Source organism: Synechococcus sp. R65.1, assembly GCF_047461755.1.
Lineage (GTDB): Bacteria > Cyanobacteriota > Cyanobacteriia > Thermostichales > Thermostichaceae > Thermostichus.
Genome location: NZ_JANSHU010000013.1, coordinates 1 through 55,019, shown reverse-complemented (window position 1 = coordinate 55,019; position 55,019 = coordinate 1). Strand labels below are relative to the sequence as shown.

Annotated in this window: 58 protein-coding genes and 1 tRNA gene (1 of these 59 running past the window's edge); 28 read left to right on the top strand and 31 right to left on the bottom strand. The window is 59.9% G+C overall.

The annotated features are described in order from the left end of the window. Positions 1-407, bottom strand: partial view of an NAD-binding protein gene (locus NW814_RS07320; protein WP_414405770.1) — the start only. 1,780 nt of this gene lie to the left of the window's left edge; the window shows 407 of its 2,187 coding nt (coding positions 1-407); the start codon lies at positions 405-407; its stop codon lies off the left edge, out of view. Positions 408-921: 514 nt separating this feature from the next. Between NW814_RS07320 and NW814_RS07315 the strand changes: the two genes are divergently transcribed. Beyond that, a complete protein-coding gene (locus tag NW814_RS07315; protein WP_414395241.1) occupies positions 922-1,569 on the top strand; it encodes a cob(I)yrinic acid a,c-diamide adenosyltransferase in 648 nt (215 codons plus the stop codon). Positions 1,570-1,597: 28 nt separating this feature from the next. After that, positions 1,598-2,191 (top strand): dCTP deaminase, encoded by a 594-nt coding sequence (gene dcd, locus NW814_RS07310; protein ID WP_414395239.1) that lies wholly within the window; start codon positions 1,598-1,600, stop codon positions 2,189-2,191. 14 nt (positions 2,192-2,205) lie between these two features. On the opposite strand, the gene accC is transcribed toward dcd, so the two are convergent. Both accC and NW814_RS07300 read right to left on the bottom strand, forming a co-directional pair. Further along, the gene (gene accC, locus NW814_RS07305; protein WP_414395237.1) at positions 2,206-3,570 is read right to left on the bottom strand and encodes an acetyl-CoA carboxylase biotin carboxylase subunit; all 1,365 of its coding nucleotides are present in this window, start codon (positions 3,568-3,570) and stop codon (positions 2,206-2,208) included. 134 nt (positions 3,571-3,704) lie between these two features. Beyond that, positions 3,705-4,115: an FHA domain-containing protein gene (locus tag NW814_RS07300; RefSeq protein WP_414405769.1), complete on the bottom strand. Its 411-nt coding sequence runs from the start codon at positions 4,113-4,115 to the stop codon at positions 3,705-3,707. Positions 4,116-4,310: 195 nt separating this feature from the next. Between NW814_RS07300 and NW814_RS07295 the strand changes: the two genes are divergently transcribed. Genes NW814_RS07295 through NW814_RS07280 form a run of 4 tightly spaced genes read left to right on the top strand, consistent with a single transcriptional unit; the run spans position 4,311 to position 7,598 of the window. Further along, positions 4,311-4,727, top strand: coding sequence for a rubredoxin (locus tag NW814_RS07295; protein WP_414395233.1), 417 nt, complete (start codon positions 4,311-4,313; stop codon positions 4,725-4,727). 4 nt (positions 4,728-4,731) lie between these two features. Continuing rightward, positions 4,732-5,721, top strand: a complete 990-nt coding sequence (locus NW814_RS07290; protein WP_414405768.1) for a photosynthesis system II assembly factor Ycf48 — start codon at positions 4,732-4,734, stop codon at positions 5,719-5,721. 13 nt (positions 5,722-5,734) lie between these two features. Beyond that, positions 5,735-6,823, top strand: a complete 1,089-nt coding sequence (gene murG / locus NW814_RS07285) for an undecaprenyldiphospho-muramoylpentapeptide beta-N-acetylglucosaminyltransferase (RefSeq protein WP_414405767.1) — start codon at positions 5,735-5,737, stop codon at positions 6,821-6,823. 19 nt (positions 6,824-6,842) lie between these two features. Further along, positions 6,843-7,598: an endonuclease III domain-containing protein gene (locus tag NW814_RS07280; RefSeq protein ID WP_414405766.1), complete on the top strand. Its 756-nt coding sequence runs from the start codon at positions 6,843-6,845 to the stop codon at positions 7,596-7,598. A gap of 3 nt (positions 7,599-7,601) precedes the next feature. On the opposite strand, the gene NW814_RS07275 is transcribed toward NW814_RS07280, so the two are convergent. The 5 genes from NW814_RS07275 to NW814_RS07255 all read right to left on the bottom strand — a co-directional run bounded on the left by NW814_RS07275 (position 7,602) and on the right by NW814_RS07255 (position 11,662). Further along, on the bottom strand, positions 7,602-9,413 hold the full coding sequence (locus NW814_RS07275; RefSeq protein WP_414405765.1) for a chloride channel protein: 1,812 nt from the start codon (positions 9,411-9,413) through the stop codon (positions 7,602-7,604). A 7-nt stretch (positions 9,414-9,420) separates the two neighbouring features. Next, a complete protein-coding gene (gene map / locus NW814_RS07270; protein WP_414395566.1) occupies positions 9,421-10,206 on the bottom strand; it encodes a type I methionyl aminopeptidase in 786 nt (261 codons plus the stop codon). 182 nt (positions 10,207-10,388) lie between these two features. Then, positions 10,389-10,904, bottom strand: coding sequence for a DUF2062 domain-containing protein (locus tag NW814_RS07265; protein WP_414405764.1), 516 nt, complete (start codon positions 10,902-10,904; stop codon positions 10,389-10,391). A 128-nt stretch (positions 10,905-11,032) separates the two neighbouring features. Continuing rightward, a complete protein-coding gene (locus tag NW814_RS07260; protein WP_414405763.1) occupies positions 11,033-11,170 on the bottom strand; it encodes a hypothetical protein in 138 nt (45 codons plus the stop codon). Positions 11,171-11,176: 6 nt separating this feature from the next. After that, positions 11,177-11,662, bottom strand: a complete 486-nt coding sequence (locus tag NW814_RS07255; protein ID WP_414395222.1) for a DUF4168 domain-containing protein — start codon at positions 11,660-11,662, stop codon at positions 11,177-11,179. Between the two features lie 485 nt (positions 11,663-12,147). Between NW814_RS07255 and NW814_RS07250 the strand changes: the two genes are divergently transcribed. The 4 genes from NW814_RS07250 to NW814_RS07235 all read left to right on the top strand — a co-directional run bounded on the left by NW814_RS07250 (position 12,148) and on the right by NW814_RS07235 (position 15,411). Further along, a complete protein-coding gene (locus NW814_RS07250; RefSeq protein ID WP_414405762.1) occupies positions 12,148-12,489 on the top strand; it encodes a DUF3155 domain-containing protein in 342 nt (113 codons plus the stop codon). 336 nt (positions 12,490-12,825) lie between these two features. Further along, positions 12,826-13,953 carry a sugar phosphate nucleotidyltransferase gene (locus tag NW814_RS07245; RefSeq protein ID WP_414395220.1) on the top strand — a complete coding sequence of 376 codons (1,128 nt, stop codon included), beginning with the start codon at positions 12,826-12,828 and terminating at the stop codon, positions 13,951-13,953. Beyond that, the gene (locus tag NW814_RS07240) at positions 13,925-14,677 is read left to right on the top strand and encodes a GvpL/GvpF family gas vesicle protein (RefSeq protein WP_414405761.1); all 753 of its coding nucleotides are present in this window, start codon (positions 13,925-13,927) and stop codon (positions 14,675-14,677) included. Before NW814_RS07245 ends, NW814_RS07240 begins: the two co-directional genes overlap by 29 nt. A 140-nt stretch (positions 14,678-14,817) precedes the next feature. Continuing rightward, entirely contained in the window at positions 14,818-15,411 is a 594-nt protein-coding gene (locus NW814_RS07235) for a Uma2 family endonuclease (protein ID WP_414405760.1), read from the top strand. A 72-nt stretch (positions 15,412-15,483) separates the two neighbouring features. On the opposite strand, the gene NW814_RS07230 is transcribed toward NW814_RS07235, so the two are convergent. After that, positions 15,484-16,236 (bottom strand): DUF561 domain-containing protein, encoded by a 753-nt coding sequence (locus NW814_RS07230; RefSeq protein WP_414405759.1) that lies wholly within the window; start codon positions 16,234-16,236, stop codon positions 15,484-15,486. A 157-nt stretch (positions 16,237-16,393) separates the two neighbouring features. Here NW814_RS07230 and speB point away from each other — a divergent pair, with 157 nt between their 5' ends. From speB to proC, 4 genes are all read left to right on the top strand, one after another. Beyond that, complete coding sequence (gene speB, locus NW814_RS07225) at positions 16,394-17,299, top strand: agmatinase (protein WP_414405758.1); 906 nt, start codon at positions 16,394-16,396, stop codon at positions 17,297-17,299. 75 nt (positions 17,300-17,374) lie between these two features. Then, on the top strand, positions 17,375-18,082 hold the full coding sequence (locus tag NW814_RS07220) for a YggS family pyridoxal phosphate-dependent enzyme (protein ID WP_414405757.1): 708 nt from the start codon (positions 17,375-17,377) through the stop codon (positions 18,080-18,082). A gap of 346 nt (positions 18,083-18,428) precedes the next feature. Continuing rightward, positions 18,429-19,004 carry a cell division protein SepF gene (locus NW814_RS07215; RefSeq protein WP_414405776.1) on the top strand — a complete coding sequence of 192 codons (576 nt, stop codon included), beginning with the start codon at positions 18,429-18,431 and terminating at the stop codon, positions 19,002-19,004. A 5-nt stretch (positions 19,005-19,009) separates the two neighbouring features. Next, positions 19,010-19,813, top strand: a complete 804-nt coding sequence (proC, locus tag NW814_RS07210; RefSeq protein ID WP_414405756.1) for a pyrroline-5-carboxylate reductase — start codon at positions 19,010-19,012, stop codon at positions 19,811-19,813. Here the strand turns inward: proC and NW814_RS07205 are convergent. The 4 genes from NW814_RS07205 to NW814_RS07190 form a co-directional block, all read right to left on the bottom strand. Further along, on the bottom strand, positions 19,757-21,013 hold the full coding sequence (locus NW814_RS07205) for an NAD(P)/FAD-dependent oxidoreductase (protein WP_414405755.1): 1,257 nt from the start codon (positions 21,011-21,013) through the stop codon (positions 19,757-19,759). The genes proC and NW814_RS07205 overlap by 57 nt on opposite strands. Positions 21,014-21,065: 52 nt before the next feature. Continuing rightward, positions 21,066-22,349, bottom strand: a complete 1,284-nt coding sequence (locus NW814_RS07200) for an MDR family MFS transporter (protein WP_414405754.1) — start codon at positions 22,347-22,349, stop codon at positions 21,066-21,068. 26 nt (positions 22,350-22,375) lie between these two features. Then, the gene (locus NW814_RS07195) at positions 22,376-22,501 is read right to left on the bottom strand and encodes a hypothetical protein (RefSeq protein WP_414405753.1); all 126 of its coding nucleotides are present in this window, start codon (positions 22,499-22,501) and stop codon (positions 22,376-22,378) included. Between the two features lie 244 nt (positions 22,502-22,745). Beyond that, entirely contained in the window at positions 22,746-23,042 is a 297-nt protein-coding gene (locus NW814_RS07190; protein WP_414395562.1) for a hypothetical protein, read from the bottom strand. A gap of 223 nt (positions 23,043-23,265) precedes the next feature. Between NW814_RS07190 and NW814_RS07185 the strand changes: the two genes are divergently transcribed. The 4 genes from NW814_RS07185 (at position 23,266) to NW814_RS07170 (ending at position 26,916) form a co-directional block, all read left to right on the top strand. Beyond that, complete coding sequence (locus NW814_RS07185) at positions 23,266-23,508, top strand: Ycf34 family protein (protein ID WP_414395204.1); 243 nt, start codon at positions 23,266-23,268, stop codon at positions 23,506-23,508. Between the two features lie 115 nt (positions 23,509-23,623). Next, the gene (hemF, locus tag NW814_RS07180) at positions 23,624-24,637 is read left to right on the top strand and encodes an oxygen-dependent coproporphyrinogen oxidase (protein ID WP_414405752.1); all 1,014 of its coding nucleotides are present in this window, start codon (positions 23,624-23,626) and stop codon (positions 24,635-24,637) included. 31 nt (positions 24,638-24,668) lie between these two features. Continuing rightward, complete coding sequence (locus NW814_RS07175; RefSeq protein WP_414405751.1) at positions 24,669-25,364, top strand: alpha/beta hydrolase; 696 nt, start codon at positions 24,669-24,671, stop codon at positions 25,362-25,364. A 73-nt stretch (positions 25,365-25,437) separates the two neighbouring features. Next, a complete protein-coding gene (locus NW814_RS07170) occupies positions 25,438-26,916 on the top strand; it encodes a hypothetical protein (RefSeq protein ID WP_414405750.1) in 1,479 nt (492 codons plus the stop codon). Here the strand turns inward: NW814_RS07170 and NW814_RS07165 are convergent. The 3 genes from NW814_RS07165 to NW814_RS07155 form a co-directional block, all read right to left on the bottom strand. Further along, positions 26,913-27,809, bottom strand: a complete 897-nt coding sequence (locus tag NW814_RS07165) for a putative CRISPR-associated protein (RefSeq protein ID WP_414405749.1) — start codon at positions 27,807-27,809, stop codon at positions 26,913-26,915. The genes NW814_RS07170 and NW814_RS07165 overlap by 4 nt on opposite strands. A gap of 35 nt (positions 27,810-27,844) precedes the next feature. After that, the gene (locus tag NW814_RS07160) at positions 27,845-29,422 is read right to left on the bottom strand and encodes an ArnT family glycosyltransferase (RefSeq protein ID WP_414405748.1); all 1,578 of its coding nucleotides are present in this window, start codon (positions 29,420-29,422) and stop codon (positions 27,845-27,847) included. 1,302 nt (positions 29,423-30,724) lie between these two features. Continuing rightward, positions 30,725-31,057, bottom strand: a complete 333-nt coding sequence (locus NW814_RS07155) for a hypothetical protein (protein ID WP_414405747.1) — start codon at positions 31,055-31,057, stop codon at positions 30,725-30,727. Positions 31,058-31,242: 185 nt separating this feature from the next. Between NW814_RS07155 and NW814_RS07150 the strand changes: the two genes are divergently transcribed. Further along, positions 31,243-31,878 carry an exopolysaccharide biosynthesis protein gene (locus tag NW814_RS07150; protein WP_414405746.1) on the top strand — a complete coding sequence of 212 codons (636 nt, stop codon included), beginning with the start codon at positions 31,243-31,245 and terminating at the stop codon, positions 31,876-31,878. Positions 31,879-32,123: 245 nt separating this feature from the next. Here NW814_RS07150 and NW814_RS07145 read toward each other — a convergent pair whose 3' ends face one another. Continuing rightward, on the bottom strand, positions 32,124-33,038 hold the full coding sequence (locus NW814_RS07145) for a S1 RNA-binding domain-containing protein (RefSeq protein ID WP_414405745.1): 915 nt from the start codon (positions 33,036-33,038) through the stop codon (positions 32,124-32,126). Between the two features lie 95 nt (positions 33,039-33,133). Beyond that, the gene (locus NW814_RS07140; RefSeq protein ID WP_414395560.1) at positions 33,134-33,574 is read right to left on the bottom strand and encodes an RrF2 family transcriptional regulator; all 441 of its coding nucleotides are present in this window, start codon (positions 33,572-33,574) and stop codon (positions 33,134-33,136) included. Between the two features lie 125 nt (positions 33,575-33,699). On the opposite strand from NW814_RS07140, the gene NW814_RS07135 reads away from it, so the two are divergent. The 3 genes from NW814_RS07135 (at position 33,700) to ppc (ending at position 38,159) form a co-directional block, all read left to right on the top strand. Next, entirely contained in the window at positions 33,700-34,680 is a 981-nt protein-coding gene (locus NW814_RS07135; protein WP_414405744.1) for an AAA family ATPase, read from the top strand. A gap of 152 nt (positions 34,681-34,832) precedes the next feature. After that, positions 34,833-35,090: a DUF3146 family protein gene (locus NW814_RS07130; protein ID WP_414395189.1), complete on the top strand. Its 258-nt coding sequence runs from the start codon at positions 34,833-34,835 to the stop codon at positions 35,088-35,090. A gap of 132 nt (positions 35,091-35,222) precedes the next feature. Then, positions 35,223-38,159 (top strand): phosphoenolpyruvate carboxylase, encoded by a 2,937-nt coding sequence (gene ppc / locus NW814_RS07125; protein WP_414405743.1) that lies wholly within the window; start codon positions 35,223-35,225, stop codon positions 38,157-38,159. A 26-nt stretch (positions 38,160-38,185) separates the two neighbouring features. Here the strand turns inward: ppc and NW814_RS07120 are convergent, their stop codons facing one another. After that, positions 38,186-38,977, bottom strand: coding sequence for a Ycf66 family protein (locus NW814_RS07120; RefSeq protein WP_414405742.1), 792 nt, complete (start codon positions 38,975-38,977; stop codon positions 38,186-38,188). Between the two features lie 158 nt (positions 38,978-39,135). On the opposite strand from NW814_RS07120, the gene NW814_RS07115 reads away from it, so the two are divergent. After that, positions 39,136-39,537, top strand: a complete 402-nt coding sequence (locus NW814_RS07115; protein WP_414405741.1) for a hypothetical protein — start codon at positions 39,136-39,138, stop codon at positions 39,535-39,537. Here the strand turns inward: NW814_RS07115 and aroH are convergent. The 6 genes from aroH to NW814_RS07085 all read right to left on the bottom strand — a co-directional run bounded on the left by aroH (position 39,534) and on the right by NW814_RS07085 (position 42,529). Then, positions 39,534-39,908 carry a chorismate mutase gene (gene aroH / locus NW814_RS07110; RefSeq protein ID WP_414395182.1) on the bottom strand — a complete coding sequence of 125 codons (375 nt, stop codon included), beginning with the start codon at positions 39,906-39,908 and terminating at the stop codon, positions 39,534-39,536. The two genes, NW814_RS07115 and aroH, sit on opposite strands and share 4 nt — an antisense overlap. A gap of 87 nt (positions 39,909-39,995) precedes the next feature. Then, on the bottom strand, positions 39,996-40,685 hold the full coding sequence (locus tag NW814_RS07105; RefSeq protein WP_414405740.1) for a V4R domain-containing protein: 690 nt from the start codon (positions 40,683-40,685) through the stop codon (positions 39,996-39,998). 39 nt (positions 40,686-40,724) lie between these two features. Continuing rightward, on the bottom strand, positions 40,725-41,204 hold the full coding sequence (locus NW814_RS07100) for a hypothetical protein (protein ID WP_414405739.1): 480 nt from the start codon (positions 41,202-41,204) through the stop codon (positions 40,725-40,727). 18 nt (positions 41,205-41,222) lie between these two features. After that, entirely contained in the window at positions 41,223-41,480 is a 258-nt protein-coding gene (locus NW814_RS07095) for a hypothetical protein (protein ID WP_414405738.1), read from the bottom strand. Further along, positions 41,477-42,160: a V4R domain-containing protein gene (locus NW814_RS07090; protein WP_414405737.1), complete on the bottom strand. Its 684-nt coding sequence runs from the start codon at positions 42,158-42,160 to the stop codon at positions 41,477-41,479. The genes NW814_RS07095 and NW814_RS07090 overlap by 4 nt, the downstream gene beginning before the upstream one ends. Before the next feature lie 150 nt (positions 42,161-42,310). Further along, positions 42,311-42,529 (bottom strand): Hfq-related RNA-binding protein, encoded by a 219-nt coding sequence (locus NW814_RS07085; RefSeq protein ID WP_414395176.1) that lies wholly within the window; start codon positions 42,527-42,529, stop codon positions 42,311-42,313. A gap of 373 nt (positions 42,530-42,902) precedes the next feature. On the opposite strand from NW814_RS07085, the gene gvpA reads away from it, so the two are divergent. The 5 genes from gvpA (at position 42,903) to NW814_RS07060 (ending at position 46,106) form a co-directional block, all read left to right on the top strand. Continuing rightward, positions 42,903-43,130 (top strand): gas vesicle structural protein GvpA, encoded by a 228-nt coding sequence (gene gvpA / locus NW814_RS07080; protein ID WP_414404485.1) that lies wholly within the window; start codon positions 42,903-42,905, stop codon positions 43,128-43,130. Positions 43,131-43,286: 156 nt separating this feature from the next. Beyond that, on the top strand, positions 43,287-44,294 hold the full coding sequence (gene gvpC, locus NW814_RS07075; RefSeq protein ID WP_414405736.1) for a gas vesicle protein GvpC: 1,008 nt from the start codon (positions 43,287-43,289) through the stop codon (positions 44,292-44,294). Between the two features lie 62 nt (positions 44,295-44,356). Next, entirely contained in the window at positions 44,357-45,241 is an 885-nt protein-coding gene (gvpN, locus tag NW814_RS07070; protein ID WP_414405735.1) for a gas vesicle protein GvpN, read from the top strand. Between the two features lie 33 nt (positions 45,242-45,274). Further along, positions 45,275-45,607 carry a gas vesicle protein gene (locus tag NW814_RS07065; RefSeq protein ID WP_414395170.1) on the top strand — a complete coding sequence of 111 codons (333 nt, stop codon included), beginning with the start codon at positions 45,275-45,277 and terminating at the stop codon, positions 45,605-45,607. A 73-nt stretch (positions 45,608-45,680) separates the two neighbouring features. Continuing rightward, complete coding sequence (locus tag NW814_RS07060) at positions 45,681-46,106, top strand: LptA/OstA family protein (RefSeq protein ID WP_414405734.1); 426 nt, start codon at positions 45,681-45,683, stop codon at positions 46,104-46,106. A gap of 15 nt (positions 46,107-46,121) precedes the next feature. Here the strand turns inward: NW814_RS07060 and NW814_RS07055 are convergent. From NW814_RS07055 to mutL, 6 genes are all read right to left on the bottom strand, one after another. Beyond that, positions 46,122-46,195, bottom strand: a tRNA-Arg gene (locus NW814_RS07055). Further along, positions 46,173-46,853 (bottom strand): ribonuclease HII, encoded by a 681-nt coding sequence (locus NW814_RS07050; protein WP_414405733.1) that lies wholly within the window; start codon positions 46,851-46,853, stop codon positions 46,173-46,175. The genes NW814_RS07055 and NW814_RS07050 overlap by 23 nt, the downstream gene beginning before the upstream one ends. Positions 46,854-46,896: 43 nt before the next feature. Further along, complete coding sequence (locus NW814_RS07045) at positions 46,897-48,855, bottom strand: Rne/Rng family ribonuclease (protein ID WP_414405732.1); 1,959 nt, start codon at positions 48,853-48,855, stop codon at positions 46,897-46,899. Between the two features lie 540 nt (positions 48,856-49,395). Further along, positions 49,396-52,035 (bottom strand): TIGR03960 family B12-binding radical SAM protein, encoded by a 2,640-nt coding sequence (locus NW814_RS07040; protein ID WP_414405731.1) that lies wholly within the window; start codon positions 52,033-52,035, stop codon positions 49,396-49,398. A gap of 242 nt (positions 52,036-52,277) precedes the next feature. After that, entirely contained in the window at positions 52,278-53,132 is an 855-nt protein-coding gene (locus tag NW814_RS07035; RefSeq protein ID WP_414405730.1) for a vitamin K epoxide reductase family protein, read from the bottom strand. 32 nt (positions 53,133-53,164) lie between these two features. Next, the gene (gene mutL / locus NW814_RS07030; RefSeq protein ID WP_414405729.1) at positions 53,165-54,892 is read right to left on the bottom strand and encodes a DNA mismatch repair endonuclease MutL; all 1,728 of its coding nucleotides are present in this window, start codon (positions 54,890-54,892) and stop codon (positions 53,165-53,167) included. Positions 54,893-55,019 lie beyond the last annotated feature (127 nt).

The window sequence follows — 55,019 nt, the reverse complement described above, 5'->3', positions numbered from 1 at the left end:
GACAGGGAAAAATGCTGCGGCAAAATCGAGTCCAGGTAGCGGGCAAGGCCAGTGTTAAACAGACGAGAGACAATGCGCGCCTGCGGGTTGAGATCTCGAATCAAGAGGGCCAGCTCGAAGTTGGCTTGGTCATTGTCCTCCAAAAGCAGCGCCACCTTGATCCGCTCAATCCCAGCCCGGCGCAACACCTCCGCCTGCTGGGGATCCCCCTCTAGGTATTGCCATTCCCCTTTCCGAGAAGGCGGCAGGCAGGGAGCCACCACCACTGCCCGCTGTCCAAACTCTTCCAGAATCTCGAGCGTCAACTCCGCTAAATCGTTGTAGCCACAAACCAGAATGGAAGCACCTGGGTCGCGGCCATTGTCCTGCAGTTGCGCAGCCAGCTCTTGGGAAAGGGAGCCCGCCATACCCTGTCACCTGCTCTGCTCCCTTTATACCCAGGACGGCAGGATCCCCCTCTTATCTGGCCGAGCTTGGGAAAGAGGCTGCTGCTAGTCCCGGCTCCCGACCAGAAAAAAAGGCAGCGCAAGCCCCGGCATTCATAGCAAGTGCTCTGCGCCGCTGCCGCGAGGGGGATTAGGGCATGGCGTCCCCCACAGGCTCGTGGTATATCTGGCCCTGTGTAGCCCCCCAGCGAGTAGAAACCTAGCCGCTACAAGCCGTGAAAAAATCTCTATCCTCTAGAGCTGGGGAGAACGTCCAAGGAGAGCTGTAGGGGGTGTTTCATGGAATCTGTAGCCGACACTTGGTCCACTTCTAGGCTCTGCAGCCTAGCGGCCGTTGCTACCTCGGCAAGGGGTAGCGGAGCTTTGGTGCGGGTTATGAATGGCGCTTCTAACCCGTAGTTCCGCCGCTGTAGGGTCTTGTCCTTTAGCCCACTCCCAAGATAAAACGGTGGTTCGCACTGCCTCCCTTAGCCCTATGCCTTCCCCCAAGGACGCTGTTTCTGTTGCCCCCGTCAAACAGCCTGCCGCCCAAGCCAGCTCTACTGGGGGCGAGTCTTTTCTCCAAGGGTATGGAGCCTTTCCCGCCCACCTCATCCCCCAGGGATCGCTGCAGCTCTACACCCAGCCCGGCCGGGGCATGTTCACTCCTGTGATGGTCCAGGCCCTGCGCTTGGCTGGTCAGGGAACGCGGGTGTTGATTGTGCAATTCCTCAAAGGCGGGATTAAGCAAGGGCCGGAGAACCGGGTTTTGCTGGGCAGTTCCCTGGAGTGGGTTCGCTGCCGTCTACACCGCTGCATTGATACGCCGCATCTGGAGCCAGAGGAGCGCGTAGCTCTAGACGAGTTGTGGCAATTTACCCAGGAGGCCGTTAGGAGTGGCCGGTATGGCTTGGTGGTGCTGGATGAGCTGAGCTTGGCCATCAAGCTGGGCTTGATCCCGGAAGAACAGGTGCTGGATTTGGTCGATCAGCGGCCAGTCTGGATGGATATGATCATCACCGGGCCCGAAATGCCGGCTTCCCTTCTAGAACGCGCTGATCTCATCACCCAGCTACGCCCCCGGCAGGAGTCCTCGCGGGCTCTGGGCAGGCGCCGGGATCCCTCGCGAGTCAGCAGTCCCTAGCACCTTCTGGTCTTGCCGTCATCTAGCCATGCTAAAGAGCGACCGCTGGATCCGTGAGCAAGCGCAGCGGGGGATGATTGAGCCGTTTTGCCCCGAATTGGTGCGGGCCGTGGAGTGGAATGGACAAATGCGGCCTGTATTGAGCTATGGGCTTTCCTCCTATGGCTACGACATTCGTCTTTCCCCCGTGGAGTTTAAGATCTTTCGCCATGTGCCCGGTACTGTGGTAGATCCCAAGCGGTTTAACCCCAAGAACCTCGAACCGGTGGAGCTTCACCACGACGAGATGGGGGACTACTTCATCATCCCTGCCCATTCCTACGGGTTGGGGGTGTCTCTCGAGCGGCTGCAGGTGCCCGACAACATCACTGTCCTCTGCATCGGCAAGTCTTCCTACGCCCGGGTGGGGCTAATTGCCAACCTGACTCCAGCGGAAGCGGGGTGGCGCGGCTACCTGACGCTAGAGTTTTCCAACGCCTCTAGCGCTGACTGCCGGGTGTATGCCAACGAAGGAGTGGTGCAGCTGCTGTTTTTTGAGGGGGATCCCTGTCAAATTACCTATGCCGACCGCCAAGGCAAGTACCAGGATCAGCCGCAGCGGGTGGTGGTGGCTAGGGTTTAGCTGTCTGCCCCAGTCTATCGTTCAGACTGGCTGCCTAGCAGGTGTTGGGCAATGAAATCCGTATGCACCTCACCCCGCAAAAAAGCCTCGTGGCGCAGGATCTGCTGGTGAAAAGGGATCGTGGTGGGCACGCCCGTGATGGCGCACTCTCCCAAAGCCCGCTGCATGCGGCGGATGGCCGCTGACCGGTTGGGCCCCCAGACAATCAACTTGCCCAATAGCGAGTCGTAGTAAGGGGGAATGGTGTAGTCGGTGTAGATGTGGGAGTCCATGCGCACCCCTGGCCCACCGGGGGGCAAGTAGGCAGTGATGGTGCCCGTGCAAGGGCGAAACTGTTGCTTGGGATCCTCGGCATTGATGCGGCACTCAATGGCATGGCCTCGCAGTTGCACATCCTTCTGGCGAAAGGTGAGGGGCTGACCTTGGGCAATGCGAATTTGCTCGGCAATGAGATCTAGTCCCGTCACCATCTCGGTTACGGGGTGCTCTACCTGGATGCGGGTGTTCATCTCGATGAAGTAGAACTGGCCGTTTTTGTCTAGCAAAAACTCCACTGTGCCCGCCCCCACGTAGTTCACCGCCTTGGCTGCTTTCACAGCCGCGGCCCCCATGCGAGCACGCAAGCTCGGGGTTAGAGCAGGGCTAGGGGCCTCCTCCAACAGCTTTTGGTGCCGCCGCTGGATAGAACAATCCCGCTCGTAGAGGTGCACCACATTGCCATGGCTGTCAGCCAAAATCTGAAACTCCACGTGGCGGGGGCGCTCGAGGTATTTCTCCAAATAGATGCCCCCATTGCCAAAGGCAGCCTGCGCCTCCCCCTGGGCGGTGCGCATCATCTTCCGCAATTCTTGGGGATCTCGGGCCACCCGCATACCCCGCCCCCCACCGCCGGCCGTGGCTTTGAGGATCACGGGGTAGCCGATTTTCTCCGCTAGCCGCAGCGCCTCCTCTTCAGAGGTGATCAACCCGCGGCTGCCCGGCACAGTCGGCACCCCCACCGCTTGCATGGTCTCCCGCGCGGTAGCCTTGTCACCCATCTTGCGCATGGCCTCTGGGGAAGGGCCAATGAAAATTAGGTTGTGGTCGGCACACATCTCGGCAAACTTGGCATTCTCCGCCAAGAAGCCGTAGCCCGGGTGAATGGCATTGGCCCCGCGGGTAAGGGCTGCCGAGATGATGTTGGGGATGTTGAGGTAACTTTTGGCCACAGGGGCTTCCCCGACACAGACTGCCTCATCCGCCAGTTGGACATGAAGCGAGTTCTGATCCGCAGTGGAGTAGACAGCCACTGTGCGGATCCCCATTTCCTGACAGGTGCGGATAATGCGCAGAGCAATCTCGCCCCGGTTGGCAATCAGGATCTTGGTGATGGGCGGCATAAACCCTGAAAGCCAGCAGCCTCAAGCCGACGGATACCACGATGCTAACGTACCCCAGAACGACGCCGGGCAAGGGGTTCTTGCGCCCCCCTACTTACCCATTGGGAGGTTGCTGCCCTGCCAGGCGTTCCATCTCACAGGCCGACGATCTGGGTATTTTCAAAGGTGGAGAGAATCCTGTCCAGATCGCAAGCCTGCCGCAAATAGGTGGCGGTGGCGTCGCTGCCAAACTGGATTTCGTCTCCATCTTCGAGCTCTCGAAACTCTACCCGCTCCCCCCGAACGTAGAGGCCGTTGGTGCTGGGGTTGCCGTGGATGTCTCCATCGATGATTTGGTAGGTAAACCCGTCGGGAGAGGTGGGAGATTCAGTCTTCACCAAAAGGGCGTGGTGGCGGGAGACGTACTGGGAGTCGATGCGAATGCTGTTGCTTGGATCCCGCCCCAGGGAATAGAGCTCAGCTGTTAGCCAGTAAGCTTTAGGCCCTTGGCGATCTTTGACGATGAGCAGGTGATTGAGAGTAAGTTGACGAGGGGACGGAGTCATGGGGGAACAACCACTGGCATAACACGAAACGTAGCACGGGATCCCCGGCTAGGATCCCCTGACCGGTTGGGGGGCAACGCCAGCTCCCAAGCGGGCTAGACGTGTACAAAAGCATTGCGGAGAAAGCAAGTAGATTTTTGTAACAGATCCTCTCATAATAGGATCGAGCAACGCAGACCCTTCCTCAATCGCTCCATGAATGGCGCCCACTCGCCTCTTGTCGACCCGTCCAAAGCCACCAAGGCACCCAAGCTCATCGAGCTGCCGGAGGATGAAACCGAGGCTCAGCTTGGCGATCCCCAGAGCCTGCAGCGGTACGAATGCCGCGCTTGTGGCTATGTCTACGAGCCAACCCAGGGGGATCAGCTCAATCGCATCCCGGCAGGCGTGCCCTTTGAGGAGCTGCCCCCTACCTGGAGATGTCCGGTGTGCCGAGCCGATAAGCGCCTGTTCCAAGCGGTGGGCGCCAAGGGCAAGCCTTCCGGCTTTCAGGAAAACCTGCGCTACGGTTTTGGGGTTAACGTGATGACCCCTGCGCAAAAAAACCTCCTCATCTTCCTGGGGTTGGCGCTGGGGTTTCTGTTTTTGATGAGTTTTTATTTCGTCGAGTAACAGAATGGTGAAGCTCCTGAGGCTAGTGCTGTTGGCTGCCTTCTCGCTCCTGCTGATGGCAGCGGGAATGCCAGAGATGAAGGTGGTGCCCTGGGAACAGGTGGAGGTGCCCACCCAGAGCATCCTGCTGGATATTGCCTTCACCGGCACTAACCCCTCCCACGGCTGGCTGGTGGGCGACAAGGCGACCCTGCTGGAGTCCCAGGATGGCGGTCTGCACTGGCAAGTGCGCCAGTTGTCGGCTCTAGAGCCCGAGGCTTACTTGAGGTCGATTAGCTTTGCCGGGGCAGAAGGGTGGGTAGTGGGGCAGCCGAAGATCCTGCTGCACACCTTGAATGAGGGAGCGGACTGGACGTTGATTCGCCTTAGCAAGCAACTGCCAGGAGAGCCCCTCTTGATCCACGCCCTCGGCCCTGGCGCTGCCGAAATGGTAACCAATGTGGGAGCCATCTACCGCACAGAAGATGGGGGGCAGACCTGGCACGCCCAGGTGGAAGAGCCGATTGGGGCAATCAAAAACATTGCCCGCGGTCCTGGAGGGGAGTACCTAGCCGTTTCCTCGCGCGGCAGCTTCTACTTTTTGTACACGCCTGCAACCCAAGCTTGGAAGCCCTATCTGCGGGAGAGCTCTCGCCGTATCCAGAACATGGGCTTTGGCCCCAACGGCAGTGCCTGGAAACTGAATCAGGGGGCAGAGATTGCCTTTACCGACGACTTTACCTCTGGCAAATGGTCTAAGCCTCTGCGACCTGGGCGAGCCCTTAGCTTTGGCTATCTCGATGCAGCCTACCAAAACGACCACGACCTCTGGGTGGTGGGGGGCGGCGGCACGCTGATCCACAGCCCTGATGGCGGCAAGACCTGGGAGGAGGCCAAAAAGTTGAGCAGCATTCCCGCCAATTTCTACAGCATCGAGTTTTTCGGCCCCGACCGAGGGTTTATCCTGGGGCAGCGAGGCACGCTTCTGCGCTACGTCGGCTACGGCAGCTCCTGATCCCAGGGCAAGGGTGAAGAGAACCAGCAGGGATCCCGCTTCCCCACCGCGGCTGCTGGTGGCGGCCAGTGGCACCGGAGGTCACATCTTTCCAGCCCTAGCTGTTGCTGAGCAGTTGCCCACCTGGCAGATCGAATGGCTGGGAGTGCCGCAGCGGCTGGAGGAGAAACTGGTGCCAGAGTGCTACCCGCTGCATCGGGTCACCATGTGGGGCTGGCAGGGATCCCCTTTGCAGAAGCTGGGATCCCTAATCCAGTTGGCCCGAGCAACGCGGCAGGTGCAGCAGATCCTCCGGGAGGGACGATTTGACGCTGTGTTGACCACCGGTGGCTACATCGCTGCCCCGGCCATCTTGGCAGCTCGCTCGCTGGGAGTGCCGGTGCTGCTGCACGAGTCTAACCGTATCCCGGGCAAGGTAACCCGCTGGCTGGGAAGGTTTTGCCAGGTGGTAGCCTTGGGCCTGGCGGAAGCGGCGGAGCATTTGCCAGGAGTAGCTACCCGGGTGGTGGGCACGCCGGTGCGGCCAGAGTTCTATCAGCCTCAGCCCTTGCCTGCAGATCTGCCCATTCCAGAGGGGGATCCTTTGATTGTGGTGATGGGGGGGAGCCAGGGAGCGCAGGGCCTGAACCGCCTGGTGGCCGCCTGTGCCCCAGCCTGGTTGGAGGCAGGGGCCTGGATTGTGCATTTGACCGGCGGCAGTGAGGTCGGGATCCCTTCCCACCCCCGCTACCGCGCTTTTCCTTTTCGCACCGATGTGGCCGCTCTGCTGCAGCGGGCCACTTTTGCCATCAGCCGAGCTGGCGCCCTCAGCCTGGCAGAGTTGTGGGCCACCGCCACCCCCGCCATCTTGATCCCCTATCCGTTTGCCGCCGAAGACCATCAGTATCACAACGCCCTAGCTTTTGTGGAGCGAGGTGGGGGAGTGGTCCTGCGAGAGTCTGAAGAGAATTTGGACTCGCTGCGGCAAACGGCGCTGAGCTGGCTGGCTGAGCCCCAGGTGGTTGCCCAAATGGCCGCTAACTTGAAGGCGACAGCTCTCCCCCCTGCCAGCAAGGCAGTTGCCGGCCTGATTCAGGAGATCTGCCGAGATTCCGCCCGTTAACTTCCCCAGGAGGCCAGCCGTGGTACAGCCGAGATGGGATCGGGACCCTTTTGCCGCAGCCGTCGACATCTCAGCCCGGCTGGAGCCTCGTCCTCCCAACACCATCGCGGTGGAATTGCTGTTGGCGCGCCTGGAACAGTGCTTTGGCGTCCCCCAACGTCCTTGCAGCCCCGACGGCCTGCCTCTCTATCCCGACCTCTTGGACGAATTGGTGGGCACAATCCTCTCCCAAAACACCACCGACCACAACAGCAGCCGCGCCTTTCGCGCCCTCAAAGCCGCTTTTCCCTCCTGGGAAGCTGTCTTGGCTGCCGACCCGGCCGAGGTGGCCCAGGTGATCCGTCCTGGCGGCCTGGCCCAACTCAAAGCAGCCCGCATTCGGGAGATTCTGGCTGCCATTGTCCAGCGCCAGGGATCCCTGAGCCTCGACTTTTTGCGGGATCTCGACGACGCGGACGCTCTGGCCTATCTCCTCTCCCTGAAGGGGGTGGGACTGAAGACAGCCGCCTGTGTGCTGTTGTTTGGCCTGGGCCGGGATCTCTGCCCGGTGGATACCCATGTGCATCGGGTGGCCAACCGTCTTGGCTTGGTGCGGGCCAGACATCCCGACGACACCTTTGCCCAACTGTTGCCGCGGATCCCGACAGGCAAGGCTTATTCCCTACACGTCAACCTCATCCGGCTGGGCAAACGCCTCTGTAAGGCGCGCCTGCCCGACTGCGGTCGCTGCCCCCTGCACCACGAATGCCCCTCCGCCCTGCTGCGGCAGCGCTGATCCCTACTCTGCCGGCCTAGGGGAAGAAGGGATCCCGTTTTCGCTCCCCTCTGAGGCAGGAACTTCCGGCTCGAGGACTTGCCGCACAGATTCAATCTCTTGGGAGAGCAACACCCGCTCCCGATCCAGGAGGCCAACCACATGCTCCGGATCCTCCCGCGAGACTACCGGCAACTGGCGCAGATCGTACTCGTACATCGGCTCGGCAGCCACCGCCACCGCCTCGTCGGGGAAAGTGGTGAGCACAGGCGACTGGCTGACCTGCTCTACCGTCAGTTCGGCCACTTCCCCGGCTCCCCTATGGGCTAAGGCCCGCTCGAGGTCTTCCAGGGTGAGGATGCCCCGCAGCCGATCTTGCCTGTCCACCACCAAAGCGCTGTGGCACTTTTGCTGCAGCAAACGCTCCAGGGCCTCTCGCAGAGGCGTATCCTGTTGCAGCAGCAGAGAAGGAGGCACCATGACCTCTTGAACTGTTAGGCCCTTGGGCTCCTGCCTGCGGCGGGCGGAAGGGTAAACAACTGGCGGGTGCAAATGCTCCGTTAGCCAAATGCTCAAGCCCACCGCCGCCATCACCGGCAGGGCAATGTGGTAGTCCCGCGTCATCTCAAACAGCAGCAGAATTGCCGTCAGGGGAGCCCGCACGCTGGCTGCCAGTACCGCCCCCATGCCCACCATGGCGTAGGCGGCAGGGGGAGAGAGGGCAAAAGCAGGCAAAACCCTTCCCACCACCTGGCCATAGCCTGCTCCCAACACCGCCCCCAGGAACAGAGCCGGGGCAAAGGTGCCCCCGACAAAGCCGCTGCCCAAGCTCACCGCGCTGAGGAATACCTTGCCCAACAACAGCAAGCCCAACTGGCCAAGGGAAAAGGGCACCCCTTGCAAGATCGACTCAATGGTCTCGTAGCCCACCCCCAGCGCTAACGGGATCCAGAGGCCAACACCGCCGAGGATGGCACCGCCCAGAATAGGCTTGCTCCAGGTTGGCCAGGCCGCCATGCGGCTAAATAGCTGCTTGCCCCCCTCCAGGGCATAGCTAAAGGCCAGGGAGACCAAGCTGGCCAAAAAGCCCAAGCCCAAATAAAGCGGCACCTCCAGCAGACTGTGAAGCTCGTAGGCAGGCAAGACAAAAGCCGGCTGCGTAATGGTTGGCAGCAGGAAGGCCGGCTGCGCCCCTAGCCCCACTTGAGCAATTAGAGCGGAGACCACGGCCGCCAGGACCACCACGCTGACCGCAGAGGTGGTAAAAGAGCGGGCCAGGGCCAGCTCCAAAGCCAAGAACACCCCTGCAATCGGTGCGTTAAACCCCGCCGCCAAGCCCGCTGCCGCCCCGGCAGCCATCAATAGCTGCACCCGCTCCCGCGCAAGACGGAGGTTCTGCCCTACCAGGGATCCCAGCAGGGCGCCGCTTTCCACACTAGGAGCCTCCGGACCCAGAGAGGCTCCCGCCCCCAAGGAGATGGCAGCGGCCACGAGCTTAAGAGGGATCCAGCTTGGCCGAGGGCGGAAGGCTCGGCTGGGGCTTACCAAGCTGGAGAGGCTGAAGTTGGGAAGAGGCAGGTCCACCTTCAGCACGCCAATCAAGAGGCCTCCCAAGAGCGGTGCCAAAGCCGGGACCCAGAATCCCAACTGCTCCAGGCCATAGGGTTGGACAGCCTTGGCAAGGTTGTCGAGCAGAAGCTCTTGGAAGAGATGGCGACACCAGCCAATCAAATAGCGAAACCCAACCACCCCTAGACCCGTGCCCAGGCCCACGGCTGCTGCCAATAGCAGCACCAGATTCTCAGAGGAGAGGCGCAGGCGGGGATCCGCACTCATAGGGAGCCTAACTGGAGGAAGGCAACGTCAGGATCTCCACGCCGGTTTCAGTGACAGCAACAGTATGCTCAAACTGGGCAGAAAGCTTGCCGTCTGCCGTCACCACTGTCCACCCGTCGGAGAGCACCCTCACCTCCCAAGTGCCCTCGTTGATCATTGGCTCAATGGTAAACACCATGCCCGGGCGGAGCTTTTCCCCCTTTCCTCGCTCGCCGTAGTGAGGGATCTGGGGGGCGGTGTGGAACTGCCGTCCCACCCCGTGGCCGACAAAGTCCCGCACCACGCTGTAGCCCTGGGACTCGGCGTACTCCTGGATGGCTGCTCCAATGTCCCCCACGCGGCCCCCGGGTCTTACCGCAGCAATGCCCCGCCGCAGGCATTCTTCGGCCACCTCCACCAGGCGCCGGGCTCGCTCGGAGGGCTTGCCCACAAAGAAGGTTTTGGAGGCATCGCCGTGGTAGCCATCCAAAACGGGAGTGACGTCGATATTAATAATGTCCCCTTCGCGCAGGATTTGCTTGGGGCTAGGAATGCCGTGGCAGACAACGTGGTTGACACTGGTGCAGATGGACTTGGGAAAGCCGTGGTAGCCCAGTGGGGCGCTTCTAGCACCCTGGGCCCGCGTCCAGCGCTCGGCCTCGTCGTTGAGCTCTTGCGTGGTTACTCCCGGCTGCACCATCGGCTCCAGGTGCTTGAGCAAATCCGCCGCCAGGCGGCAGGCCCGCCGCATCTTCTCCAGCTCCCGCGGCGAGAGCAATACAATTGGCTGTGCAGCTTGGGCAAGCTGGCTCATGCCTGTCTGGAGGGCAGATCCCAACTGTTGCCTCCAGCGCTGAGAGCGGCGGCCCAGGTTGGTTAACAGCGACCGCATATCTTCCATCGTCAAACCCTTCCCTTCTCTAACACTCCCTCAATTCCTAGGCTGGGACAGGCAGGGATCTCTGCCTGACTTAGCATTGGCCGCCTTCTAGCCCCTCACAGACTCTGCCCCCATCGGCTGATTCTCCGCCGCTGGCGGATCCGGCGTACCAGCCACAGCCCAAGAAAATAGCTGGCCAAAGCTCCCCAAAACCCAACAAAGGCGCAGCCAACAAAAAGCGTGCCCGACACCTCCAGGCCCCACTGCATCCAGTTTTGGGGTGCCGCCAGTTCCGCAGGGGCAAAGGCCGTCGTGGATCCCAGTAGCCATTGCCCAACCCGGTAGTTAAACGCATAGATGGGCACATAGGTAAGAGGGTTGCTCACCCAGGTTCCTGCAGCTGCTACCAGCTTGTTGCCCCGCAGGGGAACTGCCAGCAGCAGGGCAGCTAGGGTTTGGAAGCCGAAGATGGGAAAACAACCGGCAAAGACCCCTGCCGCCAGGCCCCGGGCAATTTCTTCGGGAGAAGATTGCATCCGCAGCAGGCGCAAATACAGGTAGCGCAACCAGCGCCTCCAGCCCGCCTCTTGGCGGGGCAAAGTCAGCCTAGGGGGAGATTCCAGATAGGGCATGGCGGATCCCCCTGAACTGGCAAACCAAAAAGGGGGGCTCATGGACAGTCACTGAGAAAAGGTGTTAAGCCTTGTAAATCCAGTGTATCTTTCCCAGTGCCCAAGACAAAAGGCTCTTGGAGAGTCTGCTAGCTGAGCTTGCTCACCAAAGCCAGGAGGAAGTTAAGGCTTAAGTAGGAAACCAGCGCCAACAAAAAGAAAAACAGGGCAAGGTTCAACGCAGCTCGCAGGGATCCCAAGTTAGGCTTTTCAGGCGGAGGGGTCATGTCAGCTTAAGGTGTAGGGGTTGGTGTAGCTGCTTGGGGGGAAGCTGAGGATCTTTTTTGTTGGAGGAGCTCTTGCAGGCGCACCCGCACTCGCTGATTTAGGGTGGGATCCTCGTTGGCCAAGGTCATCAGCTCACGGTATTTGGCCACCGTCAGCCCCTGCTTCTCGACAATGCGGCTGGCCTGGGCCTCAGTACGCTGCATAATCTTCTCATACTCAGCTTCGCTTTGGGTTTCTCGCAGCTGGGCGCTAGCTTCGCGAATTAGAGGATCCAGCTCCAACAAAATGCGCGCCAACTGCTCCACCTGCGCGTCGGTGACCTGAGCTGCAGTCAAAGAGGGAGAAACCTGCGGGCTGGGAGCCGCTCCTCTAGCCGGGGTAGCTGTTGCAGTAGGACTGGGGATCGGGGTAGAGCCCTTGGATCCCTGGGCCCAAACGGTCAGGGCACCAAAGCCGAGTCCCAAACCCACTAGAAACGTCAATTTCCTCATGGCCAAAATTCCTTAGTAACTAAAGACAGCCCGAAACCCTACTGGCACAGTCCTGCCTGGAGACAGGGTAGCAGGAGGTTTGGTCTCTGCACTAAGGGTTTAGCGCAAGGCAGGAGACCTGGACTAGTATCTTGTATCTAGTATCTTGTATAAAGTAGGGGATTGGTTGTAGAATCGTGAGGAAATCCGCCAAGGATTACTCCTTTCGGCGAAGCTAGGTTTGCCGGTCTACAATCAGCTGCTCCCCTTCTAAGCTGGGGAGTTGCCCATAGTGGGGCTTGGCTATTTGCTCTGCTGGGGTTGTTCTTTGCATTTTAGGGCTCTTGGGCAGTAATGGAGGTAGGTTGCTGTGCAGGACTTCTTAGTGCAAGCTTTTTGCCTCTGCAAAAGATGACGACAAAAAACGGCGAGGACTATTGATTTTCTTAAGCAATCTTGATATATTCTTTGCGACTGTTTCGTAATCCTTCTGTGGGAGGCTTACATTGGTCAGGAAAAGAAAGCGTAAGAGCCGCCGCCGCTTGGAAGGGCGCAAAATTTTAGATCTTGTTCCTCAGTATAAGCTAGACAGTGGTGAAGAAAAGTCTGTTACTGCGGCTCGAAGGTACATTCAGGAAAACTCTATTCAGCCGCCAGCGCTTATCTTGGTTCGACGAAATGAACATACCGTTGACCGCTTCTTTTGGGCAGAGAAAGGACTATTTGGTGCCCAGTACGTTGAAGAAAATCACTTTCTTTTTCCCAGCTTGCGTTCTCTCTTAGCAAAAGTTGCAGCGGAGAAACCAGAGAGGAAGTCTTCTAAAGCTCTAGCCGCTGCCCCTCAGTAGCCTCTCTAGAAGCTGAGATCCCCCTTTTGGGGGGTTTGTTTTTCAGATCCCTTCTGTTCCTGGCCTGGCAAGGTCTCAAGGTTCTGCAGCGTTAACCTTTTTTGCGGCAGGGCAGCCAAGTGTTTTCTTGATTGAGCTAGCAGTAGACCTTTGCCCAACTAACTTTGAAGATCTGGGCGGCTACGGTGGGGCTGCTCGGCAGAGCTGACAACCTTGAGCTGGAGCGCCGTCTCATTGTGAGAATAGGAGCTAGAGGGCTAGTCTCGCCTCTCACCTAGAAAGCCAATCCTGGGGTAGTAAAGTCAGAACACGGGAACCCGGAGGAGGGACAAAGGCATGAAAGCCATGATCCTGGCAGCCGGCAAGGGAACGCGGGTACGGCCCATTACCTACATGATGCCGAAGCCGATGATTCCCATTTTGCACAAGCCTGTCATGGAGTTTTTGGTGGAGCTGCTGCGGGAACATGGCTTTGACCAGATCATGATCAACACTAGCCACCTCGCCCACCAAATTGAGGACTACTTCCGGGATGGCCAGCAGTGGGGAGTACACATTGGCTTTTCCTTCGAGGGCCATTTTGAGAACGGCCAGCCGGTGGCCGAGCCCCTGGGATCTGCTGGCGGTATGCGCAAGATCCAGGATTTCTCCGGCTTTTTCGACAGCACCTTCGTGGTGCTCTGCGGCGATGCCTTGATTGACCTCAACCTGACCGAGGTGGTCAATTTCCACAAGTCCAAGGGGGCGCTGGCCACGGTAGTGCTGCGGGAGGTGGATCCCAGCCAGGTCTCCAGCTATGGGGTGGTGGTTACTGATGAAACGGGTCGGGTTACGGCTTTCCAGGAAAAGCCAAGGCGAGAAGAGGCCCTTAGCAACACCATCAACACGGGCATCTATGTTTTTGAGCCAGAGGTGTTTGACTATATTCCTCCTGGCCGTCCCTACGACATTGGCGGCGATCTCTTCCCTACTTTGGTTAAAGTCGGCGCTCCCTTCTACGGCGTCAAGGCTGACTTCCAATGGGTGGACATTGGCCGTACCCACGATTACTGGCTGGCTGTGCAAAAGGTGCTGCGCGGGGAGATCAAGGGCGTCAAGGTACCGGGGATCCAGATTCGGCCCGGCGTCTGGACAGGGATCAACATCCGTGCCAACTGGGATCGCATCCACATCGAGCCGCCAGTCTACATCGGGGCCAGCACCTACCTGGCAGACGGGGTAAAGCTCATCGGCCCCACGGCCATTGGCTACGGCTGTGTCTTAAACGAGGGGTGTACGCTGGATGCCAGCCTCATCTTCAACTACACCCAAATTGCTGCAGGGGTAACCCTGCGCCACCAGATGGTGATGGGCCGCTACTGCATTTCCTCAGACGGCAATGCCATCGACACGGAGGAGTCCAACCTTACCTGGCTCATTGGAGATGCTCGCAGCCATGGCAACGGCAAGTCCCAACCCCGCTAGCGCCCTCTACCTCTACGGGATCGTCGCTGCCCCTGGCCCGCGCCACCTGAATGTAGTCGGCTTGGACAAGCAGCCGGTGCGGGTTCACGTGCTCGGATCCCTGGCCTTCCTCTATTCCCAAACCTGCCAGGAGCGTTACCTGGCTAGCCGGGCCAACCTGCTGGCTCATGAGGCCGTTTTGGAAAGCGTCATGAATGAGGGCCATCGCACCCTACTGCCACTGCAGTTTGGCCTAGTAGTGAGCAGTTGGGCTCAGGTGGAGCAGGATCTGGTCAAGCCACGCCTGGCCGAGCTCTTGGCCTTGCTGCAGCGCCTAGAGGGCAAGCGGGAGGTGGGGGTAAAAGTCTTCTGGGATCCCGAGCGAGAGCTCCAGTTGGGGTTAGAAGAAAACCCCGCCCTGAAAGCCCGCCGCGACGAGCTGGCTGGCACTCCGCTGGGGCTGGAGGCCGTCGTGGAAATGGGACGGGCTTTGGAGCAACTTTTGGAGCAGCGACGCCAGCATATTGCCCACACCTTCACGGCTGCCCTTGTTCCCCTTGCCAGCGATTGTGTGGAAGGAAAGCTGCTTACCGAGAACATGGCCTACAACAGCGCTTTTCTCATTAACTGGGAAGATGAGCCGGCTTTTGCCCAAAAAGTGGAGGAGCTGGATCAAGCTTTTCAGGGACGGCTGCGCATCCGCTACAACAATTTCACTGCTCCCTACAATTTCGTCAAGCTTTGACCGGCCTGTATTCCTCCCCAGGATTGAGAACATGGGCTTGCAATTTAGGGCGGAGCCATTTCAGGCCAGATTCATATCGGCATCTGGGGAAGGCTATTCAACATCGTTGCCCAGAGTGATCACTCCCAAGGAGTCTTTCGATGGCCGCAGTAACCGAAGCCAAAAAAGAAGTCCAACAGGAAAAAAAGATTTGGGCTGATGAGGAACTCATGGCGCTGCCTAAAGATGGGCACCGCTATGAGGTTGTCAATGGAAAACTGGTAGACATGGGAAGTGCAGGGGCACTGCATGGAAATCTTACTATCACTCTAAGTTCAGCTCTTTTTGCAGTTGTCAAGGCCAAGAAGCTAGGCGCCCTGTTCGATTCCAGCACCGCTTTCAGGATGAGGAGTGGAAATCTGCGATCGCCCGATATTTCCTTCTTTGCCAGGGAACGCTTACAAGGGATGGCCGAGCTGCCCACTGGCTTTTTGGAAGGGGCTCCGGATCTGGCCGTTGAAGTGCTATCTCCTAGCAACACCGTAGAGGAAATCGAGGGGAAAATTGCCGACTATTTCGAGAACGGTGCCCGCTTGGTCTGGGTCATCAGCCCAACTCAGCGCTACGTGTTGGTCTATCGCTCTGCCCACGAGCCAGATCGCCTGCTAAAGTCCGCAGATACCCTCGAGGGGGAAGAGGTGATCCCTGGCTTCCAGTTGCCGCTTGCCGAGCTCTTCCAGAAGCTGCCTTTCTAGCCTGCCCTTAGATTGTCCCAAAATTAAGAGGTGGCGATGGCCACCCCAAGAAAAAGACTTTCCCAGCCAATGTCAAACCAGCGCCGGCACCCGCGCGCCAGCCAGAGCCTCCTTGAGCGCCCGCACCTGGGCCACCATGGCCACCTCGTCCTGGAGGCGGCTGACAGCTTTGCCCACCCCCACCGCCGAGGCCCCAGCAGCGATGGCTAGGGGCACCGTTACCGTCGAGAGGCCGGAGGCGCAGATGACCGGCACGGAAACTACTCGGCTAATCTCATAGGTGGCAGCTAGGGTGGGGGCAGCCTTCTCCATGAGGCCCAGGGATCCGCTATGGCGCGGCTCAGCGCTGGTGCTGCCCTCGGTTTGGATGAAGTCAGCCCCCAGGTCTTCCAGTTTCTCCGCCAGCTCCGCCTGCTGATCCAAAGGCAGCGTGTGGGGAACGGTTACCGATAGAAGGGTGCGCGGCAGGAGGGAGCGGGTTTGGCGAGTGAGCTCCAAAACCTCTTCTGCGGAGAAGACGCGGCCTGAGGGGTAAAAGCTGTCGTAGTTGCCAATTTCGGCCATGTCAGCCCCTGCTTGCACCGCAACAGCCAACTGCTGCGGATTCACTGCCGACACGCAGATGGGCAGATCTACTTGAGCCCGCACCACCTGCACCAACTCGGGACTGGCAGCAATATCTACCCAGGTGGCCCCTCCCTGCTGGGCAGCACGGGCAATTTTCAGCACGGACTCCAGGTCAAAGTTCTGCAGGCCGCTGATGATCTTGAGGGCACGGCGCTGGGCAAGAGCGTCAAAAAGAGCAGCTTGAGAGGCAGGGGTCATAGAAGTGTCAGGTCAGCTTATTCAACGAGACAGAATGGAGAGGGAAAGCCAAGGGGCCGCTGTTTAGCCGCGGCAATACCAGTGTAGGGGTTTTGCCTCCATCTCACAAGGGATCTTTCCCTTCAATACAATAGGAATCCCTTCTTGTACTTTTGCTATGTATCGCTCCCCCCTGCCTTTTCTGGGCCTGACCGAGTCGGATCCAGAGGTAGCCCATGCCATTCTCTTGCCTGTCCCCTACGAGGCCACCACCTCCTACGGAAAAGGCACCGCCAAGGGCCCCCAAGCGCTCCTGGAGGCTTCGGCCTACGTGGAGATCTACGACGAGGTGAGGGACTGCCAGCCGGCCCTCCGCCCCGACTGCCGCGAAGAGATCTCCCGCTACTGGACGGCGCCGCCGGTAGAGTTCGAGGGGCTGGATACCCACGAGCTGGCCATGGCCGAAATTCAGCGCCGCGCTGCCGAGTGGGTTAGGCCAGGGCGGTTTTTGCTCTCCATTGGCGGCGAGCACTCCATCACTGGCCCCCTAATTGCCGCCCACTTGGTGCATTACCCCGAGCTGCATGTGCTGCAGATCGACGCCCACTGCGACCTTAGAGATAGCTACGAGGGATCCCGCTACTCCCACGCCTCGGCCATGGCTCGGGTAGTCGAGCAAGTGGGCAGCCGCCTTACCCAGGTGGGGATCCGTTCTATCTGCGCCGAAGACCGCCAGGCCATCCGCAAGTACCGCCTGCACACCTTCTTTGCCCACAGCCTGCACAGCAAGCCAGCTCAGGAGTGGATCCCGGAGGTGATTGCCACGCTGGGAGCCCAGGTTTACCTGACGGTGGATGTAGACGGCCTCGATCCCGCGGTTGTGCCGGCCACCGGCACCCCTGAGCCCGGTGGGCTGAGCTGGTGGGAAACCGTGGAGCTGATCCGAGCGCTGGGGCAGCAGCGGCAGATTGTCGGCGCCGACGTGGTGGAGCTGGCCGTTACCGGGGAGCGGGAAACCGATCGCCGCAGCGCTTTTACCGTCGCCAAGCTGGCCTATCAGATCCTAGCCGCCGCTTTGGGTTAAGCTCCTCCTGTTTTGCCTCCAGACACAATAAGGACTGGACTCTCGGTGTTGCCAGCTTCCTAGATGCCCCCAGCCATGTCCTCGCCTTCTTTGCCGCCGCCCCTAGTTGACGAGGAGCTCATCCACAGCCGCATTCAGGCTGTCCGAGCCCAGATCCCAGAGCAGGTGGAGATCATGGCGGTGAGCAAGGGCTACAGCGTCAACCACATCCGCGCCGCCTATCGAGCTGGAATCCGCCACTTTGGGGAGAGTCGGGTGCAAGAGGCAGCCGTCAAACAGGCGCAGCTGCAGGATTTGACCGACATTGTCTGGCACCTGATTGGACACCTCCAGACCAATAAAGTAAAGCCAGCCCTCAAGCAATTTGCCTGGATTGACAGCGTCGACAGCCTGCGCCTGGCCAAGCTGATTGACCAAAAAGCGGGGGAGCTCCACCTCACCCCCAAGCTTTGCCTGCAAGTGAAATTGGCACCGGATCCCAACAAATTCGGCTGGCTTGTCCCCGACCTGCTGCAGAGCCTGCCTCAGCTCAACCAGCTGCTGCAGGTGGAAATTGTGGGCCTGATGACCATTCTGCCGCTCGGCCTTAGCTCAGAGGCCGCCTTGGAACTATTTCGTAAACTAGCTGAGCTTGCTGAGTCCATTCGGCAAAGCGGCTACGAGCGCCTGCAGCTACGCACCCTCTCGATGGGGATGTCTGACGACTACCTGCTGGCAGTGGCGGCAGGCTCCAACTTGATTCGGCTGGGACGCGCTCTGTTTGCCAATGCCGAGCGTCGGTAGATGCAAACTTTATGAAGCCTTTGAGTTGTGATTAAATTTTTCTGAAGCTGTGCCCCTCCAGGATTGCTCTGCAGGGCTCTTTAGAGGGGGAGACCTGCGTTACTTGGCTGGCGTTGGCAGCTTCTTGCCCAAAGGCCTCCTTAGTCTCTTGAAAGAGAATATGAAGGACGTTTCCCAGCTTGGGCCTCTGCTCAAGAGCACGGGTCTAAACGCCGAGCTTGCTGTAGATGTAGGGTAGGTAGTGAGGATGCAAGGGATGAATGTCAGTGGAATCTGGAGCAGGGTAAAGGACTTTGTGGGCTTAAATGATCCCGCGGATAACCTGGAGGAGTACTCTGAATCGGAGATGGAGGGGCAGGACGACTACCAACTTCTCTACGAAAGACACCGTTCTGCATCGGCCACCTCTAGTGAGGAGGAGGTAGAGCACCCCTGGCGGGGACGGCGGCAGCGCTCAGTAGAAGCTGGCGAAGGGCCTGTCCATCGGGAAGAGTCGCGTGGCCATCGGCGCAGTCAGCCTCCTCGGGAGCGCTCAGGAGGGAGTGGTATGGGGAGCAAGGTGATTGGATTGCCTGGCGTCAGCCAGCCGACCAATGAAGTAGTGGTGCTGGAGCCGCGCAGCTTTGATGAAATGGCCCAGGTTATCCAATACCTGCGCGAGCGCAAAACGGTGATCATGAACTTAAGCCTGATGGATCCCGCCGAGGCGCAGCGTTCGGTGGACTTTGTTGCCGGCGGCACCTACGCCATTGACGGCCATCAGGAGCGTATTGGGGAGAATATTTTTTTATTCACCCCCAGCACCGTCACCATCTCCACCCCCAGTAGCCAAGTTATGCAGCCGCTGCAGCGCCCTTTGCAAAGCCCTACCCCTCTCTGGCCCAGCGGCTATGAGCACCTGCAGGCGGTAGGCCAGCACTAGCTGCGATGGAGCAACCGCTGCTGAGTGTCATTGGGGGCGGAGCTATGGGATCTGCCCTGCTGCGCCGTTGGGTGGCGGCAGGGGTTTATTCTCCAAAGCAGATGGCGCTGCGGGAGGTCGATAAGGACAGGGCCACCGCTCTCCAGCAAGAGCTTGGCATTCGTCTATTGGCCGATCCCTCGGAGGCGGGGGAGGCCGAGATTTTATTTTTGGCCGTCAAGCCCCAGGTCTTTCCGCAGGTAGTGGCAGAGATAGGGCAGCCGGCGGCCACAGAGTTGGTCATTTCTATTATGGCCGGGATCCCTTTGCAGCAGTTGCAGCAGGCTTTTCCCCGGCAAAAGGTGGTGCGCACCATGCCCAACACACCGGCACTGGTGGGGGCAGGGATCACGGCTATCTGCTACGGGCCAGGGGTGACGCCTCAGCAAAGGGATCTGGTGGAAAGGTTGTTTCGGGCTGTAGGCCAGGTGGTGACGGTGCCGGAGAGCCAGATGGATGCGGTAACCGCCCTGTCAGGATCGGGGCCAGGGTATTTGGCAGTGATCCTGGAAGCGCTCATCGACGGCGGCGTAGGGGTGGGTCTACCGCGCCCCATCGCCACCCAACTGGCGGTGCAGACCCTGGCAGGCACTGCTGCCCTCCTGCAGCAGGAGCAGCTGCACCCCGCCCTGCTCAAAGACCAGGTCACTAGCCCCAGCGGCACCACCATTGCCGGCCTCCAAGTCCTGGAACAGGCAGGGGTGCGAGGGGCCCTAATGCAGGCGGTGCGGGCGGCCTACGAGCGCTCCCGTCAGCTCCAGGGATCCTAGCGCCTGCCACAGCGGGCGGGTCATCCAGCTCCACCCCACCCTGAGCTGGTGCTCTAGAGTGGGCAGGCGGAAGAGGTAGGCAACTCGCCGCGCTAGGTAGCCCAGGGGGCCGGTTAGGGTAAGGCCGCCCAAGGCCGAGACTACTGCCGTATCCGCCCCTAGGCTGAGCATCTCCCCCAGCGAAAAGTAGCGAAACGGCAGCAGCGGCCGCTCCTGGGTGAGCAGAGCCCACAGGTTCCAAGCGCAGTAGCCCGCTTCTTGGAAAGCTGCCTGGGCAGTTGCAGGTACGGGCTGTCCTGTGGCATCCACCACCGCTGCTCCGTCGCCCAGGGCAAATACTTCGGGAAAGGTGGGCGTTTGGAGAGTGGGCAGAACCTGCAGGCGGCCCCGCTCGTTTTTGGGCAAATCCAAGTTAGCAATGGCCGCCGCTGGTTGGGTGCCGACTGTCCAAAGCACAGCATCGACCAAGTCAACAGCCATCTCCTGAGTTGCCAGGCGCTGCCGCTGCAGACGAAAGGGAGGAGCGCCGTTTTCTCCCGTAGCCTCGATCCCAAGTACCTTGGTCTGCAGCTCCACCTGCACCCGCCGTTGGGCCAGCGCCGCCTGGGCTGCCTTCCGGCTTGAGGGAGCAAACCCCGGCAAAATCTGGGATCCCACCTCAATAAGACGGATCTGGCCGCGCGATCCCAGCCGGTCGGCCAATTTGCAGGCTAGCTCTACGCCGCTGGCCCCCGCCCCCACAATAGCTAGGTAAATGGCCTGAGCCGGATCCCGCGCTTCTAGGGCCTGCAAGTGGGCCCGCAGCCGTTGGGCATCGGCTAGGGTGCGGAAGGGAAAGGCAAACTCCGCTGCTCCCGGCACACCCTGCAGAGGAGTTTCCCCTCCCAGCGCCAGCACCAGGGCGTCGTACTCCAAGGTCTGCCCCTCTGCCAGGAAGACGCAGCGGTCTTGGAGGTCAACCGACTGCACCGCGCCGCGGCGAAACGCTACCCCTTCCGGCAGCAAATCCTGGAAACGGGGGGCCACCTCCCACTCTTCCATCTCGCCGGTGAGCAGCTCGTAGAGCAAAGGAGCAAAAACAAAGCGCTCCTGACGATCCACCAGGGTAATCTGCGGCGGCTCCGGCCAAGGCCGGCGGATGAGCTCCAGGGCTGTATACAGCCCGCCAAAGCCGCCCCCAAGGATGCAAATGCGACGCATGCTTCGAGGGTTGAAGGTAACATCAGCTTAACAAACCGACCGGGATCCAGCCTCAGGGCTCTGCGTTGTGCAGGGGAACAGCCGCTGGCGGCGGAGAGACCGTTGCCGCATTGACTCTGCAGGGTAGGATGCTGTCCAAAAAGCCAAGGATTCCCCAAACCAGGCCGACGCTGGCCACCCAAAAGAGCCACAGCCCACCCGCCCAAGGAGGTGGCAGATCCAGAGCCACCCCCCCGATTAGCGGCCCAACGGCAAAGCCTGCTGCCCAGCAGAGGGAGTTGATCGATAGATAAACCCCCCGCAGATGCTCTGGGGCCAAATCTGCCACCAGCGCCGAAGCTGAGGGGTTGTAGCTCGCCAAGGCCAAGGAGAGCACCGCCAAGGCCAAGGCCGCCATCCCTATAGCCGGCATCGCTCCCAACTGTGCTGCTGGGCCGCTGAGCCAAACCAACCCAAATCCCAGGCCCCACATCAGGGCGGATCCCTGTAAACCTTGGATGCGGGTGAGGCGGTTCAGCCAGCGGGCCACCGGTATCTGCAGCAGGGCAACGATGGCTCCGTGCAGGGCAAACAACGGGCCAATCTGCACCTCAGGGATCCCAGCTCCCTTGCGCAAGTAAAGGGGCAAGCTGCTGCTGAGTTGGGCAATGTAGGTGGTGAAGAAAATGTTGGCCAGGGCAAACACCCATAGGGGGCGATCCCGCAGGGCAACTTTCCAGCCTGCCAACAGAGGCTCTGCCGCCGGCTGAGCTACTCGAGTTTCCTGAACGCAAAGCCAGAGTAGGGCTAGAAAGGCCAAGTACGTGAGGCCGTCGATGACAAACAGGAGGCGGTAGTTCTTCGTCAGAGCTACCAGGACGCTGGCCATGGCGGCGCCAAGGCTCAGGCCCAAGTTATCCCCCAGGCGGTTTAGGGCATAGGCTTCGTTGCGCTGCTCGCGCGTGGTTAGATCCGCTACCACTGCCTCCACCGGCGGCCAATAGAGGCCCTGCCCGAACCCTGCCGCCAGGTTGGCCAGGGCAAAGCTCCAGAAGCCATGGGAAAGGGCAAAGCCAAAGGAGCCCAGAGCGGAAATGGCCAGCGAGAGGATCAAAGTGGAGCGGCGGCCCCAAGCTCCGTCTGCCATGGATCCCCCGAGAAGGCGGCCAAGCACGCCAGCAAAGGCCATCATGCCCAGACCCAAACCTACCTGAGTGGCCGTCAGCCCTACCTGATTGACGAAAAAGAGGGTAGTGTAGAACAGAGTAAAACCGGTTCCGGTTTGGGAAATCAGCCGACCGATAAAGATCAGCCAGACCTGAAAACCGAGCTGTGGCCACCAGTAAGGGATCCGCATAGGGGAGGCAACGGGAGACAGGTTACCTAGCCTAGGGGATCCCAGTCGCTGACGCCAGAATCCAGTGCAGCAGGCAGGAGCAGCCGCGCCAGCCGGCACAGCCGGTAGTCGAGCTGGGCCAAGTCATTTCCCATCGCCTTCGTCACCACCAAACACCTGCTTTCCCAAACTGCCTGGCAGCACTCTCTCGACCTAAACCCCGCCGGCTCGCCTTTTCTTTTGGTCGGCCCACCCATCGGCACCGAGACAGACCTTGGGGGCCAGGGCTTGGAGGGCTGGCTGCAACAAACTGTAGCAAAAATTAAACAAGCATTGAGAACCAAGACCCGCCGGCCAGCAAGGCGGCTGGCCAACCCCTAGCATCCGTGGGCCAGCAGGAGAGGATCCAACTGGCTGTTACCTGACAGCCACTGGCGACTTGGCTGCCACAGCGCGCTCTTCCTCTTCTTCCTCAGGAGGAACAGCCACAAACTCGATGTGGTTGAGCAATGTTGTCACGAAGGCAAAGAGCAGAAAAGGCAGGGAGATGACCAAGATCAACGCGATGGTGAGGAAGGCGTAGAGAGGGCTATTCATCAGAGAGAGGGCGGCGCCCAGGCCAGCAAAAATCACGATTAGCCAAACAATGATCTGGCCGTAGATATCCCCAAAGGAGAGGGTACAGATAAAGCGGTAGCGGGTGTGGGTGTTCATGGCAATTCCTCGGGATAGCCTGGCTGGCTTGATCCTGACCGGGAACCAAGCCTTAGCCTCACGGGTGGATATGAGTATCTTGAGATTTTAGACGAGAGAAGGGGAGACGCCTCTCTTTCCTAAGAAATGTCTCAAGAATCGGCTGAGCAAGCCGGATCCTTCGTCTCTCCGAAGACAGGATGCTATTGTCGAGATCGCAGACGCTTTCTGGTAGTCAGCAGCCATGTGCATTTGTATTCACTGCTACTACGTGGACCGCTGCACCACCTATCACGCCGTGGAAGCGCAGCACCAACAGCCCCACCTCACCCTGACGCCAGATTTTGAGCCGCAAGGGCCCCAGATCAACGTCAACATCCGCAACGGCGGCACTGAGATGGAGTGGGACGTGGTGGCCTGCCAGAGCTTTCGCGAGGAGCGGAACAAGTGGGCAAGGCTCCGCCCCCACGAGGTCGTTCCCACTTAAAATCTAGAGATGGCCTAGATGCCAAAAGGGTTCTCCGCGCCTGGGGGCTTGAGACTCAGGTCTGCTGCAGGCAAAAGCCTTAGTTCGTTTATTTCGAGAGATTGGGAAGACTACGATGCTAACCGCAAGCCCGACAGCACCACCAACGGATGCTCGTCAACGGGTAGGCCAGTTTATGCGGCATCTCCAGGACGAGATCTGTGCTCGTCTGGAAGCTCTGGATGGCAAAGCCAAGTTTCGGGAAGACAGCTGGGAACGCCCTGGAGGGGGGGGCGGTCGCTCGCGGGTCATCCAGCAAGGAGGCGTGTTCGAGCAAGGAGGGGTCAATTTTTCCGAGGTATTTGGCTCCCAGCTGCCCCCTTCGATTTTGAAACATCGCCCCGAGGCAGCGGGGCATCCCTTTTACGCCACCGGTACCTCCATGGTGTTGCATCCCCGCAACCCCTATGTGCCGACGGTTCACCTCAACTACCGCTATTTCGAGGCGGGGCCGGTTTGGTGGTTTGGCGGCGGCATGGATCTCACCCCCTACTACTTGTTTGAGGAGGATGCGGCTCATTTTCACCGCACCGCCAAAGCGGCCTGCGACCGTCTGGATCCGGTCTACTACCCAACTTTCAAGATCTGGTGCGACCGCTACTTCTTCTTGCCCCATCGGGGCGAGGCCCGCGGCGTTGGCGGCATTTTCTTTGACTATCAAGACGACCGGCCCGGGCTGCTCTACCGCCCTGAGGGTGAGGCAGAGGCGGATCCCGAACAGCTTGTGGCTGAGCCGCTGCCACTCCAGGCGCGGGTGGGATCCCGCAGTTGGGAGCATCTCTTTGAGCTGGTGCAAGCCTGTGCCGAGGCGTTCTTGCCTGCCTATGTGCCGATTGTGGAGCGGCGGCAGGGGATGGAATGGGGGGAACGGGAGCGACAGTTCCAACTCTACCGGCGCGGGCGCTATGTGGAGTTTAACCTCGTCTACGACCGGGGCACGGTCTTTGGTCTCCAGACCCAAGGTCGTGCCGAGTCGATCCTGATGTCGTTGCCGCCATTGGTGCGCTGGGAATACGGCTACGAGCCGCCGCCCGATAGCTGGGAAGCCCAGCTCTACGAAGTGCTGCGCCAGCCTCGGGATTGGGCCTAGGCGGTATTGGTCTCAATTTTTGAGGATCGCGTTGTCTTCCCCTCTGCCCCTTGTCTACCGCTTTCAACCGCCCCGCCAGGCCGGGCCGGGATCTGCTCCTGTGTTGGTGATGCTGCACGGGATCGGCAGCCATGAGGGGGATCTCCTCGAGTTGGCCCCTTACTTGGATCCCCGCCTAGCGGTGATTAGCCTAAGGGCGCCGCTTCCCTGGGGAGCGGGTGGCTTTGCCTGGTTTGAAATGGCCTGGACGCCGGAAGGGCTGGTGGGGGATCCCGAGCAAGCCCGCCGCAGCCGGGAGCTTGTCAGCCACTTTCTGGAGCAGGTTCTGCCCCAGGGGATGGCCGACATTTCTCTGGATCCGGCCCGGGTCTATTTGCTGGGGTTTAGCCAGGGGGCGATCATGAGCCTATATCTGGCTCTAACCCGGCCGGAGAAGCTGGCTGGCGTAGTGGCCATAAGCGGTCGCCTTTCACCGGAGATCCTAGCCGAGGCGGTGGAGCCAGCCCGGATGCAACACCTGAGTGTCCTCGTGGTTCACGGCACCGCCGATACCGTTTTGCCTGTGGCTTTCGGCCGCCAGATCCGCGACTACTTTGCCTTGCTGCCCCTGCGCTTGACCTATCGGGAGTACGAAATGGGCCACGAGGTTTCCCCAGAAAGTTTGCGGGATATCCAGGAGTGGTTGCAAAGTCAGTTGGACAAAAACGGTGGCCCTCCTTGGAGTTGAACCCTGGGCAAGGGCTGGGAGCTGTTGAGATCCCCTACAATAGCGGCAAAGTTTCTGCCCCCTGAGGCTCTCAGTGAACGGCGGCCAGCCTCCCTACGACATCCTCATCCTCTCCAACGGCCCCGGCGAGCTGCTCACCTGGGTGCGGCCAGTTGTCCTAGAGTTGCGCCAGCAACTGCCCCAGGCGCGTCTTTCCCTGGTGCTCTCTCCTTGTCCGCACGCCTCTGGGCAAGAGGTGAAGATAGCAGAGGAATTTATCCAGGTCGATCGGGTTCAGGATCCCGATTTTTTTCTAGCTTTTTTGCTCACGGGTCAGACCGAAGAAGCCTGGGACTGGGCCAAGCGGGGGGTGGTGCTGTTTCTAGGAGGGGATCAGTTTTTTGCGCTCTGGATTGCCCGCCGTCTGCGCTACCGCCTGGTGGTGTATGCGGAGCGTCGGCCCCGCTGGCGACCCTGGGTAGACGTTTTTGCGGTGCGGACGGAGGAGATCAAACGCCGCTACGACGGGGGAGGCCTCTTGGGCCACCGCTGGGCTGCCAAGATGCAGGTGGTCGGGGATCTGATGGCCGATGGAGTGGCCAGTGCTGTCTCCTTGCCGGGGATACCTCTTCCCGGCTGGCTCAGCAGCCGCTTTCTCCCCCCGCCGGCTTCTAGCGCTGCTCCTGAAGCGACGGCAGGCTTTTCCACCCTCCTCCAGCCCTTCCCCGATCCCATCGAGGAGCCGGAATCGGGGCAAACGGCACCGGAAAGGGTGGAACCCCCCTCTGCCGACGAAGCCTTGCTGCCGCGTGGCTGGCAACGTCTTGGCGACCACAACCGCACCCACTACCAGGTGGGGCTGCTCCCCGGCTCCAAGCCAGCCAAGCTCTCCCTGGGAGTGCCGCTGGTGCTGGCGGTGGCCGATGAGTTGCGCCAGTTGTTGCCCAACGTCCGCTTCGTGATCCCAGTGGCTCCTGGCCAGACCCCTCAGTCGCTGGCGGCTTACGCCCATCCCAGGCTCAACCCCGATATGGCCGTCATCTACGGCACCTCCGCCACCCTGGAGCAAACCAACCTGGGATCCCACTTCGTCACTCCCTTTGGCACCACGGTACAACTGTGGACTCGTTTCCCCGCCTATTCTGTGCTAGCCAATTGCGACCTCTGCCTGACTACAGTTGGAGCCAACACCGCTGAACTGGCCTATCTGGGGGTGCCCATGGTGGTGGCGATCCCCACCAACAAGCTGGAGGCGATGCGCGCCTGGGACGGGATCCCTGGCCTGTTGGCCCGCTTGCCTGGCCTGGGCACTTGGATAGCCCGCCTCATCAACACAATTGCCCTGCGGTGGTTGGGTTACCTGGCTTGGCCAAATATCTGGGCAGGACGGGAGGTGGTGCCGGAGCTGCGAGGCCATTTGCGACCAGCCCAGGTAGCCGAACAGGTGCGGGCCCTGTTGGCCGATCCCGAACGACGCCAGCAGATGCAGAGGGAATTGCAACAGCTGGGGGGCAGACCGGGTGCGGCCCAGGCCATCGTGCAACTCGTGGCCCAGCAGTTGAGCAAAAGCTAAATGAGGCGACCGAGGCGCTCCCGCAGCTCGGCAGCGGCCTGCTCTAGATGCTCGGGAGTATAGCCGGTGGTCTCTACCCGAACGGCAAGATGGGTGTCCTGGCTCTCGTGCAGATGGATCCACAGAATGTGGCGGCCATCTTCGGTTTTGCGGTTGGCGGCTTTGACGCCGTTTTTGGGGGCAGCGTAGGCGTTTGGGTCGTAGCGAACCAGATCCACCCAGGGAAGGTCGCGCAGGAGCTTTTCCACCTTGGCCCAGCTGCGAGGGCGGTGGTGGCTACTCTCGCTTCGCAATTGGATGACCTCGGCGCGATCGCGGCCAGAATCTGGCAAGCTCGCCCGCGGGATCCGAGGCTGGACTTGCGGTTGCAGATAGGGCAGATACACCAAAGACTTGTATTGCTCGTGGATGTAGCAGACTGGGATACCCAGTTGGCTGCCCACCACGGCCATAACCATGGCCTGGGCTTTGAACCCCCCAGTGGCGGCGAAGGTGACGAGCCCTTTAGCGCTCTCCGCCAACTGTTTCAACAGCTCGGCCATCCGCTCTAGGGAGGATTCCTCCAGCTCGTAGTTGATGCCGGGGAGAGGCAAGAGGGAAACCCCTTGTTGGCCCAGGGCTTCCTCAAAAAAGAGCTTCAAAATCTGGGCGCACTCTTGGCCTTCGGGAGTTTCTGAGTAAAGCAAAATCAAGGCATCCTGGGGGGTGGGGTCCAGCCGGTAGTAGGTGTTGGTTTCGGCGCTGATCAGCTCCAGGTCGGTCTTTCTCATCCAGGCTAAGGCCCGTTCTGGATCCCCAATGGTCTTTTGCCCTAGCCACGGCCGCGGCGGCTGTAGGTTTTTGTCCGGGTTGGTGAGCAAAGAGGTGCCCACGGTCATGATGATGGTCTGCATGAGTTCCCCGCAAATGAAGTCCAAAGCTATAGCTCTTAGCGCCGGCGGGAGTAGGGACGGGGATAGGGCTGGCGCATTTGCCGAGCCAGGTACACCTGAAAGGTCTGCGCCACTGCACCCGCCCGCCGCAGAGGGATCTCGGCCACCGGTTCAATGTGTTCAAAATAGTTGCCGTAGGTGGCTGGGATCCCTGCTTTTGGCTGGAACAGCGTGGAGGTGACTAGCAGTCCGTCTTTTCCCAGCCAGTCTTCCGGCTGAGACCAAAAGGCAAAGCCCCGCGGATCTTCATCTAGGCAGGTGAGGGGCTTCTCCGTCAGCGGTGCCAAGGCCATGCCGATCTGCCCGCTCAGGAAGTAGGTATTGGTGAAGATGAAGTCTACTGCCTCCAGGGCCTGAGTCAGGCGGGGATCCGTCTGAAACTGGCGGCGCAACTGCTCAATTTCAATGAGTTGGGTGGAGGGATCCCGTTCCACTGGCCACAGGCCCAAGCCGCCGGGCGCCTGCAGCAACCCGTAGCGCACATGGGCTAGCCCCACCCCCACCAACAGACCCACCGCCACCGCCGTCCCCGCCAAGAGCCGCTTTGCTCCTGGCCATCCTTCCCAGCGGGATCCCAAGAGCAAGCTCAGCACCCAAAACCCCGGCATCGGCCAGGTGGGGAGGATGGGCCGGTAGCCCCCCATCAAGGTAAAAGCCAGCACTAGCGGCAGCCCACAGGTCAGGATTAAAAGATGCCTCAGCTCCTGATCCGCGAGGCGTCTTCTCTGGAAGAGAGCTAGCCCCAGCCGCCCGCCCTCTGCCAAGCTCAGCCCCAGCAAAGGGATCCCCAAGGTTGGGAAAAGATAAAAAACTTCCTGCAGCACCGTCAGAGCCAGATCCTGCAGGCGGTAGCCCGTCTCCGGCACCGCTCGCCCCCCTTGGAAGCGAAAGGAGATCCAATCCTGCTGGGCGTTCCAGAGCAACACTGGGCTAAAGACTGCCAAGAACCCCAGCGCCGCCAAAAGCGCCCAGCCGGATCTAAAGGCACAGCGGTGGGCCGGGCTGAGCAGGCAAAAGAGCACCAGGCCAAACCCCAACGCCAGGCCGTGGTATTTGCCCAGAGAGGCCAGCCCCACCAACAGCCCAATCAGCGCCAGGCGCGGTCCCGGTCGGTAGCGAGCCGACCCGTAGACCCCCGGTTTGGGAGCCGGAAAAAACTCCTGGGCAGCCACCCACAGCGTTGCCGCCGTAAACAACGTCAGCGGGCTGTCCGGCAGGGTTAGCACCCCAAACCCAATCCAGAAAATGGGTGCGATGCTAACGGTTGCCAGGCTAATCAGCCCCGCCTGCACCGAAAAGAGCCGTGCTCCGGTGAGGTAAAGCAACAGCGAAGAGCCGCTGTAGGCCAATAGGGATCCCAGTCGGATGGAAAAAGCCGACACCTGACCTGTCAAAACAGGCCCCAAACCCGTCGTCCAGGCCACCAGGGGCGGATGGTCAAAATAGCTCCAGTCCGGATGGCGGGTATAGAGGTAGTAGTAGGCTTCGTCAAAGCCCGGTGGCAGCAGAGCTGCGACCAGACAGCGCAAAAGCAGGCTCAACCCCAGAATCCACAGAACAGCCCGCGGCAGCACAGGGGATCGCTTTGAGCGCGTGGGCAGATGCCATTATCTCAGCTTTGGCAAATCTTGCCTCCCCCACCTTCCCCAAAAACCAAGGGGGGTCTAGTCTAGGCCTAAGGCGTTGTCTCCGGCAGCCTTACTGGACACCTCAAAAGCTGGCCCAATTGTTCTGCTTCCGCCCTTGCCTTGCTATCATCAGTACCAAAACTCAGGTACAACAAGGGTTCTCCTGATTGCAACTGCACCTCCACCGAAAAAAGGTATCGCCATCAGAGTCTGTTGTGCTCTGAACCACAACTTGCTGCACGTCTCTGAAGGAGTAAGTTTTCCTCCTCCTTATCCCAAAGGGAGTGAGGTACTCCTCCGAGATCTGGTCTAGGGAGCGGTCAAAGGTCAGCCGGCATCTCGGCAGCGCAACTGTTCGCAATAGACCTAAAAGAAATAACATTCCTGGGAGAAAAAGCACAATCAGAAGTACAGACAAACTTCCTAAGTTGAGAGTATTGCCGTCCACCAATAGCTGACTCTCTGCACTCACCTGAAACGATTGGATCTTTGTTGCCAGTTGTCGGGCTTCGCTCTCGCTGGCGGTTGACCAGGCTTCCTTTTCTCCTGCAGAAGTTATGAGAGTGACGTAGTAATAGGTTCTCTTGTCTCCCTCAAAGTCTATTTGAACTTCAGTTTTGGTTCTGGCCCCTCTTACGTTATAATAAGACCTGACCCATTTTGGTAAGAGTAGTGGCTGGAAGACCACTTTGCAGTTGACCATATCCTGATCAAGGCGATAGCAAGTGAAGCTGCGATCTCCCAGAAAACGCCAAGTCAGGGAACAAAGACACAGCACCAAAAAGAGAGCAAAGATAGCCCTAACCGACAAAACTCCAAGCCCCCTTAGATAAACACGCTTGCTGGGGGTCTGCTCCACACACCTCATCCCCATAGGCTTACCTCCGTCGGGATCCTAGGCTTTGCCCTCATTATTGCTTGCTGCCGTGATACCTGACCGTTTTCCGCAATACAGAGTTTTGCTCATTTTGAGAGCGGAGTTTGCTTTTTTATGCCCAAATTAGACTGAGATCCAGGACAAAGCCAGGGAGGAGAGGATCCCCCTGCAGGTAAGCTGGGCACTCCAGGACTTGTAATGGCTGGCTAGGACGATAGACACGGGTCAATTAGCCAGCCCAGTTAGTGCAGCTTGACTTGCAAAGCAACTAGATCGCTCGGAGGGAGCGCAACTCCAAAACAGAGCTCCCTAAGCGCCCCCAGCAGCATCCAGCAAGAGGTGAAGGAGTCGAAGACCAGCGATTTTCCTCTTCAGCTTTTGGGGATCAGCCGCTTCGGACAGGCGGCGCGGATATGGGACTTGCTCAGGTCAGGCATGAGGGCCAAGGCTCGTTCGGCATCAATTTGTGCTTCGCACACTGCCTCCAGCACCTGCTCTGCCAGCAGGGAAAGGGGCATGTCAGCAGTCTCCTCTGGATTGGTTTTTTCAGAGATTTGCCGAACTCCCTGGGGCGGAGGGGGTAAGGTCGGCTCTGCTCGGGGAGGCAAGGTAGTGGAGGTGCCCACTGACAGTGGGGTTTCGGCAAAGGTTGCGCCACTTTTCCCCAGCAGTAGGGATCCCAGCAGCAACACCAGCCCAGCCATCCCCTGTGCTGGCCAACACCTTGGTCTCTGGGCAAGGCTGCGGCTGACCACCTCCCTGTCCAACCACCTACCAAGCCCCTGGCCGCTCATTTCACCCCTCCAAGACCACCTTCTTCCTCAAGCCTCAGGATATCCAACAGACTCAGAATTTGCAGTAGGCTAGGCCTTGGTCAACCTTTCCCGCTATGGCACGTCTATCCCAAGAGCTAGCCCGCTTAGCCGGCCTTGCCAACAGCTCGGAGCAGCCCGAGGGATCCCCACCAGAGGCGATCCGCATTGAAGAGATTCTCCAACTGGCGCGCGAGCGCAGCTTTGGCTTGTTTTTGGCAGTGCTGTCTTTTCCCTCGGCTTTGCCTCTGCCCGCTCCTGGCTATTCCACTCCCTTTGGCGTGGTTATTCTGCTGCTGGCCCTACAAATGCTGGCAGGGCGAGCCACTCCCTGGCTGCCGCCATGGGTGCTGCAGACATCCATTGAACGGAAGCAATTTCAAAAATGGGTGCAGGCCGGGATCCCTTGGCTGCTGCGCCTTGAACAAGTTGCCCGCCCCCGCTGGAACCTCGTCTGCACCAGTCGCCTGGGCCAGGTCTGGCTAGGCACCTGGATGGGTTTGATGGGCATTTCCATGATCATTCCCGTGCCCGGCACCAACACCCTGCCGGCAATGGGGGTCTTCGTCACCGCCTTCGGCCTCCTGGAAGAAGATGGGATCCTCTGCAGCTTGGGATCCCTGATCTGTGTGGCAGCGGGGCTGCTGACCCCTTCCATTTTGGTAGGCTTGGGGCTGGGGGGAACGACCTTGTTGGATTGGCTGCGAAGATAGCGCCCTACCAGCCTCTCTCCCAGAGGGAGTTGGGGATCCCAGCTTCACTGACAAGCTGTATCGCCTACACCTTGCTGCAATCTAGAGCTCCGCGCCGCTAGCGGGAGATCCTGGCTGAGGTGTTCAACACCCCTACCTCTGGCGGCGTGACATTGCCGCAGCCCCCAGCACTGCTTCTGTAGCAATGGGGCGAGATTGAGGGATCCAAAAAGCTCGGCTTGGAGCCCCTCGGCAGGCGGTATGGGTTAAATGACCTCGCCCTCGGGCGTGATTCTCCCCTTGAGTTTGCCGGCTCGTTTTTCAGCTTCCTCAAGAACAAGAGGCAGTTGCTCCAACACCTCACCAGGGTACTTCTCCAACACTCTCAAGGAGAGGGCGACCCGCCCCTTGGCCTCATCCACATCGATGACCACGGCTTTGATGGGCTGCCCTGGCTGGAACAAGTCGGAGAGGGAGGCGACAAAGCGTTGGCTGACCTGCTTGATGGGCAACAGCCCGCTGGCCCCTTCCTCCAGCTCCACAAAAATGCCAAAGGGCTTGAGGGCGCTGACCTTGCCCCGCACCACTTGGCCGGTGGTATAGCTCCCCAAGCTCTCCACTTGTCGGGCTACTCGCTGGGAGAGCACCAGCTTGTTGGCTGCAGGGTTGACTTCCAGTAAACTGGCAGTGAGGAATTGGCCCACTAGCTCCTCCAGAGCTTCCCGCTGGAGGAGATGGGAGCGGGGAATGAAGCCGCGCAGGCCCTGCACATCCACCACCACCCCGCCCTTGTTGATGCCGATCACCGGCGCTGTGACCACCTCGCCTCTGGCTTGCTTTTCGGCCAGCTCCTCCCAGAGCCGCTTTAGCCGCAGCCGCCGTGCCGAGAGCAGGATCTGCCCTTCTGCGTCTTCTCGCAAGATGAGAAACTCGGCTTCGCTTTTGAGGGGAAACACCTGGCTTAAGTCTTCCTCTGAGCCAATCCCAGCTTCCTTGAGAGGCAAAAAGGCTGGCGACTTGGCGCCAATATCCACCAAAACGCCGTCGCTCTGGTGCTGGAAGATGCGACCTCGCACTACCTGGCCCGGTCGGAAGTCAAGGCTTTGGGCCGCTAGAGCCTGGGCAAAGTCTTCTGCGGAAAAGATCTCGGCAGCGGGCGGGCGAGGGGAGTGCAAGCTCATGGCCAGGGTAGCAATGTGAAGCAGTGCGCTCCAGGATAACCCAAAACGAAGTCAGGATCCCAGCCCTTCCTGTCTGCCTTGACTTTTGCTGCAGCTTAGATGTAGTACATCAGCCTGGCCTGTTGCCCTTGGGCCTGCCGGTCACAGAGATCTTGCAAGGTTGTCTTTTGGAGAATGTCCACTGCCGCTGCTTGGGCCTCTTGCCAAGCCTGCAGAAGCACCTGGCGCTCTGGAGTGAGATCGCTGCTGGGCAAGGTGCGGGAGCGGCTCAGCTCCTCGCCCTCGATGGCCTGAATGACGTCTAATAGGGAAATCTGCCAGGGCGGTCGAGCCAGAAAATAACCCCCTTTGGCCCCCCGCTGGCTGCGCACCAGCCCCTGCCGGCGCAAGGTGGCCAACAGTTGCTCCAGGTAGCGGTCGGGAATGGACTGATGGGCTGCAATCTCCCTAATCTGCAACACCCGGCCGTCGTTGTAGTGCTGGGCCAATTCCAGCAGCGCCAGGAGCGCGTACTCGCTTTTGCAGGACAGCTCCAAAATACCCATCCTTAGCTGTAGGGATGAGATCTATGATATTCCGGTTTTCCGCCGGGGTTTTGTGGGATCCTGCTCTGGGCTGGGATTGGGCTTGTATGGTGGAATAGGCCTCTTTGGATCGATCTATGGTGGGTGCGGGCACCCGGATCCCGGCGGAGCGACTGCAAACTTTGCAGCAGCAGATCGGCAGGCTGATGGCCAACGTCGAATCGGTATTCCAGGGCAAGTCGCAGGTGGTGCAGGCGGTGGTGACAGCCCTGGTGGCAGAAGGTCATGTCCTGCTAGAGGATGTGCCGGGAGTGGGCAAGACCACGTTGGCGCGGGCCATAGCCCGCAGTTTGGGGGCCAAGTTTCAGCGAATTCAATTTACCAGCGACCTCTTGCCGACTGACATTCTTGGCCTCACTCTTTTCAACAAGGAAAAAGGGGAGTTTGAGTTTCGCCCCGGCCCTATTTTTGCCCATGTCATCCTAGCCGACGAGATTAACCGCACCTCGCCCCGCACCCAGAGCGCCCTGCTAGAGGCGATGGCGGAAAAGCAGGTTTCGCTGGACGACCGCACCTACCCACTGCCCCGCCCCTTCATCGTGCTAGCCACCCAAAACCCTTTGGAGTACCACGGCACCTATCCCCTGCCAGAAAGCCAGTTGGATCGGTTCTTGGTGCGGCTGTCGATTGGCTACCCCAGCCCTGAAGTTGAGCGATCCCTCCTGTTGCATCGGCAACAGGCGGATCCCGTGGAGGCTCTGCAGCCCGTGCTTTCGCTGGCCGAGTTACGGGAGATTCAGGCGGCGGTGGATCAGGTGTACCTGGAGGGATCCCTGGCCGACTACCTTCTCCAGGTAGTCCAGGCTACACGCACCTCCAAGCTGCTGCGGGCTGGGGTCTCCACTCGAGGAGCGTTGGCTTTGGCAAGGGCAGCGCGAGCCAGGGCCCTCGTAAAGGGACGCGGCTTCTGCCTGCCCGAGGATCTACAGGCCTTGTTCGTGCCGGTGCTGGCCCATCGTGTTTCCCTAGCTGGAGGGGGAGAGATGGCAAGTAACCGCCGGCAGGAAGCCGAAGCCATCATCCGCGACATTGTGGCCACGGTCGAGCCCCCGGTTTGATATTCCAGAAGACAGTCGAGGGGGTTGCCCTGCCTGAGGCTTGCGCTTCTCTGGCCCAGGGGCTGGCTAAATTGGGGGCTGGCAGAGCTAGGGGGCCTTTGCGCCGCTTTTCCGGTAATGGAGAATAGGGGATAGATTCTCACGGCTTCAGGATGAGCCAGCTACCTCAGACCACTGCCCATGTGCAGATTACCCGCCGCTCCTGGCAGGAGGGTGCCATTGAAGGGGAAGTCAGCGCTAACGGCTGGGTTTGGCACTTTTGCTGGCGCTTTCGAGGTGGAGGGCTTAGGGTGGAGCCCTCAGTGGGGCGAGCCTTGATTTGCGATCCCTTGAGCCGTTTTTTGGAGAAATCGGATTACCTGCTAGAGCCCGGCAGCAACTACTCATTTGTTATTCGTAGCCGCCTCTAAATAGCCGTTTGGAATCCTCACGCGGGAGAGGCTGGCGCTGAGCAGACCTCCCTTTCCTCGTCATGTCGGCTACCTCTGTGCTGCCGGCGGACAAGTTCTAATATTGGGATGGTCGTTCTAGGAGCTGCCTTCATGACCTCTTCCTCCCACCTAGCGGCTGCAGAGCAGGCCAGTGGTTCTGCTAACGGCCTGAAGGAGGCCTCTCTCCTGGCGCAACGGGATTCCTTGGGCCGGGCCCTCCCTAGGGACGAGGTGCTCGATCGTCGGAACACCTTGTTGAACCAGCGCCTGCAACTGGTTGAAGAACTTTGGGAATCGGTAATCCTGCGGGAGTGCGGGCAGCCGTTGGTGGATCTGCTGCGACGGCTGCGCTCCCTGTGTTCTCCTGAAGGGCAGACTCTAGAATATCCAATCCCAGAAGTCTTCCAAATTGTTGAGAACCTTAGCCTTGAGGAAGCCATTCAAGCAGCGCGCGCCTTTGCCTTGTTTTTTCAGCTCATCAACATTGTTGAACAGAATTACGAGCGGGCAGAAGAGTCGGATATGCGCATGGTGGACAGCCAACAGCGCACCGTGCGGGAAAACGAAAAATTTGAACGGCTCTTCCCCTACCTCCGGGCTCAGGGAGTGCCGCCTGGCTTGCTGCGCCGCCTGCTGGAGCGGCTGCACATCCGCTTGGTGTTTACCGCCCACCCCACTGAGATTGTCCGCCACACCATCCGCGAAAAACAACGGGTCTTCTCCCGTCTGCTCAGCCAACTGGACTGGGCAGAGCAGTTCGACCCTCTGCAAGCTCAGATGTTGAGAGAACAGCTGGCAGAGGAAGTTTTGCTCTGGTGGCACACCGACGAGTTGCACCAGACCAAGCCGACGGTGCTCAACGAAGTCGATTACACCCTGCACTATTTTGAAGAGGTACTGTTTCAGGCTATCCCTCTACTGCACGAGCGCCTCAGGCGCAGCCTGAAAAAGTCCTTTCCCACCGTCGAGCCGCCCCCTGCAGGATTTTGCAACTTCGGCTCCTGGGTGGGCGGGGATCGCGACGGCAACCCTTCAGTGACTGCCGACGTAACCTGGCAAACAGCCCGCTACCAGCGCAACCTCATTTTGGGCAAATACATTGAGTCGGTGAAAGCGCTCACCAAAACCCTAAGCGTCTCTTTGCACTGGGGAGATGTGGACAGCCAACTGCTGGACGCCCTCGAGCAGGATCGCCGCCTCATGCCTGAGGTCTACGAGACCTTTTCCTTGCAATACCGCCAGGAGCCCTACCGACTGAAGCTCAGCTACATCCTGCGGCGGCTAGAGTTGACGCGGGAGCGCAACCGCAACTTGGCTGATTCCGCCTGTCTGACCGCTCCTCCTTCCTTGGGCAACGCTTACGCCAGCGCCGAGGAGTTTTTGGCCGACTTGCAACTCATCCAAAGAAGCTTGAAAAACAGCGGCCTTGCCTGCCGCCAGTTGGACTACCTCATCGAACAGGTGCAGGTCTTTGGCTTTCACCTGGCTCACCTAGATATCCGCCAAGACAGCAGCTACCATGAGGCCGCGCTCACGGAGATCTTCGAGTACTTGCGCATCTTGCCGCGGCCTTATAGCCAGATGACGGAGGAGGAAAAAAGGGCTTTTCTTCTGCAGGAGCTGCAAACCCGGCGGCCCCTGATTCCGCTGGAGGCCCCTTTTTCTGAGAAAACGGCGGAGCTGATTGCCACCTTGCGTACCCTGCGCCGCCTGCAGCAGGAGTTTGGTCGAGACATCTGCCAGACCTACATCATCAGCATGAGCCGCCAGTTGAGCGATCTGCTAGAAGTTTTACTGCTGGCCAAGGAGGTGGGCCTTTATGATCCCATTAGCGGGCGCGGGTCTCTAGCGGTAGTGCCGCTGTTTGAGACGGTGGAAGACCTGCAGCGGGCGCCGGAGATCTTGCGGCAGTTGCTGGAGATCCCCTTCTATCGCCAGTACCTGGCCCAGCAGGAGAATTTACAGGAGGTGATGCTGGGCTACTCCGATAGCAACAAGGATGCCGGCTTTTTGAGCAGCAACTGGGAGATCTACAAAGCCCAGCAGCGGCTCCAGGCCGTGGCCGAGGCGTGTGGGGTAAAGTTGCAGATCTTCCATGGGCGGGGTGGCTCGGTGGGTCGCGGCGGCGGGCCGGCTTACGAGGCCATCTTGGCCCAGCCTGGGCGCAGCGTGGGGGGCCGCATCAAGATTACCGAACAGGGAGAGGTGCTGGCTTCTAAGTATTCCCTCCAGGATCTGGCCCTTTTCAACCTAGAGACGGTTACTAGCGCTGTCATTCAGGCCAGCCTGCTGCGCACTTACCCCAATGACCTGCACGAGTGGTCGCGCCTGATGGAGTCCCTAGCGGAGCGCTCGCGGCAGGTGTACCGCAACCTGGTCTACGAGCAGGAGGGCTTTGAGGAGTTTTTCCACGAGGTCACTCCTATCGAAGAGATTAGCCAACTGCAGATTAGCTCTCGCCCAGCCCGCCGTAGCGATGGCTCAAAGGATATCCGATCCCTGCGGGCCATCCCTTGGGTATTTAGCTGGACGCAAAGCCGTTTTCTCCTGCCAGCCTGGTATGGAGTGGGCACTGCCCTCCAGGAATACGCCGCCCAAGGCGAGCACCATCTCACCCACCTGCAACACCTCTACCGCGAGTGGCCCTTCTTCCGCATGGTGATCTCCAAGGTGGAGATGACTCTGGCTAAAGCGGATTTGCAGATTGCTCGCCACTATGTCCAGGAAATGAGCTCCCCCGAGCGTTTGCCGCGGGCAATGGAGCTGTTTGAGCTCATTGCCCAAGAAATGCACCGCACCCGCGAGATGGTTTTAAAAATTACCGGCCATAGGGAGCTGTTGGAAAGTGACCCCTACCTAAGACGCTCAATCCAGTTGCGCAACCGCTCCATTGTGCCCCTGGGCTTTATTCAGATCTCGCTGCTCAAGCGCCTGCGCGGCAAGCAAAGACCCCCCCTTCACCCCAGCCAGCACAGCCGCGCTGAGCTGCTGCGCGGAGCCCTTCTCACCATCAATGGCATTGCCGCTGGCATGCGCAATACCGGCTAAAGGCTTCTAGGGGTCTGCTGGGTCAGCTAAAACAAGTCATCCTCGGATTCGTCCGGCTCTACCTCCTGAACCTCCACTGACTCCACCTCGACGACGCGGCGAGAGGAAGGGCGAGGCTTTTCTTCGGCGTAGCTCTCCTCTTGAGTTTGGGGTAGACGGGGAGGACGACGTCGGCTACCGACGTCAGTGCTTTGCTCCTCCTGGGTATCGTCCCGATACTCCTCAGGGGTTGGGCGACGAGGGCGACGGGCGGAAGGCGGAGGGGAAGACTCAGCCTCCTGCTGCAAGGTTGTCTCTAGCTCTTCCTCGTCATCCTCCGAACGACGACGCGGGCGCACCTGCGTACTGCTGGTCAACTGTGGCCGCGGGCGGCGCGCTGGTTCCTCGCTGCGCTCAGGAATGGAGCGGCTAGAGGAGGAGGTATCGCGAATGCGGGATCCGCTGGCCGCGCTGGCAACGGCACGTCCTTGGCCATAGCCATCGGGCGGATAGGTGCGGCTAAAGCCTTGGCGCCGCATAGCTGGACGAACTCCAGTTATCTGGCGCACCTTCTCGTTTAGGAGAATGCGCAGGCGGAAGGTCTGGATGGCAAACCAGCCCGCCATCACCGCCAACAGCACCTGGGCAAAAAACAGCAAGGGGATTAGGCGCTGACCTTCCAGGAGCAGAGAGATGGAGTAGATCAGGCCCATCGTAGCGAAGATTACATCTGACTCTTCCGAGGCTTCGGGCTTGACAAAGCGGACGGCAAAGATGGCTCCACTGGCAATTGCCACCAGGGCTGCCATCAAAAAGTAGGGGCTTTGGGTGAGAAACATGCCAGGGATCCCCAAACGATAGGAGCGGGAAAGCTGTAAGCTTTACCCCTTTCAGAGCCGATCCTAACACCAATCCTTCTGCTGGCACGGCCCAGGATCGGGATCCCTTGGCAGGGAGGAGTTGGTGCTAGAATCGACGGCAGCTCCCAGTAGGCTCCATGCTGTACCTGGCACGGGTAGACAAGAAAAGTCTTTTTGGCCCAGCGGAGTTACAGCTTCTAGCCCAACAGGGCGAGAAGGGGATTTGGACACCGCTGCCTCAGCCGGAGCGGATTACTCTCAAGGAGGCAGCCCCTTACAACGTTGGGGTGTTGCTGCTGGTCGAGCTGGGAGAAAACCGGCGGGTGCAGCAGGTGGAAGAGGCGGCGATGAAGCTGGTGGAGATGCTGCACAGCCTCTCCCAAGCCTACAGCCTAGTTGACTGGACGGAGATTGAAAACTGGCGTTTTTCCCTAACTCGGCAAAGCCAAGAGTTAAGCCGTCGCGAAGCGGAGATAGCTGCCCGTCAGGAGCAGCTGCAACAGTGGGAAGCTCAACTGCGGCAAAAGCAATCTTCCTAGACGGGGCTGAGATCGGGCCGTAACTCGCGAGCGCCTCTTAGATAAACGTGGTGCATCTCCGCCTGGGTCAGGGGAGTGTTCAGTTGGATTAAAACACGGATGCAGCGGGGCAAAGCGCCATTGACCTCCATCTGTTGCACGTCCAGCAGAGGCACTGCCTCCCAGCCAGGACGGCGGCGGGCAAATTGGGCAGGAAAGGCGGCATCTAGGTCAGGGGTAACGGAGAAAATGACGCTCACTACCTCTGCCGGATCAATGGCGTTGCGATGTTCTAGGGCATCCAGCAGCTCGTTTACTGCCGCACCAATGGCCTCGGCAGTGTTGGCCGGCACGGTGATGGCTCCTCGAATTGCTCTCACCCGCCACCCCAATGGCTTGGCCCTCGTGCCTTTGAGCTCGTCTTGCTTTCACAAGATTATACAGTTTGTCTCTTTGGGATCCCACCCCCTCCTTGCAAGCTAGGGGGCAGGCTGCAACACCTTCTCTAGGATCTGCTCGTGGCTAAGACCCGCGTCCACCCAGGTTTCTGCCTCCTTGAGGCGGTTGGCAGCCGTCAAGATAAACAAATTGCTTTTTGCCCCCAGAGCCTCGCTGGTGGTTTGCACGCAGGCCAAGTCCTGGCCAGTCAATTGGCTAAACCAAGTGGCCAATAGCCCTGCCTCCAAGAAGCCCATTGGGCGCTTAAAGTGGGAAGGCGTGGCAGCGGCGAAGGGAGAGTTGCGAATCGACACCACCACTACCCCCTGGTCTTTGTAGGTCCAGTCGAGGTCGATCAACCCCCAGCCGTGGGTTTTCCAAGCCTGTTTGAGACTCTGGAGAAAAAGGCCCATCTCCAGCTCAGCTAGGGGCTTTTGGTAGTAGTCGGAAAGCTCCTGGGCAAAGCGGCGGAAAAACTCCTTGCCCCACATGCGGCCACAGTGGCGCAGCACCAGACGGGCCGCTTGTCCTGTCTCGTATTCCAGACCAGTGTAGATGGCTCGCAATAAGGTCTCTGGAAGGGCTAGGAGACGGTCGCCGTGGCGACTTTCTAGCAAACCCGACTCCAGATCGCTTTGCAGGTAGAGGCTGGGCGCGTAGTAGTTGGCCAAAACCGGCGTGTAGGGATCAAAGCCGGCAGAGCTGTTGGCAAGGGAAACGGTGTCAGCCATAGAGGATCCCTGGGTCGGCGATGGGAATGGAAGCCACCGCTAGGCGGCTGGGAGGCCGCTTAAAGATAGCAAAGCTGCCTGCACGCGGGTAATCAAGGGACGGATGAACTCCAGTTCGCCAGGTTGTAGGCAGTCTTTGAGCTCCTGCTGGAAAAGCCGATGGGCAACTTCATAGACGTTCTGCAGCCCATACAGGCGCACTTCCTCTTCCATCCAGTCGATGAGCCGCTCTTTGAGGAGGTTTTCGTCCTGCAGCAACATGGCCAGGGCGCTGTGCCGCAGCAACAGCAACAGGTGGCGCCGGCACAGATCCACGACCTGGGGGGAGAGGTTGGGCATCTCCTTCTGCAGAGCCTCCAAGGTGCGGCCCACCATCTGAGCCTCCCCCTCCCGCAGAGCCCGGTACACGTGCTGCCGTTTTGGCCAGCCGAGGACATAGGCTTTAAGCTGATCCAGCTGCTCCGAGGTGAGGTAGCGAGCCTCTGCCTCGATTAGCATTTGCTCCAAGGGGCTGACCATCTCGCTTCTCCTAGAAGGCTAGCGTTCAAAACAGGCCAATAGGTCGTCCAAGGTGATCTGCTCTTCCTCTGGCCCAGCTTCCGGTACCGACCCCAGGGATTGCCAAGAACGGGCCGCCAAGGCCAGGGGATCCCCGGGCCAGGGGATGGAGTTAAGGTACTCCCGCACTTGTAAGAAGGGCATTGGCAGCAAGCGGCTTTGCCGTGGACGGTTATCCCAGTTCAAGCGGGCAAAAAAGCTCTGCACCGACTCCTCTAGAAAGCTCTCTGGCGTCATGCCTTGGCCACCCCTTGACCAGAGCGCAACTTTTGGGCAATTTCACTAGCCGTGGCCCCCTCGTTGAGCCAAAAGGCAGCCGCGTCAATGCGCTCTTTGCTGCCGAGCAAAAACTTGCAGTAGCTTTCCCCCATGGAGTAGCACTGGATCTCGATGCAGTTGAGCTGCCGCTCTACCATCGTGCTGAAAAAACCGGCAAATAAGCCGGCGTAGAGGTGGCAAACGGGTTTGCCCACATCCCCCAAGGTGCGGGCCACAGCCGAGTCGAACAGGTTGATGAAAATAAATCCCTGCCGCCGGCTTTCGAGCTCGACTTCCCAGCGCCCCCAGCCTTGCGAGGTCAGAGGCCACCACCAGGTTTCCAGGAGAAACATGAGGTGGGTCTGCTTGGGCTTGCGCCGATACTCCTCCTCGAACCAGCGGGAGAAGTGGAGAGCATCGTTGCGCCCCCACTCGCGGCCAATGGTATACATCAAAGAAGCAGAGGCATCCCCCACCTCTTCTTCCAGCCCCTGCTGCAAGCCGAGGATAAAGTCTTCGCTGACCAAGACATTGCGCGCGCCCGTCCAGTCCACTAGAGATCCCCGCGAGGGGTCGAAGCGGTAGAAGTCTTCACGGCTGTAGTGGTTGTGTCGCTGAGCAGCGGGCTGCAGGGCGAGCTCTAGGGTGCCGGTTGTCATGGCTGGAGGGGAGGAAGGTTAATTGTTTCACCCTTCTTGCTGAATCATAACCTTTCTGCTAGAAGCTTTGGCTAGAGCTGTCGATGGATGCGCCAAGAGCTCCTGCCGCTGGGAAGCCAGCGACAACAAAGAGGCTAGGGGAATTTGGGTTTAGGGGTGAGGTCGGACTTTGACAAAGGCGATGGCGGAGCGCCACAGCAGCGATTCTTGCCCCTCCGCGTCTGCTAAGCAGAGACAGTCTGGATCCTGCCAGCGTAGCTGGCCGATGAAGACATCTCCCGTATTGAGCTTAACCTCCAGGATTTCTCGATCCCGAATCACCTTCTGTAGGCGACGCACACTCGGGATCCCAGTGTCAAAGTCGGTCACGGCAGTCCTCTTGGCCAGTGAACGGACGGCGTATCGGCAAGCGCACTGCTCTCAGTATAGGGGATCCCTGCCGGCCCGCACCTTGGCTTAGCCAACGCTAAAAAGCGCTCTCGCCCTTTGACCCACTTTTTCTGCCAGCGGCTACTATGTAGCTATGTAGGGGGGTGCGCTTAGAGAAGACGGCAAGCCTTGTCGACCTGCCGTGTTCTTCTGTTCTCCCCGGAAAAAGCTAGCGGAATAGCGCTGGGGTGGCAGAACGTGCACCTGTCGCCCTAGAGAGGGCCAATCCCGTTGGGGATCCCTTCTATTCTATCTACCGCTTTGCTACCGAATTGTTGTCCTTTTCAACCATCATCCTTGCAGGAGAGAAGCTATGGCAGTTGAGAAAGTGAACTCTTCTTCGAGCTTGGCCGAGGTGATCGATCGCATCTTGGACAAGGGCATTGTGGTCGATGCCTGGGTGCGGGTTTCGCTGGTGGGGATCGAGCTGTTGGCCATTGAAGCGCGCGTCGTCGTGGCTTCGGTGGAGACCTACCTGAAGTACGCCGAGGCTGTGGGCCTAACGGCTACTGCTGCCGCTCCCGCTGTCCAAACCTCCTAATCGACTTCCCAGCTCCCAACAAAGCCTCAGCCTTTAACTAAGAGAAATGCAGTCGGCAAGTGAGGCAGGGGTTCAAAAGAATCTCTGCCTCCTCCCCCTTCAAGCGATTGGCTTGCGGTTTGAGGGGAAGTAAAAAACTGCCAAGGAGAGAACGCCATGAGTTTGCAGAAGCAGTGGGCCGAAGCCCGCAGCCGACGGGTGGCTCAAAACCTAAGTTTGTTGAGCGGATCCCGGCAGCAGCGCCTGGAGCAGCACCGCGCTCTGATGGCCGAGCTGAGACAACGTCGCCAGGAACGCCAAGAGGCAGTACGGCAGCAGAGGGAGCAAACCCGCAGCCAACTGCGCAGCCTGGAGCAGAACCGAGCGGCGCAGCGGGCTTTGGACAAACATGCCCGTCTAGAGGCTGCAGCGCAGCGGGCCCAAGGAGTGGCGGTGCTTCTCTCTCGCCTGGCCCAAGAACGGGCCGCCCAATCGCAGGCGCAGCGGCAGGAGCTAGAGACTTTTCAAGCCGACTTGACAGCGATGGTGAAGAGCTTGCTAGCCACCTATGCCCAGGCGCGGCAGGCCATGGCCAACCAAACCCGACAAGTGCGGCAGGCTTTCTATGCCGACTTGCGGCAACGGGTACGGCAGGAGCTGGCTCGGATTGCCCAAGAACAGCGGGCAGAAGCCCAAGCGCTTCGGCAGGCTTTGGCAGCTTTCCGCAGGGCGTTGCGCGAGCAGGTGTGGGGGGATGGGATCCCTGTCCTCCTACCTGAAGATTCTGGGGCTGTTGAGAAGCAGTTTGAGTGTTGGGACAAACCCCCAGAAATAGCTCCAGGTGAAGCTCCTCAGCTAGAGGCTACAAGCAAGAGCGAACCCCCAGGGGATACTCCTGTAGCGCCGCCACCCCCTGAGCCCTCTCAAGATCGAGTTGCACCCCCACTTGCTGGCGAGGAGCAGCTGGATCCAATCCTGAACTACGTCAACAACTATGTGGCAGCCCTGCAGGCGCAGGATCCCAACCTAACCTTGCTGCAGGTGATTGGCGATCGGGAGCGGGTGCGGGATCTGCTGGCCCGCGGTGCCGTGGATCTGGGGGTGGATCCCTCGGAAATCTTGGCCACCTTGCGGCGTATGGTGTCAGCGACGGCTGTGATCTCAGTTCCGCCCCCGTCTCCGTAAGCGCAAGAAGACGGTTACGGCTTACGGCTATAGTCCAGGCAAGTTAAGAGTTGGGTATTGATATGGCTACGGTTTTGCAAGCGCGTCCCCGCCAGTTTGTAAGCACTCCCTACATTGAGCGGATTACCCGCCGCGCCTTGCGCTATCTGCAATCCGGTTTTGCCGTGCATCTGCGGGGGCCTTCGGGCACAGGCAAGACCACCCTGGCAATGCATTTGGCCAGCCTTCTAGGTCGCCCCATCATGCTGATCTACGGCGACGATCGCTTCGATTCTTCCGACCTCATCGGGGGGCGCACTGGCTTTACCCATCGGCGGGTGGTGGATAACTTCATCCATTCAGTGGTGAAGGTAGAGGAAGATGTGCAGCAGCGCTGGGTAGATGCCCGCCTCACCTTGGCCTGCCGGGAGGGGTTTACCCTCATCTACGACGAGTTCAACCGCTCCCGCCCCGAGGCCAACAACGCCCTCCTAAGTGCCTTGGAAGAAAGGCTGCTGGTTTTGCCGCCGGGCAGCCACCGCTCCGAATATCTGCGGGTGCATCCCCAGTTTCGGGCCATCTTCACCTCCAACCCCGAGGAATACACGGGGGTTCACAGGGCTCAGGATGCGCTGCTGGATCGGATGATTACCATCGATATTGGGGAGCCCGACATCGAGACGGAAAAGGAGATCCTCATTTCCCGCATTGGCCTATCGGCTTCCGACGCGCTTAAGATTGTCCACCTTGTCCGTACCTTCCGCCGCAGGTTGGATCTGACTCGCCAACCCAGCCTGCGCAGTTGTCTGATGATTGGACGCATCGTCAGGGAGCACGAGCTGGCGGTGAGTAAGAACGATGCCGATTTTCGTGCTCTGTGTGCCGACGTGCTGTTGCCTAGGGCCGGCAAGCGCTACGAGGAAGGAGCCCAGGTGCTCAACTACTTGCTGGATCAACTGCCCAACTGATATTGGTTTGCACGCTTTGGAGGAGAATCCCCAGTGCCCATTGCCTCTCAACCCCTGGCCACGGCAACGCATGGCTCTTCTCTGGCCGATGTCCTGGAGCGGGTTCTGGACAAGGGCATTGTCATCGCCGGAGATATCACCGTTTCCGTGGGCAATGTGGAGCTGCTCAGGGTGCGCATTCGGCTGCTGATCTCTTCGGTGGACAAGGCCAAGGAGATTGGGATCAACTGGTGGGAATCGGATCCCTATCTCAGCAGCCAGGCGCGGGAGCTGCTGGAGACCAACCGCCAGTTGCTGCAGCGGGTTAGCGAGTTGGAAAAGCAACTGGCTCAAGTCCTGCCCAGGGGAGGGGATGGCAAGGGCTAACAGGCTGCCCCAGCAGCGGGATCAGGGATCCCAGGCTAGACTGGCTGCTGGAGTGGTTTAACCAGGGGAGGGAATGGCGAGGGGGATCGACCTTGACCAAAGGAGCTTGGGCCGCCAGAGGAAGGTGGGTTGGGCGGTGGGCATAGGGTTGGCCCTTGCGATCCCCGGCCCAGCGTGGGGGCAAAATCCACGCGCCATCAGCATTAGCGCCGATGTTCAGGAGGCCAACGCCAATACAGGGGTGTTCGTAGCCACTGGCAATGTTACCCTCCGCTTCCCTGCTGAGCGCCTCACGGCCCGCGCTCACAAGGCGGTCTACTACAGCCAAGAGCAGCGGATTGAGCTGGAAGGCCGGGTCACCGTCCGCCAAGGAGAAAATCAACTCCAGGCCGAGAAAGTCATCTATCACATTGGAAAAGGGATCCTTCAAGCTGTCCCCTCGCCAGGCCAGCAGGTGGAGTCTATCTACGTGTTGCCGGCGCCCACTGCCAGCCCTTGACCCAATCTCAACTAACGCCCACGAAAGGATTCGAACCTCCGACCCCTGGGACCGGAACCCAGTGCTCTAGTCCGCTGAGCTACGTGGGCAGCCTTCAGACCTTATCCTACCCTCCCACTGGCCTGCTTGCAAGTCCCGAACGGGGGCAAAGCTATGGCGATGCTGGGGGCTTGGCCCCAAGCGCTGCAGCGCTAGCCAGTGCTCCCGTGTCCCATAGCCGACGTTGGTGCGCCAGCCGTAGCCGGGGTACTGGGAGTCCCAGCTCTGCATCAGGGCATCCCGCCAGACCTTGGCCACGATGGAGGCAGCAGCGATGGAGAGGCTGAGCTGATCCCCTTTGACCAGCGCCGTCTGCCGGGATCCCAGCTCCGCCAGCGGCAGCCCATCCAGCAGGATGTGCTCCACTTCCCCCACTTGGGCCAGAGCTCGCTGCATGGCCAGCAATGTTGCCTGGCGAATGTTGAGTTGGTCAATTTCGGCAGCAGAAGCACTGCCAATGCCTACAGCCAGGGCCACTTGGCGAATCCGCTCTGCCCACTGGGCGCGCTGCCGTGGGCGCAGTTGCTTGCCATCCTTCACCCCTGCCAGCACCTCGGGATCGAGGTAGGGTGGCAGGATGACCGCCGCTGCCACCACCGGCCCCGCTAGGGCTCCCCGCCCCACTTCATCCACGCCTGCTACCCGCAGGATCCCCTCTTGCCACAGGGATTCCTCCCAGCTCAAGCTGGGCTTCGTTGCTTTGTCCATACGGCCACAGCGCTATCTCAAGCAAGAGCGCTAACTGGCTTGGCTAACTGCCGCGAGAGCGCCGTCGTCTGGAGGCTGCTGGAGATTGGTGAGAGGGATCAATGACCACTTCTGGCGGCGCCCCTGTTGCCGGTGGCTCTGCTATTGATTCTGTAGGCAACCGTTCAGGCTGGGTAACTTCCGCCAAAGGCGCGCCGTTGGCAGAAGTTGTGTCGGTTTTTGCCTCCACCGGGCTGTCCACCTTGGCCGTGCCTGGCAAAATGACCCTAACCACCGTGTCTCGGCCCGCCGGCGGCGGCTGATCCAGAAGCAACAGGGGTGACAGCCCCAGCTCCGAATAGACCCGCTGCTGGAGAGGAGTCATCTCCACAGTGATGGTTTGTCGAGCTGGCTGGCTCTCTGGAGACTCTGTCCCACTGGCGCGCCCAGCGTCCTCCCCCCGGCCAGGGCGATGGACTTCCTTGCGCTTCTGCTCTGCCCCTGCCACTGGCAGTGGCTGCGGGCTTTCCTCTTCTACTGCTCCCTCTTCGCGAGGCCGTTTGCGCACCGGCTCAGCCCTGGCTTCCTCTGGCTCCAGTCGCTCTCCTTGAGCAAGCCGAGAGCGGTCTAGACTTGGCAACGCCCCATTGCTTCCCACCTGCAGGCGCGCCCGCTGGGAATCACCATTCCGGGGCAGAATTGGAGCGCCCTCCTCTTCGCCCTCCTCAGCCTCGCCAGGCAGCGTTACCGGTCGTCCACTTTCGACAGTTAACAGCCGCCCCGGCTCGGATCCCGGCAGTCGGGCCAGGATCCCTAGCCCCTCACAGGTGGGGCAGGGGTGGCCAAAGATCTCATAGAGGCTCTGCCCCTGCCGCTTGCGGGTGAGTTCCACTAGCCCCAACTCTGAGAGCTGAACCACCTGGGGTCGGGCCTTGTCATGGGCAAGGGCTTTGTTGAAGTGTTCCAAAACCAGCAGCTGATCCTGGCGGGAGTCCATGTCGATGAAATCCACCACGATCACGCCGGCAATGTTGCGCAGCCTCAGTTGGCGGGCAATCTCGGTGGCAGCCTCGCAGTTGGTCCACAGCACCGTCTCGCGGGAAGTGGCCGACTGGGTGAAAGAGCCAGAGTTGACATCGATCACGGTCAGGGCCTCCGTGGGCTCGATGACGATATAGCCCCCGGAGGGTAGATCCACCCGCGGCCGCAGCGCCTGGCGAATAACCGCATTGACCCGGAAATACTCCAAGATGGGGGTGGGCTCACGGTGAACCTCGACCACAACGCCGGGCGGCATTTTTCCTTTGTTCCAGCCTTGCAGATAGCTGCGCACCCGCTTCGCACCGGCCGCCGAGTCAGTAACGATGCGGTTGACATCGTCTGAGTAGACGTCCCGCAGCACCCGCTGGATAAAATCCTCGTCTCGCCTCAGTAGACCCGGCCCCCGTGCCGCCTGGTACTGCTGTTGAATCTCTTCCCAGAGCTTTTTCAATTGCTCCAGGTCATCGATCATCGCCTCTTCGGCTACTCCCTCGGCCTCAGTGCGCACCAACAGGCCCATCTGGGGAGGCTTAATCAAGATGGCTAGCGATTTCAGGCGATTGCGTTCTTCTCGATCCTCGATGCGGCGAGACAAATACACCCCTTTGCCGTAAGGTCGCAGCACCAGGTAGCGCCCTGGAAGAGCCAGGTCTCCCGTAAGACGCGGCCCTTTGTTGCCAGTGGGCTCTTTCATGACCTGCACCAGCACTTTCTGTTGCGGCAGGACCAGTTCGGAAATGGGAGCCTGGTTGCGTTTGAGGCGCAGCGGGCCTAGGTCACTGACGTGAATAAACCCGTTGCGTTCTCCAGAGCCGATATTGACAAAGGCGGCATCGATGCTGGGCAGGACGTTCTCGATGACACCCACGTAGATATCCCCCACCTGGTGGGTGCCACTGGCGATGATCAGCTCTTGGACTTGGTCTTCGGCAAAGACAGCGGCAATGCGGTGTTGCTCAGCAATAACGATCTGCCTAGGCATGCATTTTCCTCCCCGCCCCCACGGCCTGCGGTTTTGGATTTGCCCTCGTCTCGGAGAAGTGGTGTTCTAGGATTGGCTCGATTTGACAACAAAATTGACTCATCGTGCAGCTGTCCATTACCCTAAGCTCTGCTCCAATGGCCAACGACGAACTTTATAGACAGGCAGCAGGAAAAAAGTAGCCCAGCAGAGGAGCCTGTGGCAGCCTAGCCACCTCTTGCCCGTAACTTGCCTGCAGGAAAGAAGCCTGTCCTCGGGAGAAATGAAAAGCTAGGCCTAACTGGAAGAGGCACACCTCTTTGTAGCACCTGGCGCCTGGGCCCTGTTGCGGCTGCTGCCTGCTCTAGATAGTGAGCTCAAATTTGGCCCGACTTTTGCTGGCTGCTCATCTTGCCTTGGGTCAGGTTGAGGGCTAGCAAGGGTGGCAGCGGCAGAAGCCAGGGGTAGCAAAATTATAGCGCTTGCGGGATCCCTCAGCCCAGCTAACCCTGATACCGCAGCCTGACTGGGGATTTGTCCAGGGGATCCTGCCACCCGTCCTCAGTCGGAATTCAAGGTGCCGTCCTCCCACAACAAGCGCAGCCGTTTGGCCGCCTGCAGCGTCCAGCGAGGCAAGCCCAGAGCCTCGGCCATTTGCAGCAGTTGGTTGGGCCGCAGGTAGGCGCCGTTGTTGCGGCAACTGCCGCGGTAGAAGAGGTAGGCGCTGCTGTCGGGGGCCAAGCCCTGGAACTCCAGGTAGTATAGCAGAGGACGGGCATTGAAGAGAGAAGCTTTGCCCGACTTGGAGACTTTTTCAATCCAGATCTCGCGCGCATCCAGGATCTGGGTGACCCAGGCTGGCCAGTCGGCAGTGGGCGACTCGCAACTTACAGTGAGCTGATACTCAGCGGCATAGACGGCTTCGGTAGCCGAGGGATCTCGCAGGCCAATCTCTTGGATGGCCCGGATGGAGATTTCTGGCGGCAGTTGTTCGACCAGCAGGGCGCGCAGTTCGTCAGGGGTAACGGGCCCCTCGGGGCGCTTTAGCAACTCCAGATCGAGGACTTCGCCGTAGCCTTCCTGGCCGATGGGTAGGGCGTTGGCGTTGGCTAGTCGAGGCATGGGGTGGTAGCCGCCGCTGAAGGCTAGGGGCAAGCCGGCGCGCCGACAGGCCCGCTCCCATAGGCGCATGAGATCCAGGTGGCCTAGCCAACGCAGATCCCCGGTTTTGCTGTAGGTGATGCGGAAACGCTGGGCAGGCGGCTCTGGCTCGAGAGGATCGGGGGTGTGGGTGGGGCGGCTTTGCAAGGGCGGAACGGGCGGGGGCGGGATGACAATGTTGTGACCAAAGCCGGGACCGCAGACGCCGCAGGCGGAGCACTTCTCGAAGGAGCAGTCTTCTACCGTGATCGCTTCTAGGGCGCGGCGGTAGTCTTTCTGCAGCCATTGCTTGTCGATGCCGGTATCGATGTGATCCCAGGGCAAGGGATCCTCCAGGCCAAATTCGCGCATCGGGAGATAGGCGCAGAGGGCCACTGGATCGGCGCTGGGATCTACCGCCTCGCCGCAGTAGGCCTTCACCCAGGCGGCATAGGCGGCGTCGATGTTTTCCCACCAGGCATCCAAGCCGGCGCCAGCTCGCCAGGCCTGCTCGATCATGCGGCCCAGGGAGCGATCCCCTTTGCCAATCAAGTCCTCCAGGATGCTAAAGCGAATATCGGTAAAGTGGGCCTTGACTCCCCGCAGCCGCCGCAGTTCCCTTTGCAGCAGATCCTGCTTGCGCCGCACGTCAGCGTAGTCCACCCGGTGCCACTGGAAGGGCGTGTGGGGCTTGGGGACAAAGTTGGAGAGGGTGAGGGTAAACTCCACCCGCTTGCGGCCCAGGGCCGCACATTCTCGCTGCAGCATCTCGACCGTGCGGGCAATCCCAATCACATCGTCGTCAGTCTCGCCGGGCAGGCCAATCATGAAGTAGAGCTTAATTTTGTCCCAGCCCTCCTGGACTGCAGTGCGAATGCCGCGAATGAGGTCAGCATCGCTAAGGCCCTTGTTGATGATGTCCCGCAGCCGTTGCGTGCCGGCCTCCGGAGCAAAGGTCAGCCCCGAGCGGCGGGATCCCTTCATGATGGCGGAAATGTTCTCATCAAAGCGATCCACCCGCTGGCTGGGCAGGGAAAGGGCAATGTGCTGGCCAAGGAGACGGTTATGTAGCTCTGCTCCCACCGCTGGCAGGGAAAGGTAGTCAGAGCAGCTGAGAGAAGAAAGAGAAAACTCGTTGTAGCCGGTCTTGCGCAAGCCCTGCACCACCGCCTCCACTACCGCTTCCGGATCGACATCGCGGGCAGGGCGGGTGAGCATGCCGGGTTGGCAAAAGCGACAGCCGCGGGTACAGCCACGTCGCACTTCCACCACCAGGCGGTCGTGGACAGTGGCCACCAGCGGTACTAGACCAATGGAGTACTGCAGTTGGGGCAGCGCTACGCGGCGACGAATGCGCTCCGGCACCCCAGGCACAATGGGCCGCGGGGGGATCCCCTCGTAAAACTGCGGCACATACACTCCTGGCACCTGGGCCAGCTCCAAGAGCACCTCCCGGCGGGGCTTGTGCAGGGATCCGGCCAGCACCTGACCAATTTCCGGCAGCACCTCTTCCCCATCCCCGAAGACGAAGAAATCGAAAAAGTCGGCAAAGGGCTCTGGGTTGGAGGTGGCAGTCGGCCCACCGGCAAAGATGAGGGGACACTCTTGTGGGGTAAAGGCTTGCCGTTCCCACCACTTGAGCGGGATCCCGGCCAGATCCAGCATCTCTAAGATGTTGGTGCCCCCCAGCTCATAGGCCAGGCTAAAGCCGACGATGTGGAAAGCGCGCAGGGGGCGACGCGATTCTACGGCAAACAGCGGGATCCCCAGCTGCCGCATCCGAGCCGCCAGATCCGGGCCTGGCAAGTAGGTGCGGTCGCACAACTGGTCTGGCTGGGCGTTGAGGATGTTGTAGAGGATGATGTGGCCCAGGTTGGAAGCCCCCACCTCGTACAGCTCCGGGTAACTTAGCACCCAACGCACCCGTGCCGAGTCCCAAGGGCGATGGACAGCCCCGAATTCTTTGCCCAAGTAGCGAGCTGGCCGCTGGATTTCAGGCGTGAGCAAGCGATCCAAATCAACGGGTTCTAGGTGTGCTTCCGTGGCAGCCGCAACAAGCATGGGGATCCTGGCAAGAAGTAAACGCAGCTACTAATTCTGACTCTAGCCGAACTTTTCCAGCAGCCCAAACCCGGCGTGGTTTCTGTGTAGGCAACGGGCGCAACCCTCAAGAAAAGGACAGCTCGACGGGAAGTGATCCCGTAAAGATCCCTCCAGTGAGGCAGTGGAGATAAACCCCGCTCCTAGCTAGGGGTTGTGGAAAAGTCCGCCTTTGTCCAGTGTTGTATCAGTCTTCAGAGCGGTCAATCCTGCTCTTCCTCCGCCTTGGGGGAGTACCCAGAAGCTACGGCCAAAGCTTCCAGCGAGCGGAGTCCCACGTAACTGCGGCCATTGATAATCCAAGTGGGATAGCTGGTGATCCCTGCCTTCGTACATTCCTCAACCTGAGGCGTGCCGGGCCCGTTGGGCGAGCACTCCACGTAGGGTATCTGGGCAAAGGCCGACCCAAACAAGGCCTTCTGCTCTTGGCAGTGGGGGCACCAATAGGCCCCGTACATGGTGGCGCCAATCTTGCGCAGGTGGGCTGCTAAGCCTGCCGCTAGGGGGCTGGGCGGAGGAGCCTGCTTGGCGTACACCCCAAGGGTAACTACCAACGTAAACAGGCCCACGAGAATGTAACTGAAAGCCAGCTTGGCCCAGTCCAGCCAGCGGTGGCCAAACACCGTGACGAGCCACAGCCCCGCTACCAACCCCATCGCTGCCGTGCAGTACAGGCAGAATTGCCGTAGCACCGCCACCATCAGGTAAAGCATATACATCTCAAAGACAGTCATGGCGGAAACCAAGCCAAACAGGGCTGGCCATCGCCACCGCTTCACTCCTGGGATCTCTTCCGGCAGCCCTGCCAGGGCCAAGACGGCTAGAAACCCCAGCAGGCCAATGGCTGCGGTTGGGATCCCCAAAAACTCTGCCCACCGACTGGAGAGCACCAGGTTACACCCCCCATCCCCCCCGCAGAAGGCAGCAGGCTGCTCCGTCAGCTTGGTGTAGGTAAGGTAGGCTGTTAACAGAACTCCCAAGCTGGACAAGAAGACCAAGATTGGGCGCGCATGGCGCTGCAGCCAGGTTTCTTCTGGGGTTCTGAGATAGGAAGCCATAGGACCGTTCCAGCAGCTTGACACCCCTGAAATTATAGAGGGGCAGAGTGGACCTCGTCCGTGGGATCTAACACCGGCAACCCGGCTGAACGACGCACTTGAGCGGCCAAACTGTCTCCCAGCCGCAGGGATCCCAGCTTGGGGTCAGAGAGGGGGCGGTCGCAGATCCCCCAGCGGCGGCGAAAGTAGCGGGCCAAGTCGGCTTCGGCCAAAACTAGATAGACTGGACGGCCATGGGGACAGGTGTGGGGGTTAGCCGTGCGCTGCCAGGCATCCAGCAACTGCTGCATCTGCTCCAGGGTAAGTGGGACCCCATTGCGCAAGGCACCACGACAGGCCAGGGCCACCTGAGCTGCTTCTAGATCCGCACAGCGGCTGAGTTCCAGAAGGGATCCCTGCACCTCTTCGGGATCTTCAGAGCAGAGAGCTAGCGGCAGGCGGCGCACCAAATACGTAGCGGGGCCAAAGGGTTCCGGCTCTAGCCCCAACTGTTCCAACTGCTCCACGGCCTGGGAAGACAATCCCCGCAGCATCACCGGTGCCTCGAGCTCCACTAGCTGCCAGTGCCGTTGAATCTCCTCATAGCGCACTCGCTCGTGGGCCAGGTGTTGCTCCACTAGCCACAGCCCCTGGGGGTGCTCCGCTAGAATGTAGGTTCGGTACAGTTGGGCCAGCGCCTTTAGGGGAGGCAGGGAGCAGCCGGCAGCGGAGGGAGCTGAAACCCGGTAGAGCGACTTGGACTCGCTGGCGCGGAGGAGATGAAGAGAGCGGCGGCTGGACTGGGCAGAGCCTGCGTGCAGAAGATCCTGCAGGTACTGGCGCAATTGCTCCTGTCGCTTCTGCGGCTCCTGTAGATAGAGCTCGCTCTTAGCTGGATGGCGGTTCCAGTCCACCTGTTCAGGTGGCAGGCGCAGGTGCACCACTACCAGAGGATGGCGGTGGCGGGGCAAGGCGTGTTGAAAGACTGACTGGATTAACCGTTGCCACTCCAACATCTGCACAAAGCGGCCATTGACGGCTACCCGGATCCAATCGGGGCGAGGGCGATGCAGGCGATCCGGCAAGCCCACCACCAACTCCCAGTCGCTATCCCCCTCTTGAATGCGCCGGTAGCGCAGATCGGAAGGCTCCACCTGCGGCAACATTTGCAGGAGCAGATCCTGCAGAGATTGGCCCGGCCAAAGACTAAGTAGCAGCTGCCCCTCCTGGCAGACTTGCCAGCTAACCCCTGGATGGGCTAGTGCAGCGTTCTGGACCAAGGTTAGGAGCGAGCGCGTCTGGGGCGGGGGACAGCGGCGCAGGGGCCAGCTAGCAAACAAATCCGCCACCGTCACGACTGTCCCTAAAGCGGTGGCTGCTGGCTGCTTGTGGATCAACTCCCCCTGCTGGTCGTAGGTGGCCAGCCAGCCATGCTCATCGGTGGCATGACGGGTCTGGATGGTCAGGGATCCCAAGCGGGCTAGGCTGTGCAGAGCTTCTCCGCGAAACCCTAGGCTGCGCCCGTCCCACTTGCTCGTGGTATGGCGACGGGCTACCTGCTCCAACTCCGAGCCTGGGATCCCTTGGCCGTTATCGGCTACCCGCACCTGCCAGCGGCTTGGCCAAAGATCTACCTGAACGCGGCTGGCCTGGGCATCGAGGGCGTTTTCTATTAATTCCCGCAGGGCTGCCTCCAGGGAGTCGATCACCTCTCCCGCCGCCATTTGGGCAACTCGTTCTGGACTTAGAGGCCGAATCTTGACTATGGGAATATCCAGCACTGCTCCCCTGGGAGTCTTCTTTGCTCAATACGCCCAGTATGTCCTGAAAGAAAAACCCCTGGCGCTGGGGCCAGGGGAAGTAGAGTCAGGAAACCTGGGGAAGCACTAGCCCCGCACAGCCGGCGCT

Coding starts and splice junctions, on each gene's coding strand:
- NW814_RS07120 (WP_414405742.1), bottom strand. CDS start 38,977: ATGTTTCTCACCCAAAGCCCCTACTTTTTGATGGCAGCCCTGGTGGCA.
- NW814_RS07100 (WP_414405739.1), bottom strand. CDS start 41,204: ATGGTCAGCCCCTTGGAGCAAATGCTAATCGAGGCAGAGGCTCGCTAC.
- NW814_RS07300 (WP_414405769.1), bottom strand. CDS start 4,115: ATGACTCCGTCCCCTCGTCAACTTACTCTCAATCACCTGCTCATCGTC.
- NW814_RS07145 (WP_414405745.1), bottom strand. CDS start 33,038: ATGAGCTTGCACTCCCCTCGCCCGCCCGCTGCCGAGATCTTTTCCGCA.
- NW814_RS07205 (WP_414405755.1), bottom strand. CDS start 21,013: ATGCGTCGCATTTGCATCCTTGGGGGCGGCTTTGGCGGGCTGTATACA.
- NW814_RS07155 (WP_414405747.1), bottom strand. CDS start 31,057: ATGGCTGGGCTGGTGTTGCTGCTGGGATCCCTACTGCTGGGGAAAAGT.
- NW814_RS07115 (WP_414405741.1), top strand. CDS start 39,136: ATGCTGTACCTGGCACGGGTAGACAAGAAAAGTCTTTTTGGCCCAGCG.
- NW814_RS07235 (WP_414405760.1), top strand. CDS start 14,818: ATGGCCGCAGTAACCGAAGCCAAAAAAGAAGTCCAACAGGAAAAAAAG.
- NW814_RS07165 (WP_414405749.1), bottom strand. CDS start 27,809: ATGCAGACCATCATCATGACCGTGGGCACCTCTTTGCTCACCAACCCG.
- NW814_RS07200 (WP_414405754.1), bottom strand. CDS start 22,349: ATGCGGATCCCTTACTGGTGGCCACAGCTCGGTTTTCAGGTCTGGCTG.
- NW814_RS07295 (WP_414395233.1), top strand. CDS start 4,311: ATGAATGGCGCCCACTCGCCTCTTGTCGACCCGTCCAAAGCCACCAAG.
- NW814_RS07260 (WP_414405763.1), bottom strand. CDS start 11,170: ATGACCCCTCCGCCTGAAAAGCCTAACTTGGGATCCCTGCGAGCTGCG.
- NW814_RS07240 (WP_414405761.1), top strand. CDS start 13,925: ATGGCAACGGCAAGTCCCAACCCCGCTAGCGCCCTCTACCTCTACGGG.
- NW814_RS07215 (WP_414405776.1), top strand. CDS start 18,429: ATGGAGGGGCAGGACGACTACCAACTTCTCTACGAAAGACACCGTTCT.
- NW814_RS07315 (WP_414395241.1), top strand. CDS start 922: ATGCCTTCCCCCAAGGACGCTGTTTCTGTTGCCCCCGTCAAACAGCCT.
- NW814_RS07290 (WP_414405768.1), top strand. CDS start 4,732: ATGGTGAAGCTCCTGAGGCTAGTGCTGTTGGCTGCCTTCTCGCTCCTG.
- map (WP_414395566.1), bottom strand. CDS start 10,206: ATGAGCCAGCTTGCCCAAGCTGCACAGCCAATTGTATTGCTCTCGCCG.
- gvpA (WP_414404485.1), top strand. CDS start 42,903: ATGGCAGTTGAGAAAGTGAACTCTTCTTCGAGCTTGGCCGAGGTGATC.
- NW814_RS07220 (WP_414405757.1), top strand. CDS start 17,375: ATGTCCTCGCCTTCTTTGCCGCCGCCCCTAGTTGACGAGGAGCTCATC.
- accC (WP_414395237.1), bottom strand. CDS start 3,570: ATGCCGCCCATCACCAAGATCCTGATTGCCAACCGGGGCGAGATTGCT.
- ppc (WP_414405743.1), top strand. CDS start 35,223: ATGACCTCTTCCTCCCACCTAGCGGCTGCAGAGCAGGCCAGTGGTTCT.
- speB (WP_414405758.1), top strand. CDS start 16,394: ATGTATCGCTCCCCCCTGCCTTTTCTGGGCCTGACCGAGTCGGATCCA.
- NW814_RS07275 (WP_414405765.1), bottom strand. CDS start 9,413: ATGAGTGCGGATCCCCGCCTGCGCCTCTCCTCTGAGAATCTGGTGCTG.
- NW814_RS07040 (WP_414405731.1), bottom strand. CDS start 52,035: ATGCTTGTTGCGGCTGCCACGGAAGCACACCTAGAACCCGTTGATTTG.
- NW814_RS07130 (WP_414395189.1), top strand. CDS start 34,833: ATGAGCCAGCTACCTCAGACCACTGCCCATGTGCAGATTACCCGCCGC.
- NW814_RS07095 (WP_414405738.1), bottom strand. CDS start 41,480: ATGACGCCAGAGAGCTTTCTAGAGGAGTCGGTGCAGAGCTTTTTTGCC.
- NW814_RS07135 (WP_414405744.1), top strand. CDS start 33,700: ATGGTGGGTGCGGGCACCCGGATCCCGGCGGAGCGACTGCAAACTTTG.
- NW814_RS07045 (WP_414405732.1), bottom strand. CDS start 48,855: ATGCCTAGGCAGATCGTTATTGCTGAGCAACACCGCATTGCCGCTGTC.
- NW814_RS07255 (WP_414395222.1), bottom strand. CDS start 11,662: ATGAGGAAATTGACGTTTCTAGTGGGTTTGGGACTCGGCTTTGGTGCC.
- NW814_RS07060 (WP_414405734.1), top strand. CDS start 45,681: ATGGCGAGGGGGATCGACCTTGACCAAAGGAGCTTGGGCCGCCAGAGG.
- NW814_RS07035 (WP_414405730.1), bottom strand. CDS start 53,132: ATGGCTTCCTATCTCAGAACCCCAGAAGAAACCTGGCTGCAGCGCCAT.
- NW814_RS07105 (WP_414405740.1), bottom strand. CDS start 40,685: ATGGCTGACACCGTTTCCCTTGCCAACAGCTCTGCCGGCTTTGATCCC.
- NW814_RS07230 (WP_414405759.1), bottom strand. CDS start 16,236: ATGACCCCTGCCTCTCAAGCTGCTCTTTTTGACGCTCTTGCCCAGCGC.
- gvpC (WP_414405736.1), top strand. CDS start 43,287: ATGAGTTTGCAGAAGCAGTGGGCCGAAGCCCGCAGCCGACGGGTGGCT.
- dcd (WP_414395239.1), top strand. CDS start 1,598: ATGCTAAAGAGCGACCGCTGGATCCGTGAGCAAGCGCAGCGGGGGATG.
- gvpN (WP_414405735.1), top strand. CDS start 44,357: ATGGCTACGGTTTTGCAAGCGCGTCCCCGCCAGTTTGTAAGCACTCCC.
- hemF (WP_414405752.1), top strand. CDS start 23,624: ATGCTAACCGCAAGCCCGACAGCACCACCAACGGATGCTCGTCAACGG.
- NW814_RS07245 (WP_414395220.1), top strand. CDS start 12,826: ATGAAAGCCATGATCCTGGCAGCCGGCAAGGGAACGCGGGTACGGCCC.
- NW814_RS07265 (WP_414405764.1), bottom strand. CDS start 10,904: ATGCCCTATCTGGAATCTCCCCCTAGGCTGACTTTGCCCCGCCAAGAG.
- proC (WP_414405756.1), top strand. CDS start 19,010: ATGGAGCAACCGCTGCTGAGTGTCATTGGGGGCGGAGCTATGGGATCT.
- NW814_RS07090 (WP_414405737.1), bottom strand. CDS start 42,160: ATGACAACCGGCACCCTAGAGCTCGCCCTGCAGCCCGCTGCTCAGCGA.
- NW814_RS07185 (WP_414395204.1), top strand. CDS start 23,266: ATGTGCATTTGTATTCACTGCTACTACGTGGACCGCTGCACCACCTAT.
- NW814_RS07190 (WP_414395562.1), bottom strand. CDS start 23,042: ATGAACACCCACACCCGCTACCGCTTTATCTGTACCCTCTCCTTTGGG.
- NW814_RS07050 (WP_414405733.1), bottom strand. CDS start 46,853: ATGGACAAAGCAACGAAGCCCAGCTTGAGCTGGGAGGAATCCCTGTGG.
- NW814_RS07150 (WP_414405746.1), top strand. CDS start 31,243: ATGGCACGTCTATCCCAAGAGCTAGCCCGCTTAGCCGGCCTTGCCAAC.